General features: G+C 60.6%; 41 protein-coding genes and 1 pseudogene. 27 read left to right on the top strand and 15 right to left on the bottom strand.

Features of this window, described 5'->3' with window-relative positions; all coding sequences use genetic code 11:
- Positions 1 to 1,437, bottom strand: a 1,437-nt coding sequence (locus BMW76_RS35755; RefSeq protein ID WP_090873537.1) for an EAL domain-containing protein, incomplete at its 3' end; no start/stop codon positions are given.
- A gap of 388 nt (positions 1,438 to 1,825) precedes the next feature.
- Here BMW76_RS35755 and BMW76_RS35750 point away from each other — a divergent pair.
- Together BMW76_RS35750 and BMW76_RS35745 are read left to right on the top strand one after the other, a co-directional pair.
- Positions 1,826 to 3,421 carry a polyhydroxyalkanoate depolymerase gene (locus BMW76_RS35750; RefSeq protein ID WP_245763530.1) on the top strand — a complete coding sequence of 532 codons (1,596 nt, stop codon included), beginning with the start codon at positions 1,826 to 1,828 and terminating at the stop codon, positions 3,419 to 3,421.
- Between the two features lie 560 nt (positions 3,422 to 3,981).
- Positions 3,982 to 4,134: pseudogene (locus BMW76_RS35745) on the top strand (response regulator transcription factor); the annotation flags it as partial.
- A 444-nt stretch (positions 4,135 to 4,578) separates the two neighbouring features.
- On the opposite strand, the gene BMW76_RS35740 reads toward BMW76_RS35745, so the two are convergent.
- From BMW76_RS35740 to BMW76_RS35730, 3 genes are all read right to left on the bottom strand, one after another.
- Positions 4,579 to 7,410 carry an ATP-binding protein gene (locus BMW76_RS35740; RefSeq protein WP_090873528.1) on the bottom strand — a complete coding sequence of 944 codons (2,832 nt, stop codon included), beginning with the start codon at positions 7,408 to 7,410 and terminating at the stop codon, positions 4,579 to 4,581.
- On the bottom strand, positions 7,407 to 8,540 hold the full coding sequence (locus BMW76_RS35735; RefSeq protein ID WP_090873527.1) for a substrate-binding domain-containing protein: 1,134 nt from the start codon (positions 8,538 to 8,540) through the stop codon (positions 7,407 to 7,409). Before BMW76_RS35735 ends, BMW76_RS35740 begins: the two co-directional genes overlap by 4 nt.
- Positions 8,541 to 8,986: 446 nt before the next feature.
- Positions 8,987 to 9,847 carry an IclR family transcriptional regulator gene (locus BMW76_RS35730; protein WP_090873526.1) on the bottom strand — a complete coding sequence of 287 codons (861 nt, stop codon included), beginning with the start codon at positions 9,845 to 9,847 and terminating at the stop codon, positions 8,987 to 8,989.
- 292 nt (positions 9,848 to 10,139) lie between these two features.
- Between BMW76_RS35730 and BMW76_RS35725 the strand changes: the two genes are divergently transcribed.
- The 8 genes from BMW76_RS35725 to BMW76_RS42995 all read left to right on the top strand — a co-directional run bounded on the left by BMW76_RS35725 (position 10,140) and on the right by BMW76_RS42995 (position 17,451).
- On the top strand, positions 10,140 to 11,249 hold the full coding sequence (locus tag BMW76_RS35725) for an ABC transporter ATP-binding protein (RefSeq protein ID WP_090873525.1): 1,110 nt from the start codon (positions 10,140 to 10,142) through the stop codon (positions 11,247 to 11,249).
- Positions 11,242 to 12,147: an ABC transporter permease gene (locus tag BMW76_RS35720; RefSeq protein WP_090873524.1), complete on the top strand. Its 906-nt coding sequence runs from the start codon at positions 11,242 to 11,244 to the stop codon at positions 12,145 to 12,147. The genes BMW76_RS35725 and BMW76_RS35720 overlap by 8 nt, the downstream gene beginning before the upstream one ends.
- A gap of 35 nt (positions 12,148 to 12,182) precedes the next feature.
- Positions 12,183 to 12,977, top strand: a complete 795-nt coding sequence (locus BMW76_RS35715; protein ID WP_090873523.1) for an ABC transporter permease — start codon at positions 12,183 to 12,185, stop codon at positions 12,975 to 12,977.
- Positions 12,977 to 13,318, top strand: coding sequence for a (2Fe-2S)-binding protein (locus BMW76_RS35710; RefSeq protein WP_177200592.1), 342 nt, complete (start codon positions 12,977 to 12,979; stop codon positions 13,316 to 13,318). Before BMW76_RS35715 ends, BMW76_RS35710 begins: the two co-directional genes overlap by 1 nt.
- Positions 13,315 to 14,760 (top strand): FAD/NAD(P)-dependent oxidoreductase, encoded by a 1,446-nt coding sequence (locus BMW76_RS35705; protein WP_090873521.1) that lies wholly within the window; start codon positions 13,315 to 13,317, stop codon positions 14,758 to 14,760. Before BMW76_RS35710 ends, BMW76_RS35705 begins: the two co-directional genes overlap by 4 nt.
- A complete protein-coding gene (locus BMW76_RS35700) occupies positions 14,753 to 15,880 on the top strand; it encodes an NAD(P)/FAD-dependent oxidoreductase (RefSeq protein WP_090873520.1) in 1,128 nt (375 codons plus the stop codon). The genes BMW76_RS35705 and BMW76_RS35700 overlap by 8 nt, the downstream gene beginning before the upstream one ends.
- A 20-nt stretch (positions 15,881 to 15,900) precedes the next feature.
- On the top strand, positions 15,901 to 16,947 hold the full coding sequence (locus tag BMW76_RS35695; protein ID WP_090873519.1) for an ABC transporter substrate-binding protein: 1,047 nt from the start codon (positions 15,901 to 15,903) through the stop codon (positions 16,945 to 16,947).
- A 372-nt stretch (positions 16,948 to 17,319) separates the two neighbouring features.
- A complete protein-coding gene (locus BMW76_RS42995; protein WP_456090561.1) occupies positions 17,320 to 17,451 on the top strand; it encodes a DUF7713 domain-containing protein in 132 nt (43 codons plus the stop codon).
- 412 nt (positions 17,452 to 17,863) lie between these two features.
- On the opposite strand, the gene BMW76_RS35685 is transcribed toward BMW76_RS42995, so the two are convergent.
- Together BMW76_RS35685 and BMW76_RS35680 are read right to left on the bottom strand one after the other, a co-directional pair.
- Positions 17,864 to 19,075 (bottom strand): glycosyltransferase, encoded by a 1,212-nt coding sequence (locus BMW76_RS35685; RefSeq protein WP_090873517.1) that lies wholly within the window; start codon positions 19,073 to 19,075, stop codon positions 17,864 to 17,866.
- Positions 19,076 to 19,184: 109 nt separating this feature from the next.
- Positions 19,185 to 20,495 carry a glycosyltransferase family 4 protein gene (locus BMW76_RS35680; RefSeq protein ID WP_245763529.1) on the bottom strand — a complete coding sequence of 437 codons (1,311 nt, stop codon included), beginning with the start codon at positions 20,493 to 20,495 and terminating at the stop codon, positions 19,185 to 19,187.
- Between the two features lie 372 nt (positions 20,496 to 20,867).
- Between BMW76_RS35680 and BMW76_RS35675 the strand changes: the two genes are divergently transcribed.
- Positions 20,868 to 21,764 (top strand): ATP-grasp fold amidoligase family protein, encoded by an 897-nt coding sequence (locus BMW76_RS35675; protein ID WP_090873515.1) that lies wholly within the window; start codon positions 20,868 to 20,870, stop codon positions 21,762 to 21,764.
- Positions 21,765 to 21,777: 13 nt separating this feature from the next.
- Here BMW76_RS35675 and BMW76_RS41480 read toward each other — a convergent pair whose 3' ends face one another.
- The 3 genes from BMW76_RS41480 to BMW76_RS35660 all read right to left on the bottom strand — a co-directional run bounded on the left by BMW76_RS41480 (position 21,778) and on the right by BMW76_RS35660 (position 24,104).
- A complete protein-coding gene (locus tag BMW76_RS41480) occupies positions 21,778 to 21,975 on the bottom strand; it encodes a hypothetical protein (protein ID WP_177200591.1) in 198 nt (65 codons plus the stop codon).
- A 382-nt stretch (positions 21,976 to 22,357) separates the two neighbouring features.
- Entirely contained in the window at positions 22,358 to 22,870 is a 513-nt protein-coding gene (locus BMW76_RS35665; protein WP_456090569.1) for an ISL3 family transposase, read from the bottom strand.
- Positions 22,857 to 24,104, bottom strand: coding sequence for an MFS transporter (locus tag BMW76_RS35660; RefSeq protein ID WP_090873536.1), 1,248 nt, complete (start codon positions 24,102 to 24,104; stop codon positions 22,857 to 22,859). Before BMW76_RS35660 ends, BMW76_RS35665 begins: the two co-directional genes overlap by 14 nt.
- A gap of 224 nt (positions 24,105 to 24,328) precedes the next feature.
- Here BMW76_RS35660 and BMW76_RS35655 point away from each other — a divergent pair, with 224 nt between their 5' ends.
- The 3 genes from BMW76_RS35655 to BMW76_RS35645 all read left to right on the top strand — a co-directional run bounded on the left by BMW76_RS35655 (position 24,329) and on the right by BMW76_RS35645 (position 27,356).
- A complete protein-coding gene (locus tag BMW76_RS35655) occupies positions 24,329 to 25,051 on the top strand; it encodes a GntR family transcriptional regulator (protein ID WP_090873513.1) in 723 nt (240 codons plus the stop codon).
- Positions 25,052 to 25,114: 63 nt separating this feature from the next.
- On the top strand, positions 25,115 to 26,410 hold the full coding sequence (locus tag BMW76_RS35650; RefSeq protein WP_090873512.1) for an MFS transporter: 1,296 nt from the start codon (positions 25,115 to 25,117) through the stop codon (positions 26,408 to 26,410).
- Positions 26,411 to 26,459: 49 nt separating this feature from the next.
- Positions 26,460 to 27,356: an amidohydrolase family protein gene (locus BMW76_RS35645; protein WP_090873535.1), complete on the top strand. Its 897-nt coding sequence runs from the start codon at positions 26,460 to 26,462 to the stop codon at positions 27,354 to 27,356.
- Positions 27,357 to 27,730: 374 nt separating this feature from the next.
- Here the strand turns inward: BMW76_RS35645 and BMW76_RS35640 are convergent, their stop codons facing one another.
- The 6 genes from BMW76_RS35640 to BMW76_RS35620 form a co-directional block, all read right to left on the bottom strand.
- Complete coding sequence (locus BMW76_RS35640) at positions 27,731 to 28,906, bottom strand: porin (protein ID WP_177200593.1); 1,176 nt, start codon at positions 28,904 to 28,906, stop codon at positions 27,731 to 27,733.
- A 221-nt stretch (positions 28,907 to 29,127) separates the two neighbouring features.
- Positions 29,128 to 30,252 carry a cupin domain-containing protein gene (locus BMW76_RS35635; RefSeq protein ID WP_177200590.1) on the bottom strand — a complete coding sequence of 375 codons (1,125 nt, stop codon included), beginning with the start codon at positions 30,250 to 30,252 and terminating at the stop codon, positions 29,128 to 29,130.
- The gene (locus BMW76_RS41475) at positions 30,218 to 30,391 is read right to left on the bottom strand and encodes a hypothetical protein (RefSeq protein WP_177200589.1); all 174 of its coding nucleotides are present in this window, start codon (positions 30,389 to 30,391) and stop codon (positions 30,218 to 30,220) included. The genes BMW76_RS35635 and BMW76_RS41475 overlap by 35 nt, the downstream gene beginning before the upstream one ends.
- Positions 30,376 to 31,509, bottom strand: coding sequence for an aminotransferase class V-fold PLP-dependent enzyme (locus BMW76_RS35630; protein ID WP_090873510.1), 1,134 nt, complete (start codon positions 31,507 to 31,509; stop codon positions 30,376 to 30,378). The genes BMW76_RS41475 and BMW76_RS35630 overlap by 16 nt, the downstream gene beginning before the upstream one ends.
- A gap of 3 nt (positions 31,510 to 31,512) precedes the next feature.
- The gene (locus tag BMW76_RS35625) at positions 31,513 to 32,805 is read right to left on the bottom strand and encodes an MFS transporter (protein ID WP_090873509.1); all 1,293 of its coding nucleotides are present in this window, start codon (positions 32,803 to 32,805) and stop codon (positions 31,513 to 31,515) included.
- Between the two features lie 61 nt (positions 32,806 to 32,866).
- Positions 32,867 to 34,255: a M20 family metallopeptidase gene (locus BMW76_RS35620; protein ID WP_090873508.1), complete on the bottom strand. Its 1,389-nt coding sequence runs from the start codon at positions 34,253 to 34,255 to the stop codon at positions 32,867 to 32,869.
- A gap of 120 nt (positions 34,256 to 34,375) precedes the next feature.
- Here BMW76_RS35620 and BMW76_RS35615 point away from each other — a divergent pair, with 120 nt between their 5' ends.
- The 13 genes from BMW76_RS35615 (at position 34,376) to BMW76_RS35550 (ending at position 48,901) form a co-directional block, all read left to right on the top strand.
- Positions 34,376 to 35,320, top strand: a complete 945-nt coding sequence (locus BMW76_RS35615; RefSeq protein ID WP_090873533.1) for a LysR family transcriptional regulator — start codon at positions 34,376 to 34,378, stop codon at positions 35,318 to 35,320.
- Positions 35,321 to 35,955: 635 nt separating this feature from the next.
- A complete protein-coding gene (locus BMW76_RS35610) occupies positions 35,956 to 36,624 on the top strand; it encodes a substrate-binding periplasmic protein (protein ID WP_245763528.1) in 669 nt (222 codons plus the stop codon).
- A gap of 425 nt (positions 36,625 to 37,049) precedes the next feature.
- Entirely contained in the window at positions 37,050 to 37,883 is an 834-nt protein-coding gene (locus BMW76_RS35605) for an amino acid ABC transporter ATP-binding protein (protein WP_090873506.1), read from the top strand.
- A gap of 8 nt (positions 37,884 to 37,891) precedes the next feature.
- Complete coding sequence (locus BMW76_RS35600) at positions 37,892 to 38,560, top strand: amino acid ABC transporter permease (RefSeq protein WP_090873505.1); 669 nt, start codon at positions 37,892 to 37,894, stop codon at positions 38,558 to 38,560.
- A gap of 10 nt (positions 38,561 to 38,570) precedes the next feature.
- Positions 38,571 to 39,236, top strand: coding sequence for an amino acid ABC transporter permease (locus BMW76_RS35595; protein WP_090873504.1), 666 nt, complete (start codon positions 38,571 to 38,573; stop codon positions 39,234 to 39,236).
- 32 nt (positions 39,237 to 39,268) lie between these two features.
- On the top strand, positions 39,269 to 40,147 hold the full coding sequence (gene dapA, locus BMW76_RS35590) for a 4-hydroxy-tetrahydrodipicolinate synthase (protein WP_090873503.1): 879 nt from the start codon (positions 39,269 to 39,271) through the stop codon (positions 40,145 to 40,147).
- A 55-nt stretch (positions 40,148 to 40,202) separates the two neighbouring features.
- A complete protein-coding gene (locus tag BMW76_RS35585) occupies positions 40,203 to 41,219 on the top strand; it encodes a 4-hydroxyproline epimerase (protein WP_090873502.1) in 1,017 nt (338 codons plus the stop codon).
- Positions 41,216 to 42,505, top strand: a complete 1,290-nt coding sequence (locus tag BMW76_RS35580) for an NAD(P)/FAD-dependent oxidoreductase (RefSeq protein WP_090873501.1) — start codon at positions 41,216 to 41,218, stop codon at positions 42,503 to 42,505. The genes BMW76_RS35585 and BMW76_RS35580 overlap by 4 nt, the downstream gene beginning before the upstream one ends.
- Positions 42,506 to 42,609: 104 nt before the next feature.
- The gene (locus BMW76_RS35575; protein WP_090873500.1) at positions 42,610 to 43,683 is read left to right on the top strand and encodes a proline racemase family protein; all 1,074 of its coding nucleotides are present in this window, start codon (positions 42,610 to 42,612) and stop codon (positions 43,681 to 43,683) included.
- Positions 43,684 to 43,685: 2 nt separating this feature from the next.
- Positions 43,686 to 45,167 (top strand): aldehyde dehydrogenase family protein, encoded by a 1,482-nt coding sequence (locus tag BMW76_RS35570; RefSeq protein ID WP_090873532.1) that lies wholly within the window; start codon positions 43,686 to 43,688, stop codon positions 45,165 to 45,167.
- An 11-nt stretch (positions 45,168 to 45,178) separates the two neighbouring features.
- Positions 45,179 to 46,210 carry a proline racemase family protein gene (locus BMW76_RS35565; protein ID WP_090873531.1) on the top strand — a complete coding sequence of 344 codons (1,032 nt, stop codon included), beginning with the start codon at positions 45,179 to 45,181 and terminating at the stop codon, positions 46,208 to 46,210.
- A 72-nt stretch (positions 46,211 to 46,282) separates the two neighbouring features.
- Positions 46,283 to 46,984 (top strand): GntR family transcriptional regulator, encoded by a 702-nt coding sequence (locus BMW76_RS35560; protein ID WP_177200588.1) that lies wholly within the window; start codon positions 46,283 to 46,285, stop codon positions 46,982 to 46,984.
- A 906-nt stretch (positions 46,985 to 47,890) separates the two neighbouring features.
- Entirely contained in the window at positions 47,891 to 48,901 is a 1,011-nt protein-coding gene (locus BMW76_RS35550; protein WP_090873499.1) for a chemotaxis protein CheB, read from the top strand.
- The last annotated feature ends 1,634 nt before the right edge of the window (positions 48,902 to 50,535 follow it).

Raw genomic sequence — 50,535 nt, 5'->3', positions numbered from 1 at the left:
CTCCCTGAGTGCATCACGTTGTTCGGCCTCCTCGACGCCTTCTGCGACCACCGTGAGATGAAGCTTGCCTGCGAGGTAGGCAATCCCCTCGACCAGTTGGCGGCCCTGACTGGCCGCGCCGAGCGTGAACTGCCGGTCGATCTTGATGTAGTCGAACGGAAACCGTTGCAGGAGGGCGAGATTGCTGTTGTCGGTGCCGAAATCGTCTACCGCGTATTTCACGCCGTGCGTCTTGAGGCTCATCAGATTCCCGTAGCTGGCAGCGAGACCTTCAAGCAATCCGCGCTCCGTGATCTCGAGTACGACCTGAAAGCGGGTCTGTTTCTGTTTCAGCGTTGCGCTGATGTCATGTGGAAAACAGTGCATCCCGATATGCTTTGGGGCGAGATTCACGTTCACGCGAAAGCCATCCGGAAATGCACAGGACTCAAGTTCAGCCAGCGCCGTGGCGAGTACGAAGTCGGTCAGGGGAGCAATGACAGAAGTTGTCTCTATCTCACTGATGAATGTGCCCGGCATGATTACGCCCAGACGCGGATGCCGCCAGCGCAGGAGCGCCTCGGCACCCACCCACTGACCCGTCTGCAGATCGACGATCGCCTGATACTCGACATGGAACTCGCCCCGGCGCAGACCGGCGCGAACCTGTCTTTCCAGGCGCTGGCGCGGCGTGAATCCGGCGTTATATCCCCCGATCAGAACCGCACACACAATGAGGCCAACAAACAGCGCGAAGATCTCGGTCAGGATCAGGTCGGACCGTTGCTTCACAGTGTCCGGTTCGACGCGGACCTGAATGTCATTCAGGCTTGAAGTGCGCACATCCGCCTTCACGAAGCGGTTATCGCTGGTCATGGTACCGCCGGATCCGTCCGAGACTGATGCCCCTGTTGCTCCCGAGGCCCGGGCACGGGCCAGAACATCCGCGATATACGCACCTTCGACGATGTACAGGACGCCGCGACTTGTGTCGATCGGGGCATAGATCGCCATGACGGGCACGCCAGGCATCATCGGCGTGCCGGCGAGGAACGCGATCTGTTGCGCACCGTCGCCACGGGGGAGGTAGGCCGTGAGGGGAATGGACAGGGTTCCAAGTAGCGTCGCACAGTACACGTGCCCGTCCTGCACCATCATGGCGGACCGGCGATACGGAACGAACACATCCCGCAGGGTAAGCTCCGCCCCGATCTCGGAACAGGGTTTGCCCGCAAGGTTGGCAAGTCGTCGCTCATCCACGCGGCTGGCTGTGACGATGCGCCTGATGGAGTCGTTGATGTCCTGCGCGATGGCTGTTTGCCTCGCCTGCGTGCGTGCCGATTCGAACTGATAGCCGGCGACCAGCGTCAGCATGATCACCGCGATGAGGATCGCCACTTCCACCAGGTTGCGCCGGCGCGACGCAACATTTTCCCGCCACACGACAGTCACAGGCATGGGCTTGCCCCTCTTCGAGGTCGCTGAACCGGTTTGCAGCCGTAGGCTGCAGTCGATCGCCATCGCAAACGCTGTCTTACGTGCAACGCACAAAAATTACAGCATTTCGATGCGGACGAGAAGCATGGTTCACGAAAAACCTGTCGCGCATAAAACCGCGTTCATGCCACATTGACGAACTGATGTGAATGAGCGTTTCTGTGGGCCTGGCGGTCCGTTGGGTAGAAGATCATGCCGGTATTGCCCAGGTCCAGCCACGTCGGTCACCTAACCCGACGCACTTCCATAAGCGGAACGTCGCAACCCGTATCGCTGCCCTCCGGACAGGGTTCTGTTGCAATAAGGCGGTCGGCTATGATGTGCGGATCGCTATCGCGCCCGAATGCACTTGCAAGGCGGCGTCTGCGTGGTCAGCAGCGCTTACAGTAGCAGGCGCGTGATACAACCCAGCAAGTCACCGCAAAGGCGGCCTGTCTTGCGTATTGGCAGCCATCAGGAAATCCTTAACAAAAGTTCAGCCCATTCGTACGTCGGTTTCCGGCGATGCCGAGCAAGCCGCCGCCTCATATCACGTAAGCTGCCGGTCGTGAACGGTAGAACACAACAGGCCTCGCAACCACGATTCCCGGGCGCCTCACGCGCATGCCCGGTGCCCAATCTCTCGAGCCTCGCGTCAACGGGCGCCTGCCGGCCGCAACTCCCGCTTAATCGACGAGGCACTGATATGTTATACGCGTGGCGCGAATGGCAAAGCATGATGTGGGCACCTGCGCTTCCCTGGTTGCAGGCGACGGCAGAACTGCTGGCAAAAGTCGACCACATAACTCATGCTGCTCCGTGCCGGCAAGTTGCAGCGGGTTGTGATCTGCTGGTTCGGCTGTTCAGGCATTACGACAAACCGCAGTTCGGTCTCACATATACGGACATGGCGGGTCAGCGGGTCGCGGTGCGAGAAAGCGTCGTGCTGGAGAAGGCATTCTGCCGTCTTGTCCGTTTCGAGCGGGCGACCGATTGCAGACATCCTGTCGTACTCCTCGTCGCGCCGCTGTCCGGCCATCATGCGACCCTGTTGCGCGATACGGTACGCGCCATGTTGCCGGACTTCGACGTCTACATCACCGACTGGCTCGATGCACGTCACGTGCCCGTCGCGCGCGGCACTTTCCATTTGCACGACTATGTCGCCTACGTACAGGAGTTCATCGATTACCTCGGCCCGGAAGTTCACGTCGTGGCCGTTTGCCAGTCGACGGTTCCAGTCCTCGGCGCGATCGCATTGTCCGCAGCTGGACATGGATGCACTCCCGCGAGTGTCACGTTGATGGGCGGCCCCGTCGATGCACGCCGGAGCCCCACCGTCGTGAACCGGCTCGCCGTGAGCAAGCCGCTCGACTGGTTTGCGCGCACGCTGATCAACACTGTCCCGCGCCTGCACGCTGGCGCGGGACGCGAAGTGTATCCCGGCTTTCGCCAGCACATGGCCTTCATGTCGATGAATCCCGATCGTCATCTGAAGGCGCATGCCGACTACTATCGCGCGGTGTCGACGGGCAATACGGAGGCCGCACGCAAACACCGGACCTTTTACGACGAATATAACGCGGTCCTGGACATGGCGGCCGAGTACTATCTCGAGACAGTACGTGTCGTCTTTCAGGACTTCGCGCTCGCGCGCGGAACGTGGACGGTCAACGGCGAGCGGGTGTGTCCAGAAGCGATCCGCGACACCGTGCTGATTACCGTTGAAGGCGAAAACGACGATATCTGCGGGCAAGGTCAGACGCACGCCGCTCATGACCTTTGCACTGCGATTGATCCGTCAAACCGGTACTGCCTGACAGTCGCGGAATGCGGCCACTACGGGATCTTCTCCGGAAGCCGTTGGAGAACGCATATCTACCCGCGGATCCGTGACATCATCCGGCGATTCGACAACGCGCATCCTGAGGCAACAGCTAGCGAGACGGTGGCGTTGAATCTTTAGATCGCCTTTTTCCAAATGCGATTTGGCAGGTCCGTGCCGCAATCTCGTCCCCATAAATCACTCAGCAATGCCTGTAACGGTTTGATGGCATATGGATTTGCTGCGCGACGGAAGACACGGGGGCATGGTCCGGCGGTCTTCTGATAAAAAAGATGATCATCCTGGCGTCGTCCTGCGCGCGAGACGCACGTGACGTGCGCGGGTGTGCCGAAAGGTGCTCTTTCCGCCAGTTGGCGATGGTACTACCATCGCCGACCGCATTGACGGGCTACGGATTCTCAATTGCAAGCCCGATTACCTCTCGATCCTGTTCCCATAACCGGCTCGGACATCATCGCCTCAGGCGCTTCGAGGATCGTTCCTTTGGCGCTTTTTCGCGTCCGCAATCGTCATCGAGCTTCGTCCGCGAAAGCGAGAAGGTGGCGATGCAACAATCGTCGCAGTAATGCAGCAGTACGGCCAGTGTGCCGGACGCCAGGGGTGACGCGCTCAACTGCGTGCGCAAAAGTACGAGACAGGCCTCATCGGCGGGGGGCGTTGATAATTCGAAAGCGTTCTGGGCGGGCAGGAGCATCAACGAAATCGCCGACGCGTGCGCGCTCAGCGCGAAAACGATCAGTACACACAAGATGCGACTGATGCAGAAGCTCGGGCTTTCCAACAATGCCGAGGTGATCCGGTACGCGGTCCGGCATAGATTGATCGTCGAGTAGAAGGATGCTCGCCTCCACTGGATGTGAATAATTCGGTTCTGTCAGATAGGCCAATTTTTTGCAACGCGGCCGGTTGTGCAAACGGTTGTTCATTTGATTGCACGCCAGGCCGGGGCAACCACTGCTTCAAAGGCTGCTCCAGCCAAAAGGCGGCGATGAATGAACCAGCGAGCCAGAGTCCGCCAGCAGGAAGGTAGTCGCGAGAAAAAGCAGGGATGCGGTGACGAGTTAGCCAATTGCGAAGAACCTGGCCGTAACGAAAACCGCAGCGAAACGCGACTATCCCCGAGAAAGTTGGCGTCGAATTTGGCAACGGCGTCGGCTAGATGGGCGACGACGCTGTCGTACTTCAGCGATGCTCGCGTCAATCAGCAATGAACTTGTGTCTATCGCAAATATTGAAGGCAACGGCGGACGAAGCGGGTTCGGGTCCCGCGGCCCAAATCATTCGATTTGCCTCTTTTGAAGATACTGCTCGACGAAGCCGAGGACTGCCTTGGACCGGTAAGCCTTCGCCAGCCGGCAGAGATGGTCTGCGAAAGGACGATAGCGCTCATCAAGCTCGGTCACGTGTGCGGCGTGTTGCACGATGGCACGCATGTCGCCGAGGCGCGCCAGGTGGTGCAGCGTTTCGATCTCCTGCGGCGGCGGTGCGATCAGGGTCCCGGTAGAAGGATTGGCAACAGATACAGCCGCTTGACCCGGTCCACTGACTTGTGCCTCTGTAGCTTCGTCGCTCCACTCCACATTCAGTAGGGCGGCGACCTGTGACAATAGCCCGTTGAGATCAATCGGTTTGGCGAGAAACGCATTCGCCCCGGCCGCCAGACTTTGCGCCGCATCGGTCCTCGAGGCACCCGCGGAGACTGCGACGATGGGCAGCTCCCGGAACTCCGGCATCTGGCGCAGCCGATGCGTGGCTTCAAGCCCGTCCATCCCCGGCATGACGACATCCATCAGGACGAGCGCAGGATGCACGGCTTTGGCTTTCTCCAGAGCTTCCAATCCATTACCGGCCTCCGCGATGTCGAATCCGAGGGGAGCAAGCATATCGACCAACACGGCACGGTTCTCCGCAACGTCATCCACGACCAGGACAGTCTTGCGCGGTCCCTTGTAACCGCTTGCGAGCCGTTCGGGCGTAGCGACGGCCGCTGGAGGCGCCACCACCAGGACGTTCAGTTCAAACGAGAAGGTGCTGCCAGTGCCGCAGCGGCTCTCGACATGAATATCGCCTCCCATCAGGCGCACGAGTTGCCGGCTGATGGCGAGGCCGAGCCCGGTGCCGCCAAACCGTTGGCGGGCCTCGCTCACTTGCTCGAAAGGCCTGAAAATTGCCTCCAGGCGCGTTTCATCTATGCCGATGCCGGTGTCCCGCACCTCGAAACGTAGTCGCGCGGGTGGCGTGAAGCCCAGGCTCAGACGCACGCTTCCCTGCTCGGTAAATCTGATTGCATTAGACAGCAGGTTGAGCAGCACCTGGCGCAGCCGTATTTCGTCCATCCGCACACCGGCGGGCAGATTTGGCGCCATCTCGCTAGCGAAGGCCAGGCCCTTTTCCGTTGCCTTCACCCGAATCGTCTCGGCGATGAAGTAGATGAACCGTTCGAGCGGAACGTCGGAGAGGTTGAGCTCCATTTTTCCGGCCTCGATTTTGGCCATATCCAGGATGTCGTCGATGAGCGAAAGCAGGTGTTCGCCGCTGCGCTGAATCACTGTGAGCCCGTCGATCTGGCGTTGATCCAGGGTCTTTTCGTGTTTGAGGATTTGCGCGTAACCGAGAATCCCGTTCAGCGGCGTGCGCAGTTCGTGGCTCATGTGCGCGAGGAAGTCACTCTTTGCCTGGTTGGCCGCATCGGCATGTTCCTTGGCAACGGCCAGTTCCGCCGTTCGCTCGCGGATCATATCTTCGAGGTGCTCGCGATAGCGCCGCAATTCCTCTTCGGCATGCCGCTGCTCCGTGATGTCACGCGAGATGCCGAGCAGGAACTGCGGCTCGCCGCGCACATCGAGGATCGGGATTTTCATCGTGTGCACGAGGCGCAGCCCATGGCGCGTATGGACCGGCTCCTCCGGCACGTCGATCATCTGTCGCGACTCCAGCACGGCACGATCCTTCAGCGCAAAGAATTCGGCCTCCTCTGCGGGAAACAGGTCGTGAACGGATCGACCGAGGAGTTCCTCGCGCCGGTAGCCGAGCAGTTGTTCTGCCGCCTTGTTGAAGCGCACGAAGCGCAGGGTCGATGCCTCCTTGACGAAGACCGTGTCCGGGATGTTTTCGACGATGCTGTTGAGAAAGTTCTCGCTCTCCCGGACGGCCTCTTCGGCATGCTGGCGTTCGGCGATTTCGGCCGCCTGGCCCGCAAGCGCCGTAGTGAGTTCGGCCGTGCGCTGTGCGACGCGCGCCTCGAGTCCGGCGTTGAGCTCCCTCAGCGCATTCTCGGCCTGGCGGCGCTGACGCCGGTCTTCGAGAAACTGCTCGACCGCGCGCGCCATGTCGGCAATTTCGTCGCCGCCGCGCACGGGGACCCCGGCTTGCGTAGTCCCGGCCTCGCCGTGCCGCAGAAAATGGCTGACCCGGCGCAGCCGCGCCACGACATGGCGACCCAGGAATTCGCGGGCAATCAACCAGGCGAGCAGCAGGCTCACTACGACTTCGCCGCCAACCCATTTGCGGATGCGGTCTGTGCGATCGGCGAGATTCTGGACTGCTTCGCGGTAATCGCGCGTCAAATAGTCCGACTGCTGGTGCGCGGCGGCAGCGAGGCCGTCGGCCGCGCGGCGCAGATCCTCGTCGAGGCTGGCCAACGACACGCCTGGCCGTTGCGCGGACGCCGGCGCAGTTCCGGCGCCGAGCGCGGTCTCGCGCACCTGCGCCTCAATATTGACGATGTTGCGAAAGCGCTGGCTCGATCGATATAGCGCCAGCGCGTCGACACCCTGGTCGTCACTTTCCGTCGCAGAGGCCAGGCGGTCCACGAGGCCGTCAAAGGATGCCAGTTGTTCAAGCACCACCCGATGCGTCTCGCGCACGGCCTGGACCGTATCGTCATGAGACAACTGGAACGCGAGGCGTTCGATCGTCAGCGTGTGCTGCGCCAGATCCTGCGCATCCGCGAGGCGCGCGAGCCGCTCTTCGGCCAACTGGCGGATCGAGTGGGCCGAACTGGTCAACGAGTAAATGGTTGTGCCACCGACCATGGCCACCAGTGCGGCGAGGCACGAAACAACGAGTGCAAACTGCGCGGTGAGCGATTGTGGGAGCGGGAGTTTCACGGGCGTTGCCAGATGCGACGATAGATGTCGCGATAGCCGTTGTCAGGGTCGTAGAGCAGACGATCGCCACTGTCCACGGCGATGTTGTCCGCCGTCACGAGATGCACCGGGCTCACGTAACCCGTGACGCCGTCGCCGGCGAAGAGCCTGTTCATTTCGTCGACCAGCTGCCAGCCGTGCAGATTCAGCGGTTCGGCCACGGTGCCCGTCTGGAACGTGCCTGTACGGATGCGCAGGAAGGCGGGCTCGCTGCCGTCGCCGGCCGACAGCATGATCATTGCAGCGTTTGGGATTCCCGCCTGAGTCAGCACCGGGGCGGCGTAGTCGAAGTAGATGTCGTTGATCGCCAGCGCACAGGTCCAGCGCGGGCCGTAGTGTGCGAGCAGGGCGCGAGTCGTGCGCGGCATCAGTTCCTGGCTGTGCGAAATTGCCACGTCGCGCACTTCGAGCAAGGTGCAGCCGCTGCACGCGCGCACGATGGCAGCCATTGCGTCGGACTTCTCCTGTGCAATACGAAAACTGGTATCGGTGAAGATGACGACGCCCGCATGCCCGCCGGACTGCGCGATGGCGGCCAGCGCGGTCACGCGCGCGACCTCGAGCGGATCCGTCGACACGTTCATCGCGACGGGCGTGCCCGGCACCGGTCCGGCGCGGCTCGCGACATGCCAGCCGACCATCGGAATGCTTTGCTCGGCAAACGGCCGCAGCCCCGGCAGCAGGGTGCGTACGTCGCCGCCAGCAATGATGAGACCGTCGGGACGGCTTGCGAGCGCATTCGCGAGCATCTTCTGCCGCAGGTCGGCCGCGCCGGCAGAGTCGAAGATCTTCACGCTCCAACCTATGACCCTGGCCGCCTCCAGTACGCCATCGACCACACCGAGGATGCCGCCGTTGCGCAAATCCTCGGCGACGACGGCGATGTGTTTCCCGGATTGCGCGCGTGGCCCATTACGCGGCCCGTTCCAGGGCGCAGCGGGTCGCGCAGCAGCGTCGACCACTCGCTTTGCCCGGGCCAGGAAGTCCTTCGCCGCAACCGGCGCTCCGGATGCGGGGACAGGCAACAAGCCCTGCGCCGTGGCGACCGACAGCGTCCACGTGCACGCCAATGCGAGAAGGAAGCCCCTCATGCTGTTCCCCATGGACTCCATCGAGTTCGACGGGTGGCCATTGAAGGGACGCACCCAGCGCCGCTCGCGGAGAACTTTGGAACAGGATATTACATCCCGATGACCGTGCGTCATCGGTCGTGCGCCGACGCAGAGCACTGAGGCACGGCCGGGAAGGGAGCCGGGTCCTGAATTGGGCTTCGTCCGACAATTCGTGCTCGATCAATGATGCGGGTCTCATATGTTATTTGCAGGTCGGCGTCAGGGTAGCGCCGGGCAAATGCATTCGACGGCGTGCCACGCAGATACAGCAGACGCTTGCCGTCCGGCCACCTCTGCACGAGCCGCGTGACATGCATGCGGCTGAAGCCAATAAGCAGCGCAGATAGCTTCGCTCAACAGGCGGTGCTGGGAAGGGGAGGCGGGGTACACGCGGGTGCATCAGCTTGACATAACACCCGGCACCGTCAGGCAATCGGCTCCGTCGTCATCGCGCGCGTGAGTCCATGCATCGGCCGCCGCATCGCGACGTCGAACGGATTCACCTGTGGGCCGATGAGGTCCGCTTGTCGCCTGAGCAGTTCGACGACCATCGGCAAACGGTCCTCGCCCAGGCGCGCCGACAACGTGCCGACGCTGAGCGCCGCCACCGCGCAACCTGTGCGATCGATGATTGGCACAGCGACCCCTGCCATACCTTCGAGCACGCCGCTATTGCGCCCGGCGTAGCCTAGCTGCCGCACGCGTTCGATCTCCGTGCGCAAATAGACCTCGTCGAGCACGCCATAGCTTCGGAGCCTTGGGACGTTGAAGCGGATGATCTCCTCGCGCTCCGCTTCAGGGAGAAACGCGAGTATCGCGAGACTGCCCTGACCGACGCCCAATGCGATGCGCCCGCCGATATCACCTGTAAACGAGCGGATCGGAAACGGTCCTTCGCACATGTCGAGACACACAGCATCGAAGCTGCTTTTGACGAGCAGAAAGATCGTATCGCCGAGGCTTGCGCACAACCGCAGCAGCGCTGGCCGGCAGAGCGCGCGCATGCCGCTCGGATTGCCCGCCTGCGCAGCGAGCGCAAAGAAGTCGACGCTGAGCCGATAGAGCTTCGTGTTCTGATCCTGTTCGACGACGCCTTCCGCGATCAGCGCATGCAGAATGCGATGCACGGTCGCCTGCGTGAGCCCGACGGCCTTCGCGATGCGCGTCACGCGGCCGCCTTCGGGTTGACTCTCGCCGAGCGCGCGGATAACGGCAAACGCGCGTTGCAGCATGCCTGCACCGGGCAAGTCGGGCTGCGCGGCGTCCCGGTCGTTCGAAGCTTTCATCGGCGATCTCGATTGGTATTCCATTGAACGGAATATTAGCCGATACGCCGCGTGAAAAACAATCGGGCCTCCATGCTTGTACGCTCAGCCCGCGATGAGTAATTTCACTGACGACACATAGCGAAATAGTAATCGCTGGAGACGCATCAGTTATTTCGATAGATGGAATAAGAGCTGGATTTATCTCGTTCCACGGAATTCAGCGTTGACGCACCGAAAATTGGCTGGCTAGAGTCGGTACCACAGACACCCGTCGATTCAGCCGGTGCGCTCGCACCGAAAGGGCAAGACCATGTCGTTTCTGACGTTGACTGATGTTTCGAAGTCGTTCGGCGACCTGCATGCCGTCGCGGGCATCAACCTGTCGGTGGAAAAGGGCGAGTTCGTCTCGCTGCTCGGTCCGTCGGGCTGCGGCAAGACGACGACGCTACAGATGATCGCGGGCTTCATCGAAACGACGCGCGGCCGCATCACGCTCGACGGCCGCGACATCACGCACACGAAGCCAAACAGGCGCGGCCTGGGCATCGTCTTTCAAAGCTACGCGCTCTTTCCGCACATGAGCGTCGCGCAGAACGTGAGCTTCGGACTGGAAATGCGCGGCGTCGATAAAGCGGAGCGCAATCACCGCGTGCGCGAAGCGCTTGCGCTCGTGCGGCTCGATTCGCTCGCGCATCGCTTTCCGCGTGAGTTGTCAGGCGGACAAAGGCAACGTGTCGCGATTGCGCGCGCGATCGTGATTGCGCCGCCCGTACTGCTGCTCGACGAACCGATGTCGAATCTCGACGCGAAGCTCCGGGAAGACATGCAGTTCGAGCTGCGCGCGATCCAGCGCAAGATCGGCACGACGACGATCATGGTCACGCACGATCAATCCGAAGCGCTGTCGATCAGCGATCGCGTGGTCGTGATGGAAGCGGGGCGCATCACGCAGATCGATACGCCGTATCGTGCGTACGAGCGGCCCGAAAACCGTTTCGTCTCACAGTTCATCGGCAAGGCGAACATGCTTGCGGGCACCGTCGTCGCGCGCGACGGCGACGCGATCCGCATCGACCTCGGTCAGGATCTCGCGCAGACAGGCAGCATCGCGCAACTGTCTTCGCGAGGACAAGGGCAAGGACATGCGCATGGGATCGATGTCGGCGATGCCGTCACGCTGTGCATCCGCCCCGAAAAGCTGCGCCTGTGCGCGCCTGGCGAAGGGCGTCTATCAGGCAACGTGACGAGCCGCTTCTTTCTCGGCAGCCAGTGGCTTTACCGGCTCGACAGCCGCGTCGGCGAAATGCTCGTGTGCTGCCAGAACGAGGGCAACGAGCCCTTTTCGGAAGGCGCGCAAGTGGGTATCGACTGGCATGCCGATTCGCTGCGCCTGATCGCGGAGGAGCGTGCTCATGGATAGCACGCTGCCCGCAACGCAAGGCACGAGCGCCCATGCGCCGCGCGCGCCGTGGCACGCATTCGTGCCGCTCTGGCTGATGAGCGCGCCCGCGCTGCTGCTGTTCTCCACGCTCGTGCTCGTGCCGCTCGCGATGACATTCGCGCTGACCTTCTATCGCTTCGATCCCGCAATTGGCCCGATTGCCGCATTCGACTTTCACAACTACGTCGAAGTGCTCGGCTCGTCGTACTTCCATACGATCTTCCTGCGCACCTTCGGCATCGCGCTGCTGACGACGGTGCTGTGCGTCGCCATCGGCACGCCCGAAGCGTATGTGCTGTCGCGCATGAGCGACCCGTGGCGCTCGATCTTCCTGCTGGTCATTCTGGCTCCGCTGCTGGTGTCGGTCGTCGTGCGCGCGTTCGGCTGGAGCATGCTGCTGAACATGAACGGCCTCGTGAACCAGGCGTTTGCGCTGTTGGGGCTCGGACCTTACAAGCTCGAATACACGACGTTCGCGATCGTCATCGCGCTGGTGCACGTGATGTTGCCGTTCATGGTGATCCCCGTGTGGACCGCGCTGCAACGGCTCGATCCGCAGACGGAGAACGCGGCGCTTTCGCTGATGGCATCGCCCGCGACGACGCTGCGCCGCATCGTGCTGCCGCAACTGATGCCCGGCATCCTGTCGGGCAGCCTGATGGTGTTCGGGCTTTCGGCGAGCGCATTCGCGATCCCGGGCCTGCTCGGCGGACGCCGCCTGAAAGTCGCGGCCACGGCCGTCTATGACCAGTTCCTGAGTTCCATGAACTGGCCGCTCGGCGCGACGATTGCGGTGCTGCTGCTGATCGCGAATCTCGTCGTAATGCTCACCTACTACCGCGTGCTTGAACGGCGCTACGCCCGCAGCATGGGCTGAGGCGAACACGCAAGCAAACCTACCGGCGAACCATCATGCGCAAGAACGGCCCTGTCGCACTCGCGTTCCACACACTCGTGATTCTCTTCGTGCTCGCGCCGCTGGCGATTGTCGTGCTCGTCGCATTCACGCCCGACCAAACGCTGACGCTGCCGACGCACGGTTTCTCGCTGCGCTGGTTTCGCGCGATTCTCGATTATCCCGACTTTGTCACGGCATTCTTCACCAGCCTGAAGCTGGCTTTCGCGTCGGCGACGCTGTCGCTCGTGATCGCGCTGCCCGCTGGGCTTGCGATTGGCCGCGCGCGTTTTCCGGGGCGCAACTTTCTCAATGCACTGCTGCTGTCGCCGCTCGTGATTCCGGGGCTCGTCCTCGGCATCGCGATGCTGCGATTTTTTGCATTGATCGGCGCAACAGGTTCCTTCGTGTGGCTGATTCTCGCGCACATGGTCGTGATCACGCCGTTCGCGATGCGCCTCGTGCTGGCGTCGGTGAGCGGGCTCGATCGCAGCATCGAGCACGCTGCTTCATCGCTCGGCGCCGATGCGTGGACCACGTTTCGCCGCATCACGCTGCCGATGATCATCCCCGGCATCACGGGCGGCTGGCTGCTCGCGTTCATTAACAGCTTCGACGAACTCACGATGTCGGTCTTTATCACGTCGCCGCAGACGATCACGTTACCGGTGCGGATGTACATGTATGCAACCGAATCGATCGACCCGATGATGGCGTCCGTTTCCGCGCTCGTCATCTTCATCACGGCGGGCGCGATGCTGCTGCTCGACCGCGTCTACGGTCTCAACCGGATCCTGATCGGCCAGCACTGATGGCTTCTTCCGCTCTCGCTCACATGTCCGGTCCCAACAGCCAGTTGCTACGCGTCACCGAAACGGGACGCGCGCCGTTGTCGTTCTTCCTCGATGGCGTCGAAGTCGGCGCGCTGACGGGCGATACCGTGCTGACGGCCATTCTCACGCAGCAGCGTCACGTGCATCACAGCGAATTCAGCGGCGAGCCGCGCGCGGGCTTTTGCCTGATCGGCGCGTGCCAGGATTGCTGGGTGCGCTGCGAGGATGGCGCTCGGATACGCGCGTGCTCGACGCTCGTAGAGCAGGGCATGCGCGTCGTGACAAATGCCGTGTCATCCATCAAAGGGGGCGCACGATGAACGGCGAGCAACGTGTCGTGATCGTCGGTGCGGGGCCCGCTGGCATTCGCGCGGCGCAGACGCTGGTTGCAGCGGGCATCTGCCCCATCGTGATCGACGAGAACGCGCTCTGGGGCGGACAGATCTACCGGCAGCCGCCCGCCGGTGCAGGATTTCAACGGACGAAGGCGGCGCTTTACGGCTTCGAATCGAAGAAAGCCGATGCCGTGCATCGGACGATGCGCGATCTGCTGCCTCACATCGACTATCGTCCCGAAACGCTGGTATGGGGCTGCGAAGCGCATTGCCTCGATACGGTGTGCAATGGACGCGAGGCGCGCGTGCCGTTCACGCATCTGATCATCGCGAGCGGTGCAACGGATCGCGTGCTGCCCGTTCCCGGCTGGACATTACCGGGCGTCTATACGCTGGGCGGCGCGCAGGTCGCGCTGAAGACGCAAGGATGTGCGATCGGGCGGCGCGTCGTGCTGGCGGGCACAGGTCCGTTACTGTATCTCGTTGCGTATCAGTACGCGAAGGCGGGCGCGCAGGTCGAAGCCGTGCTCGACACGAGCGCACTGTTGCGCCAGGCCGCTGCCGCGCCGAAGCTCATCAGCCAACCATCGACGTTCGCGAAAGGCGTCTATTACGTCGCGTGGCTGAAGGCGCATGGCGTGCGGGTCGAGCGCGATGTGACGCTGGTCGGCATCGACGGCGCGACGGCCGTGACGGCGATTAGTTTCAAGGCATCGTCTCAGGACGACAGTGCGGCGGCACACATCGATACGATCACATGCGATGCAGTGGGCCTGGGCTTTGGCTTGCGGCCGGAAACGCAGCTGGCCGATGTTGCCGGCTGCCGTTTCCATTTCGATCGATTGAACCGCTGCTGGCTGCCCGAACGTGACGACGACGGGCGCAGTTCGGTGCCGGGCGTCTACCTCGCCGGCGACGGCGCGGGCATTGCAGGGGCGGACGCTGCGGAACTCGCGGGACGCCGCGCGGCGCTCGCGTTGCTCGACGATCTCGGCATCGCGCATCCGCGGCATCCAGACGGTATCGATGCAACGACGCTTGAACGGCGCCTGAAGCACATCGCCGTGTTTCGCGCGGGCATCGAAGCGGCCTTCGCACCCCCGCAGCGACCGGCGAAGCAATGGCCCGACGACATGACGGTATGCCGTTGCGAAGAAATCGATGCGGGCACGTTGCGCCGCTGTATTCGCGACGGAGAGGCAAGCGAGATCAACCGGCTGAAGGCATTGACGCGCATCGGCATGGGACGCTGTCAGGGCCGGATGTGCGGCGAAGCGGCCATCGCGCTGTTGAGCGAAGAAACGGGACGTCCGCTGGAAAGCGTTGGACGTCTGCGCGCCCAGGCGCCCATCAAGCCCATTCCCATTTCGCCGATGCTGTTCGACGACGGCGTTGCCGCCATTCCCGAGGAGGCGCGCGATGAGTGATGCCATCCACTATCAGGTCGTCATCGCGGGCGGCGGGCTGGTCGGATCGTCCGCCGCGCTCGCACTCACGCGGCGCGGCGTGCGTGTCGGCCTGTTCGAGCGGCACTATTGCGGCGCCCAGGCGAGCGGCGTCAACTACGGCGGCGTACGTTGCCAGGGCAGACCCGCCGAGCAACTGCCGCTCGCGATGCGCGCGCGGCGCATCTGGGACAGACTGCCCGACCTGATCGGCATCGACGGAGAACTCGTCGCGTCGGGACATCTGCGGCTGGCGCGGCGCGAAAGCGATCTCGCCGTGCTCGAAACGTGGGCCGCGATGGCGCGCGAGCATGGACTCGCGACCGAACTGTTGGGCGGCACGGCGTTTCGCAAGCGCTATCCGTGGCTCGGCGACGCAGCGATCGGCGGGTCCCTGTGCATGAGCGACGGTCACGCGAATCCGCGCCTCGTGTCGCCGGCATTCGCGCGCGCGGCGCAACGGGCGGGCGCTGTCGTGCGCGAGCAGACCGCGCTGACCCACATCACGCACGATGGCACGCGCTTTCAGATTCGCGCGGGCGACGAGCACATCACCGCCGACTGGCTGATCAACTGCGCAGGCGCATGGGCGAATACGGTGGCGGGCTTTTTCGGCGAATCCGTACCGATGAAGCCGATCTACCCGAACATGTGGGTGACGGAGCCGTTGCCGCACTTCATCATGCATAACCTCGGCGTGGTCGGCGGCGGTGTCTATGCGCGCCAGGTCGAGCGCGGCAACTGCGTGATCGGCGGCGGACGCGGACGTGGCGACGGCGAATATGCGCAACCATCGACGCAAACGACGCGCGCCGTGATGCGCGACGCCTGCGCGCTGCTGCCCGCGTTGCGCGATGCATTGCTGATCCGCACGTGGAGCGGCGTCGAAGGCGAAACGCCCGACAGCAATCCCGTGATTGGCGCGAGCCAGAAAGTGCCGCGTGTGCTGCACGCATTCGGTTTTTCGGGCGGCGGCTTTCTGCTTGCGCCCGGTGTCGGCGAGGTGTTGGCCGACCTCGTCATCGACGGCGAGACGTCGACGCCACTCGATGCGTTTGCGATCGGCCGCTTCGATCGAAGCGCGATCCCCGCTGTTCTTTAGTCATGTCAAGGAGACCCACGATGAAGCTGTCAAGCACGGTCGCGGCACTGACCACCGCGTTCGCAATTGGCGCTGCCGCGCCCGCCTGGTCGCAAACCAAAACGATTTACATCGGCATGAATGGCGGACCGATGGAAAAGGCCTATACAAGTCAGGTGCTGCCCGACTTCGAGAAGGCGAATAACGTGAAGGTGGTGGTGGTGCCGGGCACGTCGTCGGATGTGCTGGCGAAGCTGCTCGCGAATCGCAACAGTCCGCAGATTCACGTCGCGTTTCTCGATGATGGCGTGATGGCGCGTGCCGTCAGCATGGGCGTGTGCCAGAAGCTTGACGATGCACCCGTGCTGAAAGAGCTGTATCCGTTCGCGCGGATGAAAGACGACATCGGCGCGGGCGTGCAGCTCGGCATGACGGGCATCGGCTACAACACGAAGCTCTTCGCGGAGAAGAGCTGGGCGCCGCCCACGTCATGGCTGGACTTCGCCAATCCGAAGTACAAGGGGAAGGTGGTGTTTCAGTCGGCGTCGAGCAGCACGTTCGGCCTGCACGGCTTTCTCGCGATCAATCGTTTGATGGGCGGCAGTGACCAGAACGTCGAACCGGGCTTCAGCAAATGGTCGAGCACCGTGGGTCCAAATGTGGTCGAATATATTCCGAATTCGGCGAAGCTCTCTGAGATGGTGCAGACGGGTGAAGCCGGCCTCTTTCCGCTGACGCCGACGGCCGTCGGCGATCTGCAGGACAAGGGCATTCCCGTTGCCTATGCGAATCCGAAGGAAGGCGCGGTGTTGCTGCTCGTCGATCTTTGCGTGGTGAAGAACAACGCCGATCCGCAGCTCGCGCAAAAGCTCGCGCAGTTCCTGTTGTCCGCGCCGGCTCAATCGAAAGCGGCGGAAGCGGGCAAGCAGATTCCGACCAACGAGCATGCGACGATGCCGCCCGCGATGCAAAAGAGCCTCGGCAATCTAACCGATCTGGTGAAGAAGGTGACGGTCGTCGACTGGGATTCGATCAATGCGCATCGCGCGCAATGGGATCAGCGCTGGAACCGGCAGATCGAGCAGTGATGCGGCGATGCGTGCGCAACCGGTCGTCCCGTGCGGCCGGCAACCGTTGATGACCGTACATCTCGTCCGAAAAGTTGGCGGTTTCAACCCGCAGGTCGAAGCTGCGGACGGCAGGCCAGCGATCGGCATGTTGCGCAGGTGTTATGCCGGGTCCCGACCGACTTCAAGCAGGGCAATCGGACATGTACTCCTTATAACAGGGCTATTCATTCGAGGTACCCGGGTAATGACTACAGCCTCATCCACCCGTTCTGTGCATAACTTACACGGAAGCATCATTTGACAGAGGTCGCATACAGCGACGCAACTGATGCTGGCTACCGTGACTTCCCAGCATTCCTGTGAAGAGGGCCGCTCGTTTCTTCGATCACGTTGTGTGATTTGTGCGACGGCAGGCGCGTCGACTGGACCGATTTTGTGGCGATGTTAATGGCCTTCGAAGGGGCAGTTCCTGATCGAACTGATGGATCCGAGCGAAGAGGCATGAGGCGTACATGTCGCTAGCCGGATTAAACGCCAACATCGCCTCATTGCGAACGATCAGCATCGGGCGCATCCATGGCCGTGTGCGATTCGGTCATAAAGAAACCTCGGCGGTCACCGCGTCCCACGGCGCGGTCAGACGGCTTCGAAATCCTCGCCTGCCTGCGCACGGTTGAATGCCGGCGCGAATCGACGACCCATATCCCGCGCGCCACCAACATGCACGTTCATTTTGCTCATGATTCACCTCGCTCACGCGTTCGCCGCCGCTCTCCCGTAATCGCCAGATGCGCATTTCGAGAATGGCTCCATCCGGGTAGATGATTCGGTCCTCGAACAGGAGTGTGTGGGTAACTGCAGGGACTGACACGCCTGACGAGTTGCGCTCATGCTTCGAACGATCATCTCCGGCGCTCGCGGGCAACGATCACGCTCACCATCTCGCAGCATAGAGCCCCCGCTTTGGCGGGGTCTCCTTGTACAGGGCAAGTGCGTCGAGCAAAGATTGCGTGGACTGAGCGATATGAAATCGGGAAGTGAAGCACTGTCTGGCGCGCGTGCGCATGTCGGCCCACTCAGGTCGCGAAGCGCCCAGCCAGCGGTGCAATAAGCGCACTGCCCCTGCCAGGTCGTCCTTATCCACGAAGCCCGCGCGAGACTGTTCGATCTCACGCCAGATGTTGACCTTGTCTGTAATCAGCGTCGGCAGCCCCGCAGATAACGCTTCCGCCACGGAAACCCCAAAGTTCTCCTGATGCGAGTTAAGCACAAAGGCGTCGGATACAAGGAATGCGCCCCACTTGAGCTCGTTGTCGAGCATTCCCGTCCACGTCACCCTTTCTGTCAACTGCAACTCGGAGCACAGTGCCTTCACCACCCTCGCGTACTCGCCTTCATCGGGGCCGGCGATGATCAGTTGCACATCGTTAATCCTGTCTTGCGGAGTGTCTTTCACACATTGAGCCAGCGCTTTCAGAGTAAGGTCGATTCCCTTTTTTTCGTGGATTCGCCCAAGAAAGAGCAGATTTTTTTTACCTCGCAGATGCGGAAAACTCGACAGGAAAAGTTCGCGCTGCGTGTCTGGATTGCCAACGGCACCCGCAGTGCCGTAATTGACGACGTGTTCGTTGCAGCGGTACGGGCGGAACGATTGGCGAGCCAATAGACGCTCTTCCTCGCACGTAAAGAACACGGCATTTGCATCGCGAAGTACCCGATAGTCCGCCCATGGCCAATAGAGCATCTTTTTGAAGTGCTTTAACGGGTAGCGTTGCTTGAAGTACGGATCCAGCATCCCGTGCGTGAATACGTAATAAGGTACCCCCGAATCGCGTAGCGCACGCCAAACACCAAACGATGTGTAGTTCCAGATGCCGTTGACAATAACAAGGTCGTATTTCGGCGCGTTGGCATGCAGCCATGGGACCAGCCTGGGGGAATACCTGTACTTGCCGAACCCCGGGCCGACGGGGTGGCAGATAATCTCGCACTGATCGAGTGAGCGCTCGTCCGGTCCGTCGAGCGTGAGGATCTCGATTGAATTTCCTCTGCGCCGATGCTCGCGAGCCGCCTGAACGATTCCCTCAATCGGCCCGCCATATGCAGGATTGACCGTGATGATGGCGTGAAGAATTCGCAAACCCATGAAATTGAATCCTTTAAATCGCGGTCGGCCCTGCCAATGCGTCTTCTAACAGCATTGCGGGGATGGGGAGCAATTCCCATTCAGCAATTTCCATTCCCTTTCGACCCTTTCAGCTTGCGTGCGCGTCACTGCGTTTTAGGCACACGTTTGCGAGAGCGAGCGCGTTTTCGGCGAAGAGTTCAGGTGTCCAGCCATGGATTGTTGTTTCTGCGTCGCGGGCGAGCTTTTCGCGAAGCGCATGGTCTTCGGCGAGCTGCCTCATTTTCTTCGCGAGCTGCTCGACGTCGCCGGGTCGAACGATGAAACCGTTGATTCCGTCGTACACGACTTCGTTCGCGCATCCGCAAGTCTGCGACACGATCGCTGGCCGCCCCGCAGCCATCGCCTCGTTGACGCACAGCCCCCACTGGTCGAATGCGCTGGCGAGCACAATGAAGTCGGCGAGGGCATAAAAGGCCGGCATGTCGCTGTTCAGAACCGCCCTGAAAATCAGGACTTGCTCGTTTAGCCCGAGCGCGGCAACCTTTTCGCGTATCGTCTGCTCGAGCGGACCCTGCCCGACCAGGACGAGGGACAACCCTCTTTGCGCAAGCCCTGAGCGGGCGAACGCTTCCAAAACGAGCGGTACATTCTTGCGCTTCACAAAGCGGCTCACGCAAAGCACGTATCGCGTCGGCAAGGCGAAGCGGCATCGTTCGCTGTCGGCGTGCGCGCGTGCGTGCCTTGCGGCGTCGCGGAAGTACGCAACGTCGATGACATCAAAGCCGACACGTGACCGCTGCAAGGGAATGCCGAGCGACTCAGCGTATCGACGATGCTTCTCACCGGCCACAAGTGCACCATCGAAGCGTGAGACGAGGATTCTTTTTAAGGCTTCCTTGAGTCGGTGCCGTTTGCCGTCGTCAGCCTTCGAGTCCGACATATAGATCAGCTTGAATCGATGCGTCAGCGTCCTCAGCAGACACAAGTAAATGGAATAGCTGGTGTTGTAGCCGAGCGTGATGACAACGTCGGGGCGCGTGGCACGGACGATCACGCCGAGCCGGGCCGCCACCGTCAGCCAATGCTTGCGGCCTGCAACGGTACCTTTGAAGACTGTAATCATCTCGGACGGCACATCTTGCAGGAACGCCCCGCGATCGCTTTGCGGATAGTCATAGAAGCTGGTGTATTCGAACAGCTCTACGAGGGATACCTGACATCCGTGTCTCAACGCGAGCTGCACGAGCGCGCGATAGCGTGGTATGTGATAGTCGCTCAGGTTGCCGATAACGAATTGAATGCGCATAGAAGCGGTCTCACCAAGCGCGATACGTCGAATTTCGCTGCTGCTGCGTGAAGGCGCGGGAAGTCTGTCCGCACGAACGAATTGACTCAATGCGGTCGGCCTACCGCCCAGAGGCAAAAAAACCGTCTCCAACTGCAATCATTGGACTGGCCTCGTCAGCCACGCCTCGCCTCAAAGGCGTCGGCATAGTTCCTGGCTACCAGAAAGAGCGACGGACGCCGCCCCTTTTTTACATTTTGACCAGTGCCTCCTTACGCCAGAATCTGGGTCATTTGCGCCATCGATAACCCGCATGAACGTTGGGTCAATAACCGATTTCATGCGAAACGGGTGCTTTCCAACATAGCCACTAATCCCACCAGGCGCGGTGAGCTGCAAATGGCGGCTGGCGTGATTTATGCACAGGTTCCTGCGCCGACTGACGTGGAGGCGAAGTGCTGATTGCGGACATCCAGGCTTTCAGTTGCCGAGCAGGCAGTTAGCGCATGTGGAGGACACAAAACCATGAACAATCTCTTCTTCAGGAGCGCGCGTCGCGTGATCAAAGGTGCAGCGTCGCTTATGCCCGACGATTTGTATTTGGCTCTTTCCCATCGTCGAAGAATCGGGCGGTTCCCGAACATGAAGCATCCGACGGCTTTCAACGAAATGATTCTGATGCGATGCCTGCACCCGGATCCGCGCTGGAGCAGTCTGACCGACAAGCTGAGGGTTCGCGAATACGTGAGGGAACGCATCGGGGAGAAGCACCTTATTCCGTTGCTTGCGGCCCCCGACGTTTTTACGGAAGAGGTTTTCGACTCACTTCCCTCATCGTTCGTCATGAAAGCGAATCACGGTTCCAACTTCGTCGAAGTCGTCTGGGACAAGTCGAAAAGATCGTTCGGAGAATTGCGTCGCCTTGCCGACAGATGGTTGAGCATTGACTATTACCGGGTCGCGCGTGAGCAGCACTATAAGGGCATTCAGCCACGGATCTTCTTTGAGACCCTGCTTCTCGACCGCTCGGGCACCGTTCCGGCTGATTACAAAATGCACATGTTCGGCCACGGTCCAGACGGTCCGATAATTTATACGGGTATCATTTCCGATCGTTTTGGCAAACCTTGCGCCGATGTCTATGACCCCCGGTGGAACAGGCTTGAGCTGGCGTGGGGCGACTACGCGCGCAGCGAGCGCGCCGTGGCGCGACCGTCGAATTGGGACGAACTGAGCAATGTTGCCATGCTGCTGGCCGATGGGCTCGGCTACGTGCGCGTGGATCTCTACGCGCATGACGGGCAGATATTTTTCGGAGAGCTGACGTTTACGCCCGGCGGCGGGACGATGCCCTATACTCCCGATCACTGCGATTATGAGTGGGGAAGTATCCTGAAAAACGCCAACTACTCCGTCGCTTAAGTGGAGCGGTCCTTCATGTCAATCTGAGTGGATCTTCCAGGTCAGCAGGTATCTCAAGCATTGGCACGCTCTGCACTACTACGATCGCAACCTGTTGTTGTTTGTCGTCGGTTGCCTGGAAGGCAGATATCGCTGCGATCGCGATGGCACACTCCGCGTTCATGGCGCTAACGGTCGCGCATACCATGTTGCTCGAACTCGTGAAGCTCATGCATGAGCTCCTGGATCCGGTGAAGTTGATAGTCGGAGAGATGTAGTGACTGGAAAAGCGTGTGAAGCCGGTTGCGCCAGTACGCCGTCGTGGTGGCGTCGGCAGTGCGTCGGAAAACGAACGCGCGCAAAACCCGATCGAGATGCACGATGTCCTGCTCAATAAGCGCATCTGTTTGCACCGCTGAACCGACTCCGCGTGAATGGCAACAATCCTGGAATGAGCGGGGCGAACGATACACCGCTCGCAGAACCGCGGCAATCACCTGTACGTTGTCATTTCCCCTCGATCCGTCGCTGGGCATGCGGAAAGCTACGCATACGACGTTCAGAAGCCTTCGCTGCTGCGGGCAGGTTAGCGCTTCCGTCGGATTTTTTTTGGTTCATCGCGGATTACCGGGGAACGCGGCGCGGATCTTGAGGAAGACGTACTCTTCGTCGCGGTACCCGTAAGCACGACGTTTGATGACCTTGATGGTGTTGTTGATCCCTTCAGCGATGCTGGTATTGAGTGGATGGCGACAGCGCGCCAGGATTCCATGCCAGTAGCCTTGCCGGCGCTGGGCAAACAGCTGCAGGGCCGCTATCCCGCTTTGCCGGGCCTGCTCGATCCATTGTTCCCAGGCCTTTTGCGCCCATGCCGGTTTGCGATAGAACCCAAGCCGCTTCAGGTCGTCGCGCAGCAGGTAGACGCATAACAACGGCTGGTTGGCGGCCAGCAGTTCCTTCAGATGCACCGACTGTTCGGGCCCGAGGTTGTGGCGGTTGCGCAGCAGCAGCCAGCGGCTGGACTTCAGAACCTTGCGCGCGGGCCGGTCGTGTCGCAGCTGGTTGGCCTGATCGGAAGGCGTCGGGTGCGCTCGCCTTTTCGCCATCTTTGGCTCACTGTCTCGCAGTTACTCGCACGCGCGCGCCCGATCCACTGCGCGCCGACGCGATCGACATGCCCAGTCCAAGCAGCGTCAGGCAGACGACGGGCACCAGCATAGGGGCGCTCGCGTTGCCCGCGGCCTTGCCGACGTAGGGCATCAGGTTCTGCGCGAAGAAGCCGCCGAGGTTGCCGATCGAATTGATCGCCGCGATACTCGCCGCAGCACGGGCACCCGCAAAGTAACGCGGAGGCAGCGACCAGAAGCACGGATACAGCAGCGGAATGCATGCGCCGCCCAACACAAGCGCGGCGAACCGCAGCGGCAGGCCCGGCAGCACGAGACTTAGCGCGAAGCCGATCACGCCGATGCCTGCCACCATCGCCATTGCCTTGAGGACCACGCCCTCGCGTTTCAGTTTCGCGGGCAGCCACAGCAGAAGCAGCGCGGCGAGCATCCACGGAATCATGTTGAGCAGGCCGTTGAGCGACGAATGCGAAACGCCGCCGCTTTTGAGCAGTGTCGGCAGCCAGTACGTCACGCCATAGAGCGACGTGGACATCAGCATATAGCCGCACGCAAACATCAGCACGCGCCTGTCGACCAGCGCCCGCCACGGATGCTCAGCGACGGCTTGCGTCGGCGCCTCGCGACGCAGCGCCGTGACTATCACATCTTTCTCCTCGTCGGACAGGAACGGAGCGCGTTCGACTGACTCAGGCAGGAAACGCAACGCCACCAGTGCAACGACGATCGCGGGCGCGCCCGTCGCCACGAATACCCACTGCCACCCAGCGAGGCCAAGGTTGCCGTCGAGCGACAGCAGCAAGCCTCCGGCGAGCGAGCCGAGCATGTTGGCGAGCGCACTGCCGAGTGTAAAGAAGCCGAGCATGCGGGTGCGATGACTTTGCGGAAACCACAGCGTCAGATAAAAGATCACGCCCGGATAGAAGCCGGCTTCCGCGACACCCAGCGCGAACCGGAACACATAGAAGAGCTCCATCGAACGTGTGAATGCCATCGCTATCGTAATGGCACCCCACGTCACCATGATGCGCGCGAGCCACAGGCGCGCACCGAAGCGATGCAGCGCGAGCGTGCTGGGCACTTCGAACAGCAGATAGCCGATGAAGAAAAGCGACGCGCCCAGGCCATACGACGCTTCCGACATTCCCAGTGCGTGCACCATCTGCAGCTTGGCGAATCCGACATTCTGCCTGTCGATGAAGGCGATAAGGAACATCACGACCAACAGCGGCATGAGCCGCCAGGCGATTTTCTTCACGACTGCCTGCTCAGCGGTCTGGATTTGGCTCACAACACATCTCCGTTATCAAAATTCATATATATGTTTAGTTGTGTGCGGTCTGGCAACAATCGGTAGAAACCCGTCGTTATAGGAAATACAGGGTTTCGAGGGTTATCCCCGATCCGACTGGAACGCGATTCGTGAAATCATATATATGAATCCGATGGAGGAATACGATGCACGCCGATGACCGGTTGCCGCGCTACCAGCGTTTGCGCGATGAAATGGTTGCCCTGATCGCGGCACGCCACTGGAAGCCCGGCGAAGCGATTCCCACCGAGCAGGCACTCGCGAAGAGCTATGACGTGGCCGTCGGCACGGTCCGAAAGGCCGTCGATCTGCTCGTCGCGGAAGGCCTGCTCGAGCGTTTCCAGGGCAGAGGGACATTCGTGCGTCGGGCGAGCTTCGACAGTTCGCTGTTTCGCTTCTTCCGCTTCCAGACGCGGCAGGGCGAACGGCGCATTCCGGAGAGCCGCATCTTGCGCCGCGAGGTTGTCGATGCGCCCTCCGCGGTCGCCGCAACATTGCAGATATCGAGTAGCGCGCGCGTGATCCAGATGTCGCGCCTGCGTCTGATCGACGATGTGCCGATGCTGGCCGAAGAAATCTGGCTGCCCTACGTCCGTTTTGCCGCGTTTGCGCAGATGGATCTCAACGAAGTCGGTGATCTGCTGTATCCCGTGTATGAGGCACAGTGCAATCAGGTCGTGGCCTCCGCCACGGAAACCCTGACCGTCGAAGCGATCGACCCGCTGCATGCACGGCTGTTGCGCATCGAACCGGGTACGCCTGCCGTCGTGATCGAGCGACTCGCGTATGGCTACGACAGGCAGCCGCTGGAATGGCGCCGCTCGCGCGGGCCCGCCAGTGAATTCATCTACCAGGCCGAGATCCGATAACAATCGGCGGCCATCAGGAACACGTCGTTTCCCATGCAGGAGCGACGACGCATGGAGACGGCAATGTTCAAGTGGTTCAGCGAGATTTCAGGCAACGAACGCCGGACGTTTTGGGCGTGTTTCGGCGGATGGGCGCTTGATTCGCTCGACGTGCAGATGTTCAGCCTCGTGATTCCGGCGATCGTCGCGGAATGGTCGATCAGTCGCACTCAAGCGGGGCTCGTCAGTGGCGTCACGCTGGTCGCGTCCGCGCTGGGCGGCTGGATCGCGGGCATGCTGTCGGACCGGCTGGGTCGCGTAAAGACGCTTCAATGGACGGTCGCGTTCTTTTCCGTGTTCACATTCCTGTGCGCGTTCGCGCAGAACTATCCGCAGTTCCTCGTGCTCAAGACGCTGCAGGGGTTCGGCTTCGGAGGGGAATGGGCGGCCGGCGCAGTGCTGATGGCGGAGACGATCCGCAACGAGCATCGCGGCAAGGCAATGGGCAGCGTACAGAGCGCATGGGCCGTCGGCTGGGGCGCAGCGGTGCTGCTCTATGCGGTGATGTTTTCGCTGCTGCCCGGGGAAACCGCGTGGCGCGCGATGTTCGGGATCGGCATCATTCCCGCGCTGCTGATCCTTTACGTTCGACGCGGCGTGCAGGAACCCGCCGTGCCTGCCCGCACGGCGCGCGATCCGCGAGTGCGCCAGGACGAACCGGCGCCCGGTGCGATCGTCGGCATTTTTTCTCCACAAGTGTTGCGTATGACGCTGATCGGCGCGTTGCTCGGCGTCGGCGCGCATGGCGGCTACTATGCGCTGATGACCTGGCTGCCCACGTTTCTGAAGAGCGAGCGCCACCTTTCGGTGCTGGGCACGGGAGGCTACCTCGCTGTCGTGATCGTCGCATTCTTTTGCGGGTGCATCGCGAGCGCGCAACTGCTGGACCGCATCGGACGCCGCAAGACCATTCTCACGTTTGCGATCTGCTGCGTGATAACCGTGATCGCCTATCTGTTTCTTCCGCTCGGCAATACCGCGATGCTGTTCTTCGGCTTTCCGCTGGGCTTTTTTGCAGCGGGCATTCCCGCGAGCATGGGCGCGTTGTTCAACGAACTGTATCCGCGTGGGATGCGCGGCACGGGTGTCGGGTTCTGCTACAACTTCGGCCGTGTTGCATCGGCGGGTTTTCCGGTGCTCGTCGGACAGATGTCCGCAAATATGTCACTCGGAACGGCGATCGGGATCGATGCAGGACTCGCCTACGCGATCGTCGTGCTGTCCGTGCTGATGCTGCCGGAGACGCGCGGCCGAGCACTAGGCGATGCCGCTTTGGATACGCAACATCCGGGCGCGCTCTCTCACGCGCAAAGGCATTGACGCGCGCATTCGCGCGTAGCCGCGCAAGACCGGTGATGAAGGAATGTTCATGATGGAGAAGTCGGGGACAGACGCGAGCCATCGGCAGGATGCGCGTCGTCCCGCCCGCATTGGATCTGTCGATACGCATGCGCATGTATTCGAGCGCGGCCTGCCGCTCACCCAGCGGCGGCGCTATGCGCCCGACTACGACGCGCCGCTCGACGCCTATCTGGCACAACTGGACGCGCACGGCATAACACACGGCGTGCTTGTACAGCCCAGCTTTCTTGGCGCGGATTGCAGCTATCTGCTCGATGCGTTGCGCCGCGCGCCCGAAAGACTACGTGGCGTCGCGGTGATCGGGCGCGACTGCGCAAAAGACACACTGACGGAGATGGCGGACGCGGGCGTCGCTGGAATCCGCCTGAATCTGATCGGCCATGCCGACCTGCCACTCGATAACTGGGTGAGCGGACAAACGCTCGCATATGTCCGAGAACTGGGATGGCATGTCGAGGTGCATGCGGAAGCGGCGCGGCTGCAGCGTATCGTCGAGCCGCTTCTGGAAGCCGGCGTGAACGTGGTCGTCGATCATTTCGGCAGGCCCGATCCTGATCTCGGTGTCCGTGACCCGGGCTTTCGCCGTCTTCTCGAACTGGCTCATACGCAGCGCGTGTGGGTGAAGATATCAGCGGCGTACCGGAACTGGCGCGACCTTCGCACGGGTGACGATGACATGCATGAAGCGGTTCGTCTTTTGAAGGAGGCGTTCGGTCCTGGTCGCCTGATGTGGGGCAGCGACTGGCCGCATACACAGTACGAAGCCCGTGAGCATTTTGCCCACGCGCTCAAGCTGTTTCGCGCGCTGCTTGCGGATGATGAAGAGCGCAGTGCAGTCCTCGCGGACACGCCTGCAAGGCTTTATATGTTCAACGGTTTGAGACCTTGTTCCTGCGGCACGTGATCGCGCGGAAGCTTTAGAATGACTCGCCGACATGGGCAAACGATACTATCCAGAACTGGAGTGAGCTTTTCGGGCAGGGCGCGGCGGACTTTGTTGTGCGCGAAACCTTCCAAAGAGACGCTCGCGTGGCCCAACTTACATTGGAACTGGCCAGAGCGGAAATCTGGTTGTTCTCGCGCAAAGAGCATCCGTGCGTGCCAGGGTCTATGACCACGTCGAGTCGTCAGGACGCTCGCGCTTGCACGCTCCCCGATGTTGGCTTGCGCATTCTAAACCGCGTCGGCCCCGGATTTACGCCGCTATCGCGGCCAAACGGTTTACCCGGACGCTTCGCTTCCAACGCTTCGCAGATCACGTCGCGGCGGTTTGCGGGCTCAGAACTTGTGTCGAATCCCTAACTGAACGAACGTCTGCCGGTTCGTCGATGATGCCGTCAGCGCATTGAGCGTCGCTCGCGCCGCGTGGCCCGTTGAATCTGTACCACTCGCAAATTGCGTGCTGCTGATGACGTACACGTCCGTGCGCTTCGAAAGGTAATAGTCGAGTGACAACGAAATGGTGTTGTACTCAGAGTTGCCGATCGTCCCCGCTCCCGAGCCATGCGTGTAGCTATAGACGAGTTCGCTCGCCAGAGCCGGCGTCCAGAAATAGGTTAGATTGAATTCGCCCGTATTGAACTTCGCGGTGCCCGTCAGTTTGAGGGGATCGGAGCCGGACGATGTATCGCCGAGATCCTTGAATTGCACGTTGCTATAGACAAGACCAAATGTAGCGGGACCGAAGGTATAGTTGCCAGCGACGGCGACGGCCTGATAAGTGTGAGCTGAAGCGTATCCGCTGTAGACCGGGCTTGCCGTCATATTGTTGACGTTCGTACCTGTGATGTTCGTGGGCGTTGCCGTAAAGAACGATTGGTTCGGGTTTCTCACTTCCATGAGGGCCGCGCCCGCTGAGAAGTTGCCATATTCGTAGCCTGCACCGACCGACCAGATCTGATTGCGCGTGAAATCGCCTGCCTGTCCGCCAAAGCCATACACGCCGCCAACGGTGAGCCCGCCAAAGCTGGGGCTCATATACTTCACCGAGTTGTTTACGCGCTTGCTGTTGTTGAGGTTGTCGAGATCGCCCGGATGCGCAGTGGTACCGCCGCCATAGTTCGCCGAATTCATGCGGGATTCGACGAACGTCACGAGCGAATCGTACTGACGTCCCAGTGTCAACGTGCCATACGTCTTGCTCGACAGCCCCATGTACGCCTGGCGTCCGAACAACAAACCGCCCTGCAGCGCAGTGCCTTTACCGAGATCGAAGCCGTTTTCGAGCTGAAAGATCGCCGACAGACCGCCGCCCAGGTCCTCGACACCCTTGAAGCCCCAGCGTGAGCCCTGCATGATGCCACTCGCGCCGCCGAACACGCGTCCGCCTCCGGCGTTGCTCTGGTAGTTCACGCCGTAGTCGATGAGTCCGTACAGCGTGACGGAACTGGTATTCGCTTGCGCAACGCCGCAGGCAGCGAGAAGCGCGAAAGCCGATATTGTCTTTTTCTTCATTTGCATGACGAAGTAATGGATTTGTGGAGAACCTATCGCGGATGGAGTGCGTGTATCGTCGGCTCCGCGTGCCACATTACCCACACGAAAAAATTCTTGTATTCGCAATCTATCAAGCTGGGTTTGCGAGAATCGCAAGGCTTCTTTCCAGCGTGGGAATGAAAAAAGCGCGACGCCGAAACCGGCCATCGCGCTTCCATAAAACGATCACGAGCGGTTGTTCATGAGAGTGAGAAATCGGCCGGCAAGGTCACTTCGAGCAGTTCCAGATCCGCGCTGCAATGCTTGAACGCGTAAGGAAGCATGCCCGGGATCGCGATGCTGTCGTCCGCGCAGAGACGCCATTGCTCGTCACCTTGCACGACGTCGAAACTGCCCGCGAGCACGAAGAAGAAACAGAACTCCGTATCGTGCATGCGCAAGGCTTCTTGTCCCTCGCCTTGCGGTCGTATCACGCGCACGCCCGCGAGTCCCTTCGTTGCCGCGCCGATGCCTGTGTCCGTCACGACGAAGCCCGGCGATTTCCACGCTTTCCACACCGCCTGCTTTGCGACATGCCGGACGAAGCGCTGACCGTTGAATTCATGGTCCGGATCATAGACAGGCGAGGGCAGCGCCATGTTGTGATCGGCCATCGTGATGTGTTCGGCGGGGCTGCCGAGTTCGATCACCTCGGCACCCGCCGAACTTTCCAGCACGCGATGACGGATCTCGGGCGGCTGAAGCACACAATCACCCGCTTCGAGGACGAATGGATCGCCTTGCCCTTCGTAGACGAGACGCACCCAGCCCTTTCGGCAGAAGATGGTCTGAAAGCGGATCTTGTGGAAATGCACGTAATCGGGCACGGGTCCGCCATCGAGAATGCGAATGTGCGACGCGATGAACGCACCGCCATGTCGTTCGGGCAGCAGATCGCGATAACGCATGCCCGCGCGTCCGACGCTCCAGTGTGCATCGTCGTTTGCGCGGGCGAGCACGAGTTGCTGGCGCGTCGGCGGCAGCACCATCGGCGGATTGGCGTGAACGAGCCGAACGGTGACGCCATTCGGCGCGATCAGCTCGCGCGTTTCGCCGGGCATTTGCGAAGGATCGTCGCAGAGGACGTCTAGCGTATTGATGCCGTCGCGTATATCGAGGCCGAGTCGTAGTTTGAAACCGTCGCGAGAAAGGATCGCGGTGCGCGGACCGTCTGCGGGGAAGATCGCATCGAGCCGGAAGCCCAGGCGCGTGATGAAGAACTGCATCGTGGCGGGAAGGTCGGTGCAAGGCATGGATACGAGAATGCCTCGCACGCCTTCGATCGCTGCATCAGCCGGTGAGGAAGTAATGGAAGAAGTGTTCATGGGAATTCGCATCGGTGAGGAAAGGGAAGCGGTGGCGCATCATGTTCGTGCGCACCGGCGGCCCTGTCAGCACGCAGGCGATGCCCATGCGCCGCGGCGCGCGAGAGAAGACGCCGCCCGCAATCATCGCGGCAGACATTGCGCGAGCCTGTCGAGTCCCGCGCGGGTCGTGCAGATACCCGGCGAGAAGCGCAGCGTGCGGCTGCGCGAATCGACGAAGAGGCCCGCGTCCTTCAGTTGCACGACAATCTTCGCAGCATCGAGATGAGCAGGGACTTCGGCCATGATGCTCGCGCCGCGTTCGTCGTCGGTGCGCGGGGAGAGCAGGCGATAACCCTTGTCGTCGACGAGTGCGATCAGTTCGTGGCACAGCGCAAGATTGTGTGCGCGCACGCTGCCTTCAGGCTGCGCGCGCATCCATGACATGCCCGGCTGCGAGGCGACGAAAGGCAGCACCGAAGGTGTGCCCGTATCGAAGCGGCGCGCGTCGGATGCATAGCTGAAGGCATCGATGTTCCAGTTGAACGGATTTTCCTGACTGAACCAGCCGCGCACGGCAGGCGTCGCGCCCGCTTTGAGCGCATGCGGCGCGATATAGCCCAGGCCTGTGCCCGGCGCGCCGCACAGCCATTTGAGCGTCGACCCGCAGACGAAGTCGAAGGGCGTGTCGTTCAGATCGAACGGCAGGATGCCGATGCCCTGCGTGACATCGAGCGCCGCGAGGCTGCCGCGTCGGCGTGCCTGCTCGCACATCGCGGCAAGATTCACGCGCTTCGATGTCAGCGACGATACCCACGTCACGAGCACTAGCGCGACATCGTCGGTCCATGCCTCGATGAAGTCTTCGTCGCGCACATAGCTTTCCCCCTGGCGTACGGGCACGGTACGCAGCGTGAAGCCGCGTCGCTGTGCGAGGCCCGTCAGCAGGAAGTGCAGGCTCGGGAAGCAATCCGCCGCGACGAGCACGATGCGATTGCGCAGCACGTCGTCAGCGAGGCCGTCGAGATAGCGGGCAAAGGCATCGGTCACGTTTTGCGCGCCAAACACGTTCGCGTCTTGCGCACCGATCAGCGCGGCCCAGTCGGAAAGCAGCTGCGCGCGTGCGGCAAGCGCGGCGTCCCAGCGCGTGTCGTCTGGCGCGCACCACGTTGCGGCAAAATTCGCGAGCGCTTCCGTCATTGCTTCGCGATGGCCCGGATACACGCCGACCGAGTGATACATCAGCCAGCCGCTGAAATCGTTGGTGAGATGGTTCATGGCTCAGATGTGCTTGACGAGCTTGTAGTGATAGAGCGCGACGCATGCAAGGCTCAACACCGCGCACGCCATCAGGTAGAACGCGGGCGACAGCGGATTGTGCGTCGCGCCGATCATCGCGGTCACGAGCCACGGCGTGAATCCGCCGAACACCATGACGCCGATGTTGTAGCTGAATCCGAGACCCGTGCTGCGCACGCTGGTCGGGAAGAGCGACGAGAGCACGGCAGCGAGCGGACCGAAGTAGATGGCCTTCAACGCGCCGGCCAACACCATGATCGCCATCAGCACGGAGAACGATGGGCTCGACAGCAGCCACGCGAAGCACGGATAGATCGTAGCGATGGTGATCACGGCCGAGATCACCATCATGCGGCTGCGTCCGTAGCGATCTGCGAGATGGCCCATGAGCGGCGTGAAGATCATCAGGATTGCGCCCGTCACAACCGTCGCGGCGAAGCCCGTCGATGCCGGCAAGTGCAATTGCTTCACAGCGTAGGTCGGCATGTAGAGGATCATCAGATAGCTCGCGGCCGTCGATACGGCCATGATGCCGGCAGCGAGCAGGATGCGGCCCTTGCTCTGCGCGAGCAGTTCGCGCACAGGGGCGTTGCGCTTCGCGCTGTGAGCGGCGTCGGGCAACGTATCGTCGATATGCTTGCGGATATAAAGCCCTACAGGCGCGACCAGCAAGCCGAAGATGAAAGGCGCACGCCATCCCCACGATTCGATCTGTTCCGGCGACAACTGCGTGCTGAGCGCGAGCCCCGCGCACGACGCGAGCACGGTGCTCATGCCCTGGCTGGAGAACTGCCAGCTCGCGAGGAATGCCTTGCGCTTGCTCTTCTGCTCAATCATGAGCGCCGTGCCGCTGCCAAACTCGCCGCCTGTCGAGAAAGAGATGAGAATGCGCGCGGTCATCAGGCCGACAGGCGCGGCAAGGCCAATCTGTGCATACGTCGGAATGACCGCGCAGATGAGCGTGCCGATTGTCGTCAATGCAAGCGACAGGAGCAGCGCCGCCTTGCGTCCGCGACGGTCCGCATAACGTCCGAGCAACAGCGCACCGAGCGGGCGGAACACATAGGAGAGACCGAAGGTGCCGAACGTCATCAGCAGGGAGACGGTCTCGTCGTGCGCCGGGAAAAACAGCTTCGACAGCGTGACGGCGAAGAAGCCGTAGGCCGCGAAGTCGAACCATTCGAGTGCGTTGCCGATACTCGTCGCGACGATCAGACGCCGCATGGGCCCCGCGTCGGGGCGGTGTACGCCATCGTCGATGACAGTCGAATCCATGGTGTGTGTTCCGTGCAAGAGGTCGGGAGGAGAGCTAAAACGGCGCCACTGTTGTACGGCTTCAACTGCTGTGCGGCGCATCGGGCTCGCCCAGATCCCAGAAGACGCCCGTCATCAACTCCAGTGCTTCGCGCATGACGGGCGCGAGCACGTGCTCGTCGGGCGCATGCTGACGACAGCCGGGATACGAGTGTGGAATCCAGATGGTCGGCAGAGCGAGCGTGTCCGCGAAGCATTCGTTCGGAATCGTGCCGCCGAGATTGGGCAGCAGCGTCACGGGCTTGCCCGTCGTCGATTCGATCGAGCGTTCCGTGAACGCGACCCAGGGGTTGTTCGGATCGAGCCTCGTTGCGGCGCCCGATGCTTCGATCGTCACTTCGATACCGTCGAAGCCCTCGCGGGCGAGATGCGCTTCGATCAGTTCTTTCGCGCGATGCCAGTCGGTGCCGACGACGAAGCGCAACTGGCAGACCGCTTCCGCCGCGCGTGGAATCGCGCTCACAGGATTGGCGACGTTGCCCGACTGCATCGCGAGGACTTCGAGCGTGTTCCAGGCGAATACACGTTCGGCGGGCGTCAGCCCCGGTTCGCCCCAATTCGGCGACAAAGGCGGATCGCCTTCGTCCTTGCCGATCTCGAGATGCGCGACGCGTTCACGCACTTGCGGCGGAATGGCGGGCGGCAGGAGGCCGTTGATACGGATGCGACCGTGACCGTCGACGAGGCTCGCAAGCGCATTCGCGAGCACGGTCGCCGGATTGGCGAGCACGCCGCCCCAGTTGCCCGAATGACGCGCGCCGAACGCATTGACCAGTGACAGACGGAAATGCAGCGCGCCGCGCGAACCGAGGAATACCGTGGGCGAGGGCGCGCGTTGTCGCGGGCCGTCAGAGGCGATCAGCAAGTCGGCGCGCAGGCGTTCGCGCAGCGTCGAACACATGACGTCGAGCCCCGGCGAGCCGACCTCCTCGCCCATCTCGAAGATGATCTTCACATTGAAGCCTAGCTCGCCGCGTTCCGCGAAGACCGTCGCGAGCGCCGCGAGATTGATCGAATGCTGGGCTTTGTTATCCGCGATACCGCGGCCGTACCAGCGCTCGCCTTCGACTTTCACTTGCCACGGCGAGCGTGCGTTCGTCCAGTTGGACGCGTCGCCACCGATCACATCTCCATGGCCGTATAGCAGCACGGTCGGCAGACTCGGCGACTCGATGCGCTCGCCGACCAGAAACGGCGGCATGCCCGGGATGGGGTTTTCCAGTATCTCGCAGACGAAGCCGAGCGAGACAAGCTGGCTTTCGATCTCCTCTGAAAGATATCGGCGCAGCAGTGGCGCGGCATCGGCTTGCTGGCTTTCGGTTGCGAGCGCGACACGGCGGCTCAGTGTGTCGAAGAAAGCGCCGCTGTCGAAATGCGAGCGGACTCGGGCGATTGCGTTTTGTCGGGACATATCGGTTGCGTTTGTTCGATCGATTGTGTCCAGCGTACCGGGCTTGAAGGGTTTTGGTATTCGCAATCAAACAAGGTACATTTGCATAAAGATCAAACGTCGCTCGTCTCCTGGTTCAAGATGCGCAAACTGCTCGAGCCCTCTCTCTACTATTTTTCGGTCGTCGCACAGGCCGGCTCGCTGTCGTCTGCAACGGAAAAACTCGGCCTCACCGTCTCGGCGTTAAGCCGCCATATCGCAAAGCTGGAAGGCGATATCGGCGTGCCGCTCTTCGAGCGTCACGCGCGCGGGATGGTGCTGTCGCACGCGGGCCGGTTGCTGCTGCGTCACGCGCAACGCACGTTATCCGACGCGCAGGCGGTCTTTGATGAGATCCAGGGGGAGGAGCGTAGGCGCGCGCGGACTATCACGATTGCGTGCACCGAAGGATTTGCGTTCGACTTTCTGCCCGTATCGCTCAGTACCTTTTGCGGCGAGCATCCGGATATCGCCATTGAACTGGAGGTGGTGTCGTCCGAACGGGCGAGCCAACTATTGCTGTCGGGGCAAGCGTCGATCTCACTTGCATTCAGCTTCAAGCCCGAGCCGGGTGTCGTCGTGCAGTTCACGCAGAAAGCGCCAGTCATGGCGTTGATGCATGTCGATCATCCGCTCGCGACCAGGCCACAGGTGTCGCTCAGGGATATCACTGCGTATCCCGTCGTGCTGCAGGACAAGGGCACGACCAACCGGCAGTTGTTTGATATCGCGTGCAATGTCGAGGGCATCGAGATCGTGCCCATGATGACCAGCCGCTATGTCGCTGCACTCTATCGTTTCGCTCAGGCGGTTCCCCAGGCGATCATGCCGTCGGGGTACGTGTCGGTCGCTAAGCGACTGGGCATCGACGGCCTCACTGCGATCCCTTTTGACAATCCTTTGTTGACGCAGCGCCGGCTTCAAGTGATGACACTAGCCGGGCGACAGCTGGACGAACTTGCGCAGAGCTGTCTGAACTGGATCGTTGCGGATCTGGAGGAAACATCCCAAGGTTCGTTGGTCGATGATCACTCGCAAGAAGGCTGAATCCGCTATGCCTGCATGCGTTTCATAGCCAGATAGCACATGCCGCTATCGCATTCCGTGCTACGTGTTCTGCGCACAGGCTAGCAAACGGGCACAGTCAACATAGGGTCGCCGCCGGCCGTCGCGTGGGTTTCGCAACGGCCGTCATCGATAAGCGTTGATTCGAAAACGCACATCGGCATCCGTTCCATTACCCGTAGATTCGTATCACCCAATGCGGGCACATCACCTTGCGGTTACGCGGCCAGGCTTCGGCGGCGATTAACGCGGCCGCTTATCACTTGATACGAGCGTCGGTCTTGACTCCATACGTTGACGATTCAGTCCTTGCCCGAGGGGGTAGGGCAATCGCCTGGTTGACAGTCCAAATATTGGCTTCCTACTATGCATACAACGCTGCACACAACTAGATGCACAGTTATGTGTGGTGTAGATGTGTGTCTGCGGAATTATTCTTATTTGCGAGGTCACTTATGGTTCGGCTGTCTCGTTTCACTCATCAAGCTCTTGTGTGTCTGGTCGCAGCCAGCTGCGTTATCGCGAGCGCGCCATCCCGCGCCGACGACACCGGCTGGGAAAGCGTGAAGAAAGCGGGTGTTTTGCGATGTGGAGCGGCAGTGGCGCCCCCGTATGTCATGCGCGACCCCAAGACCGGGGAATACAGCGGCTTCTTTTCGGAGCTGTGCCGAAACTTCGGGCAGAACGTACTGAAGGTAAAGGTCGAGTTCGTCGATACGACGTGGGACAACATCGTCGCCGGTCTACAGTCGGACAAATGGGATCTGTCGATGGCGCTGAACGATACGCCTGAGCGCGAGAAAGCAATCTCTTTTTCAGCGCCCGCGACGGATTACAACGTATCTTTCGTCTACAACAAGAACAACCCAAAGATTCCCAAGGGGGCCCACACGATTGCGGAAATCGACAAGCCGGGCGTGAATGTCGCGGTCATGTCGGGGACCGCGCAGGACAAGGCGATCTCGGCCGTCTTCAAGCAAGCTCAAATCATGCGACTGCCGGGCAACGACGAAACGCGTCTTGCGCTGATGTCGAAACGCGCGGACCTTCTGGCCGACGCGAATATCACCAATATGCTTTTGACTGAAGCGCATCCGGACTGGGCCGCCGCCATTCAACCGACGCCGCCGCTGGCACAACAGGAAGTCGCGTTTGGCGTCCGCAAGGACACTCCGCCCGCCGATATTGCCGTTCTCAACAGGTATTTGAGCCAGCAAGTCAGTTCGGGTGCCGTCAATCGGCTCATCAAGGTCTCCGTCCAGTCGATGCTGGCGTCGAACAAGTAGTTTCGCTGCGCATTGCCGCGAGCCCGCAATGGGCTTGCAGAGAGCATGCCGACCATGGTGCTTGCCCGGTTCGGCGATTTGCCACAAGTTCGGAGCCTCGATGCTTGCACGGCAGAGAGCTATCCAGCTCCCTGCCGTCTTTCATTTCAGCCATCACGGAATGGGTTCGCCTCTTTTCCAACTGGCGACTCAAGCGCTCAGTGATTTCCCTGGATTCAGCCAACGGTCGTTGACAGTCCCAAACTCGTCCTCCTAGTATTGCATACATCGCTGCACACAACAAAGGGCACAATAATGTGTGCCGCATAGGAGGTAAGGCTGAAGCCGATGCAGATGGCTTCTGCGCATCGTGTCAGCACATCAGGAAAACGTCGGATTCGATTCACAATCACGCGCCCATCGGCGCGTTCCGCTGGAGAGACTTCATGTTGTCACCTCAAACCATGGTTTCCCAAAACCACATTCCGTCGGCCGTTGCGGACCTCTCGCCGTCCACGACCGGCGAATTTGTGCAATTCAAGGACGTATTCAAGTCCTATGGCGAAAACCTGGTGGTCATGGACCGCATGAACCTGGATATGCGCGCCGACGACCGGCTCGTCATCATCGGCCCGAGCGGCAGCGGCAAGAGTTCTCTGCTGCGCGTGATGATGGGGCTTGAAGGCATTCAGGGCGGCGAGATTGGTTTTCAGGGCAAGCCGTACATCTACGGCGCAGATGCCGGGCGCTCAAAGCGTATCGACACCAAACTGCAAAAGCAGATCGGGATGGTGTTTCAGCACTACACGCTGTTTCCGCATCTCTCGGTCTTGAGCAACCTCATCCTCGCTCCCGTGAAAGTCAGTGGTCTTTCCAGGGCGCAGGCAACAGAACGCGCCCGCATGTATCTGGCGCGGCTCGGTCTCGAAAGCAAACTCCACGCATATCCCAGTCAGCTCTCCGGCGGGCAGAAACAACGCGTTGCAATTGCTCGCGCTCTGATGCTCGAACCCAAGCTGATGTTGTTCGACGAAGTGACCTCGGCGCTCGACCCTGAGATGGTCGTCGAAGTACAGAACGTAATGATTCAACTCGCCGAGCAGAAGATGGCGATGATTATCGTGACGCACGACATGCACTTTGCGCGCGACATCGCTACTCGCGTCGTATTTTGTGCGGGCGGAAAAATCGTCGAACAGGGTGCCCCGGCCGACATGTTCAAGTGCCCGAAAGAAGCCCGCACTCGCGAATTCCTCGAAAAAGTTCTGCATCTCGATTGAGGTCTGCCATGTATCACTTCGACTTCGATTTCCTTCAAGGCAGCGTCGGTACTCTGCTCGCCGGTCTCAAAGTGACTATCGAGCTTGCGATTGCATCGAACATCATGGGCCTCGTGCTCGGATTTCTTCTGTGTCTTCTGGCGATGAGCCGTTGGGTCATTCTCCGTTGGCCGTCGCAACTGTTCATTGAGTTCTTCCGCTGCACGCCCGCGTTGCTTCAAATCGTCTGGTTCTTCTATTGCATTCCGATGATGGTCGATGTGTTTATCGACCCCATCATGATGGGCGTGCTGGCACTCGGACTTAACCTGACGGCATTCAACGCCGAAGCCTATCGGGCTGGTGTACAGGCAGTGCCCAAGGAGCACCTTGACGCGTCAGTCGCGCTTGGGCTGAAGCCGTGGCAACGCACGGTCTACGTGGTACTGCCGCAAGCGCTTCGTAGTGCGATGCCGGTCCTCATGACCAATGGCATCGGGAGTCTCCAGCAAAGCGCGCTCGTCGCTATCGTCGCGGTCGCGGACCTCATGTATGTCGGCAAGAGCCTTGCGACGGAAGCGTATCGGCCGCTCGAGACCTACACGGTAGTCGCACTCATCTACTTCGCGCTGTCTCTGCCGATCGCAAGACTCGTCCACGTCATCGAGCGTCGTCAGGACCTCGCTGTGCAGCGTTGAGGGGAACACCATGCATCTCGACTTTTCCACCGTCCTGCCGTACTGGCTGGTCTTGCTGAAGGGACTGGGGCTGACCGTCGCGTTCACGAGCAGCTGCGCGGTTATTGGCAGCCTCGCAGGGTTTGTTCTCAGCCTGCTGCGTATGTCTCCCTCGCGCTGGATGAAGGCGGCGACAACTCTTTACGTGGAGTTTTTCCGTGGAACGCCTTTGCTTATCCAGCTGTTCTGGGTGTACTTCTGCTTCCCCGTGGTCTTCAGGGTTCCGATTCCGCCGTACGTTTCTGTGGTGATTTCGCTGACGCTGTACATGGCGGCCATTACCAGCGAGACCTTTCGCGGTGCGTTGAAGTCCATTTCGGCAGAGCAGCACGACGCATGTATCGCGCTGAGCCTTTCGCCTCAGGTAAAGATTCTGTACGTGATTTTCCCGCAGGCATTGCTGCGAGCCATTCCGCCGCTGCTGTCGAACATCGTCAGTCTGTTCAAGGAAAGCGCGCTCATTTCGTCTGTCGGTGTTGCTGACCTGATGTTTGTCGGGCAGAACATTTCGAACAGTACCGCGCGCCCCGTCGAGTTTCTGACGACCGTTGCAATGATTTATTTCCTTGTCGCTTTCCCGCTGACGCGTCTGGTCGGCGTGGTTGAAACGCGATTGCTCAGGCGTTTTGCCTACTAACCCACCCAGTCCATCGTTAAGTGGAGAAACACATGCAGATGAAAGGAATCCTGCCCGCGCTCGTTACGCCGTTCAACCAGTCCGGTGCCGTCGACCACGACACGCTTGCCAACATCCTCGAGTTCCAGCTCGAGGCAGGGGTCAGTGGGTTCGTGCCCCTGGGCTCGACGGGCGAATACTATGCGCTGACGCACGACGAGCGACGCGCCATCCTGAAGACGGTTCTCGAAGTCGTGGGTGACCGTGGCACGCTCATCGGCGGCGCGAACGGTTCGTGCACCCGCGAAGTCATCGAACAGGTTCAACTCGTTCGCGACGCGGGTTACAGGAACGTGCTCATCGCTCCGCCGTATTACGCCTTGCCGTCGCAACAGGAACTCATCGGCCACTATGAAGCCATTCTGAAGGCAGTGCCGGACGTCGACATCGTCCTTTATAACTATCCGGTCAGGACCAATGTGGAAGTTGGCTTCAGCGTGCTCGACGCCTTTAAGGACAACGCGCGCGTCGTCGGTATCAAGGAAAGCAGTGGCAATCTGCTGCGCGCCATTGAAATCGGCGAGAAATACAAGGACAACTATCAGCTGTCGTGCGGCTCCGACGACCAGGCACTCGACTTCTTCCTCTGGGGCGCAAGCAGCTGGATTTGCGGCCCTGCAAACTGCTTCGTGAAGCAGGTGGTGGACTTCTACAACAAGTTCACGGCAGGCGACATTCGCGGCGCTCAGGATGTGATGCGTTCGCTCTTCCCGGTCATGGCGACGATGGAAGCAGGCAAGTTCGTGCAGAAGGTCAAGTACGGCTGCGAGCTCGCCGGCTTCAAGGTCGGCGCAGCCCGCATGCCGTTGCAACCGCTGACCGACGAAGAAAAGGCCGAATTCCGGGCCGTGTTCGAAGCCGCGCAGGCTTGATGAACAGGCCGGCGGAGCAGTCCGCCGGCATTCCTTTCTTTCGAGACATTCTGGAATGAGCAGACACAGTTTCGCGAGCATCGAAGGGCATACGGAAGGCATGCCAGTTCGTATGGTGGTTGACGGGGCGCCGCCTCTTGCGGGTGCGACCATGGAAGCGCGCCGCAAGGCGTTCATCGAAAGTCACGACTGGATTCGGCGGGCGTTGATGCTCGAACCGCGCGGCCATTCCCATATGTCCGGCACACTGTTTTATCCGCCGCTTTCCGAAGACGCGGACATGAGCCTGCTATTCATTGAAACCTCAGGCTGCCTGCCAATGTGCGGGCATGCTTCGATTGGTTCCATCTCGTTTGCACTCGAAGCCGGGCTCATTCAGCCGAAATTGCCCGGCACGGTCGTCGTTGACGTGCCTGCGGGGAAACTGGCCGCCACGTATGAAATGGAAGGCGGTCGGGTCAGGACGGTCCGCTTTACCAACGTGCCGAGCTTCCTTCTTTATCGGGACGTTGAAATCGACCATCCGCATTTCGGCAGACTCAACATTGATATTGCTTACGGCGGCAATTTCTACCCGATTGTCGAAGTGCAACTGAACTTTCCCGGATGCGAGTACTTCTCTCCAGATGAACTTTTGAAGTGGGGACGCCAACTGCAGGCCGCGGTGAATGAAGCCATCGAGGTAGTCCATCCGGACAACCCGAGCATTCGAATGGTCAAACACACCATGTGGACGGGTGCACCTCTATCGGATGACGCTGACGCACGCGCGGTAGTTATCGCCGGCGACAGCCTCATCGACCGCTCGCCCTGTGGCACTGGCACATCCGCGCGCGTTGCACAGCGACATGCGCGTGGACTTCTGCGGGAGGGACAGTCATTCCGACATCAGAGCCTGATTGGCAGCTGTTTCACAGGTCGGGTCGAATCAACAACAAAGCTGAAGAACGGCCTCGACGCAGTTTTGCCAAGCGTCGAAGGTCGCGCATGGCTGACGGGTCGGGCTGAACACTACGTCGACGACGCGCAGCCATACGCTCATGGCTTCAGTCTGCAGGAGTATGTCAATTGAACGCCGTTCCTCGCGAAGCGTCTTCGCTTGATGGGCTCCCGTCCGCACAGGAAGTGGCCGTAGTGATAGGCGGTGGAATCGTAGGCGTATGCTGCGCGCTCTATCTTCAGCGGGCCGGATACGCCGTCACACTCATCGACCCGGAGGCGCCGGGCAACAGCACTGCGAAATGGAGTTGTGGCCAGATGGCCGTGAGCGAAATCATTCCGCTCTCCAAGCCAGGCATTCTCATGAAAGTGCCAGGCTGGCTGATGGACCAGAAGGGGCCGCTCGCGCTTCGTCCCAGTGCGCTGCCCGGAATCATCCCATGGTTCCTCCGGTTTCTCATGTGCGCGAGACACTCGAAAATCGTGGACATTGCCCGGTCCATGGCGACGCTCACGCATGACGTCTATTCGGACTTCGCTCCGCTGCTTGACGCCTGCGATGACAAGACGCTCATGGGCGAGCGTCCCATTCTGGAAGTATTCGACGACCCTCGTGCACTGGACCATGAGCAGCCGCATCTGGAACTGCGGCAATCGCTTGGTTTCAAGTCGCAACGACTCAACGCGAAGGAAATCAGTGACCTTGAGCCGGCATTCGCCGGCAAGTTCGCTCACGGGCTGATTTTCCCTGACTGGCGCGCAGTGAGCGATACGATGGGTTTCATCGCAGCACTCACGGAAAGTTTCATCGCCCAGGGCGGCCGCCGCATCCAGACTGAAGCCGCGAAAATCGACGAATCGAATCGTCGCGCGACCGGGGTTACGCTCGCGAATGGCGAACGTGTTGCAGCTAACCACGTTGTCGTTGCGGCAGGTACTGGCACACGCCGGTTCTTCGGCTCGCTTGGCATCGATGTGCCGCTCGCAGGAATTGCAGGCTACCAGGCCGTCGTGTCGGACCTGGGTGTGGAAATCCGCCACTCGACTATCTATGCAGACGGGGGCTTTTGCTTCACCCCGATGACCCGGGGTCTGCAGATTGGCGGGACCATCGAGTTCGCTGCCAATGGTGCAGAACCAAATTTCAAACGTGCGGACATCATCCTGGAGAAAGCGAAACGCATGCTGCCGGAAATGCGGACGTCGCGGGTCGAGTACGGCGTGGGGTATCGCCCGTTCCTTCCCGACACTAAACCTATCATCGACCGCTCTCGCAGGCTGGGCAATGTTTGTATGGCGTTCGGTCATGGGCAGCTTGGCCTCACACTCGGCGCCACAACGGGAAGGCTGATTGCCGACCTGGTTGCCGGCCGTCCCACCAGGCAAGACCTTGCGCCATTCAGTGCGTATCGGTTCTAAGAAGCGGTTCCAAGAAACGGTTCTAAGAAGCGGTTCTAAGAAGCGGTTCCAGGAAACGGTTCTAGGAAACGGACTCATCTGAAGCATTTGTCGCGGAGAAACCAATGCGTTGGAACAGGACTTTCACGATGGTGAGTTGCCATGCGGAGGGTGAAGTCGGCAATGTGGTGACGGGCGGACTGATTGACGTGCCCGGCGCAACGATGTTCGACAAAATGATGTATCTCGAAGAACACGGCGACGAGCTGCGAAAAATCTGTCTCTTCGAACCTCGCGGCGCTGTCAATCACAACGTCAACTTCATTTTGCCGGCGACGGACCCTCGCGCGCAGATGGGGTACGTGATTGGTGAGTCAACCGAATACGTGGCGATGTCCGGCTCGAACACGATGTGCGTCGCGACAGTACTGCTCGAAACAGGCATCCTGAAGATGGAAGAGCCCGTAACCGAACTGGTGCTGGAGGCGCCCGCCGGCCTCATTCACGCGCGTTGCGAATGTTCGAATGGCAAAGTGACGCGAGTTGAATTCACAAACCAGCCGGCCTTCGTTGCTCACCTTGATGCCAATGTCGAGGTCACTGGTGTCGGCACCATCAAAATAGACGTCGCCTACGGCGGCATGACTTACGCACTTGTCGATGCGCAATCTCTTGGCTTTGAGATTACACCGGACGAGGCGCGAGACCTTTGTGAACTTGGACAGAAAATCAAGGCCGCTGCAGTCGACCAGCTTCCCTTCTCACATCCACAGAACCCACTCATCAAAGGTGTGACGAACACGCAGTTCATGGGGCCGTTGAAACGGGAAAATGGATGGCTCTTCTCGCGCAATACCGTGATTGTTTCGCCCGGACGCTGTGACCGTTCTCCATGTGGTACGGGAACCTCGTCGCGTCTCGCAGTGCTGCATGCGCGCGGCCTCATCGATGTGGGCGAGACGTTCATTCACGAATCAATTACCGGTTCGAGATTCGAAAGCCGGGTTGCGTCGACGACGACGGTCGGCGATTACGCAGCCGTCGTGCCCGTCGTAGCTGGCCAGGCATGGATAACCGCCATTTCCCAGATTGGCGTCGACCCGACGGACAGATTCCAGACCGGCTTCACCGTCGCGGACACCTGGCTCGAAACCGTTGACGACAAACTCATCAAATCGCGAAAGCAGGGATGCATCTGACCATGAAATCGTATGACAAGCTCTTCATCAATGGCCGCTGGGTCGCGCCCGTGCAAAACGGAACCTTCGAAACCATCGATCCGAGCACGGAAAAGGTGCTTGCGAAAGTCGCCGCTGCAACTTCGGAAGACGTCGATGCAGCAGTCAAGGCTGCCCGCGAAGCCTTCGACAATGGTCCGTGGCCGCGTATGAGCGGCGCCGAGCGTGGCGCTATTCTCCGCAGAATCGGGGAAGGTATTCGTGACCGTATTCAGGAACTCGCAGAAATCGAGGTGCGCGACAACGGGAAGCCGCTCCCGGAGGCTCTCTGGGACCTAGGCGATGCAGCGGGCTGCTTCGAGTTCTATGCCGGGCTTGCCGAAACGCTGGACTCTCTTGCGGAGAAGCTTGTCGCGCTGCCCGATGACCGCTTCAGCTCTGTTGCGCGCAAGGAGCCCGTCGGGGTCGCTGGCGCCATCATTCCGTGGAATTTCCCAATGCTGATGGCCGCATGGAAAGTCGCGCCAGCGCTCGCAGCGGGTTGTACGATGGTCCTGAAGCCGTCAGAGCTGACACCGTTGACAGCGCTCGAGCTCGGTGACATCGCAACTGCCGCCGATCTGCCACCCGGTGTGCTCAATATCATTACCGGCCTGGGTAAGGATGCGGGCGCGCCGCTAAGCGCGCATCCCGGAATCGACAAGCTGGCGTTCACGGGTAGCGTGCCGACGGGTAGCCGCATCATGCAGGCGGCCGCCCGCGACATCAAAAACATCAGCCTTGAGCTGGGTGGGAAGTCGCCATTTATCGTCTTCGACGATAGCGATATCGATGCCGCGGTCGAGTGGATTATGTTTGGCATCTTCTGGAATCAAGGGGAGGTTTGCTCGGCTACGTCGCGAGTGCTCGTGCAGCGTGGCATTTACGAGCGCCTGCTCCAACGGCTCGAAGAGGAAACGCGCAAAATCACTATCGGAAACGGCCTCGAGGATGGCGTGCTGCTCGGTCCTATTGTCAGCCAGGGACAGTACGAAAGGGTGCTTGAGGCGGTACAGCGTGGCAGGGATGAAGGCGCGCGACTGGTAACGGGCGGGGGGCGTCCGGCGCATCTCGACAAGGGTTACTTTATGGAGCCAGTCGTATTTGCGGATGTGCGGGAAGACAGCTGGGTATGGAACGAAGAGATTTTCGGCCCGGTGGTCTGCATCCGGCCTTTTGATGAAGAGGCCGAAGCGGTACGGTCCGCGAACGACTCCAGGTTTGGCCTGGCTGCCGCAGTGATGTCTCGTGATGACGCGCGTTGCGAGCGTGTAGCTCGCGCGTTGCGCGCGGGCATCGTCTGGATTAACTGCAGCCAGCCGACGTTTACGGAAGCGCCGTGGGGCGGCTACAAGCAGAGCGGCATTGGTCGCGAACTCGGCGAGTGGGGCTTGAACAACTATCTCGAGACCAAGCAAATCACGCGTTTCAACAGTGACAAGCCTTGGGGCTGGTACATCAAGTAAGCGGGACTATCATGCGCTGGAAAAAGACGCTTCAGCTGGTCGACGTTCATTGCGAAGGCGAAATCGGTAAGGTCATCACGGGAGGGGTTGTCGGTATTCCCGGTGAGACGATGCTCGACAAAATGAACTACATCAACGAAGTCGACGACAGTCTTCGAAGGCTCGTCGTGCTGGAGCCTCGTGGATGCCTTCAGATGTCGGTTAATCTGCTGCTGCCGCCGACACGGCCTGAAGCGCACGCCGGATTCATTGTGCTGCAGGCAGACAAGGCACATCCGATGTCAGGTAGTAACGCGATCTGCGTCGTGACCGCGTTGCTGGAACTGGGTATGGTCGAGATGCAGGAGCCAGAAACGACTGTTGTGCTCGATACGCCGGCAGGATTGGTCACTGCGCGCGCGACCTGCAAGGACGGGCGTTGTATGGGTGTTTCGCTCGACATGGTGCCCGCATTTGTCGAACAGCTGGACTTCAGCTTCGAGACGTCACAGTTCGGGAAAATCATGGCGGACATCGCTTTCGGTGGGGTCTATTACGCGCTCATTGATGTCGAACAGGTGGGGCTGAGAATTGCCCCTGAAAATGCGCGCGAGCTTGCGGAGCTTGGGGTTTCGCTGAAGGATGTCATCAACCGGCAAATTCGGATACAGCATCCCCTCTACCCGCAGATTAACGAAGTCGCCTACGTGATGTTCCGCAACCGCGTCAGTGACGAGCTGTATCAAACGTGCACGACACTGCCTCCCGGACGGGTTGACAGGTCACCGTGCGGGACGGGAAGTTCAGCCAACCTCGCAACGCTGGCCGCCCGGGGACTGGCGGACGTTGGCAGTCGGCTCAAATCGCGCTCGACGATCGGAGGCGAATTCAACGTCGAATTGCTGGGGAAAACCGATGTGGGTGGCAGGCCAGCAGTTCTTCCGCGTATTCAGGGGCGGGCGTGGCTCTACGGTATCCAGCAGATTGGGGTCGACCCCGACGACCCGCTGGCCGATGGCTTCATGCTCAGCGATACGTGGGGCTCGGGTTTCCCGAAGGCCTGAGGCGGAGTGCGCGCGATGATAAACTTGAATGCGCGCCCGTCTTTCCGGGCCCACGATTACGGTGGTGAAACGATGAGCAAAGGTACGGCGGAGACTGAGCCCCGTCGGCATGGCGGACGATACATCTACGAAGAACTGCGAAAGCAGATACTGACGCTCCAACTGAAACCAGGTGCGCCGCTGGACGAGGTTTCACTTGCGGAGCAGTTCGGGCTTTCGCGTTCGCCGGTGCGCGATGCGCTTGCGCGGCTGATTAGCGAAGGGCTGGTGACGATACTTCCGAACCGGACGACGCTTGTGACGCCGTTCGAGATTGAGGAATTTCCGAAATACATTTCGGCGCTGGATCTTATCCAGCGTGCCGTCACGCGCCTCGCGGCTCAGCATCGGACCGATGCCGACCTTGCCCGGATTCGCAAGGCGGATGACGTCTACATGCAGGCAGTTGAGAGTGGCGACTTTCAGGCGATGTCGGAGACCAACAAGGCGCTGCACATGACCATCGCACATGCGGCCAACAACCCGTATTTCGTGGGGTATTACGAGCGCCTGTTGGGCGAGGGCCAGCGTCTGCTGCATCTGCATTTTGACTTCACAGTCACGTCGCCTACGGCAGCAAAGCTCGGGCGTGACCATGACGAACTGATAGACGCAATAGCGAGAAAAGATGCCGATGCCGCCGAAAAAGCGGCGCACGAACACACGATGCTATTCCAGAAGCGGTTCCTGGATTACATGCGGCAGAACATGACGGAGTCGATGGCGATTCTGTAACGGACGCAGGCAGCTTTGGTCTTTCCAGGGCTGCCTTATTCTCGCGGTTCGCTATCTGGTTCGTCCCGACAATCCCTTCATACGCGCCCACAGTTCAGGAACGTAAGACGTCGCTGCGTTGACCCTGAACCATTCCGATGCAGGCTCACCGGGCCGGAAATAGGAGCCGGGTGCTAGCCCTATCCATTTTGCCAACGCTTCGTGGGCCACTTCGATACTGTCCTGAGGTCTGACAGGCGGCTTCGCCCAGAAGAACAGCCCGGCGTTTGGCGTAAGGAAGACTTCAAGTCCTGCATCGGCCATCGCCTCGGTAACGCGCACGTGAGCATTGAATAGACGTCACGTGTACGGAGTCGCGGTTGCGCAAGGCGAACGCTGCAATTGCGCAATTTCTCCAGGAGCGGGCCTGCCACTACGAATTGCATGTCGGCGGAACGCCGCGAGAACTGTGGTTGATCGCGATATGGCGCTCCTGCGAACCGACAGAGCGTTCAATCACTTTTGTGAAAGCTGTCGTCTAGTCTTGCTGCGGTCGTTCATGGTCGGATAGCGTTCGCACGTAAGCAGAAATTCGAACGCGCGTTGAGGAGCAGTTCCGCCTCATATCCTGAAACCGTACATACCGTTTTGCGGCTTACCAAGCGGGCGCGCGAAATCGTCGTCAATCGACATCTTGATTGTCACGAGCGGAACCCGGCCTTGCTCTTTTTTCATTCGAAACACCCTCCGTGAGAAAGCATCCGCAACTCTGGCGAGCAGACATCGATTGCAGCAGACGGGTCAAGGCATAGAGCTTGCGCTTTCCGATGGAGGTAAGCGTGGTCTTTCGCAGATCGCACGGCAGCGATTCCGTCTGGTCACGAATCAGAATGTTTTCGTCCCGTTGAATGACGAAAGGAGAAGACCGTGCAACCCCATTCCGACACCAGAGATATCGTCGCAGTCGGCGCCTCCGCAGGCGGGGTGCCGGCGCTGACTGCCCTGTTCAGCCGTTTGCCTGCTTCGCTGCCCGCAGCTGTGCTTGTAGTGCTTCACATTCCTGCACATTCTCCAAGCTTCCTTCATAGCATCATCTCGAGAGCCACGCGACTCCGTGTTGTCGCCGCCGAAAACGGGATGCGACTGGAGAAAGGGACCGTCTATGTCGCCATCCCTGACAGGCACCTGACGGTGGATGCGGATCGCGTCAAGCTGACCCGCGGTCCCAAAGAATGCCGCGCGCGGCCATCTATCGACGCCCTGTTCAGGTCAGCGGCTGTCCACTGTGGGCCTCGCGCCATTGGCGTGTTGCTTACGGGCGCATTGGATGACGGCACGGCGGGCCTATGGGCGATCAAGGATCAGGGTGGCATGGCATTGGTGCAGGATCCCTCCGAAGCCGAACACGCGTCGATGCCAGAGACTGCGATCGAGCACGTCGAAACAGATTTCGTTGGCAATCTCGCATCGCTGGCGCAACAGATCGCCGAACGCTGCGGGGAACCGGTTGCAACAGGCCGTCGCGGCGTTGCGCCGGAGCGCATGGCCGTGGAAAACCGTATAGCCGGTGGTGCGAGCGGCATGGAGTCGGGAATCATGGAGCTTGGGAACGTATCGCGATACACATGTCCTGAATGCCACGGCGTTCTGGTCGAGATTCACGAAGGTTCAATCGTCCGGTTCCGTTGCCACACAGGTCACGCTTTTTCCATGAAGACGCTGATGGCGGAACTCAATGTCGAGATCGACCGGACCTTGTGGGATACGGTCAGATCCATTGAGGAAAAAATCATGCTTTTGAGGCAGGCGGCCGAACTGGCCCGGAATTCGGGAAACCTTGCCAACGTAGACCGATACCTCCGGGTTACGGAAGCTGCCAACAAAAGCCTGAAGCCACTGCGTGAGCTCGTGGAGGACCCAGCCCTCTTTCATGACTGAGAAAGCGATAGTTAAAGGCTTGCGATAGCGCGCACGTTCACCGGCTGTCCCACCGCGTTGTGTGCTCGGTCAAGACCACGCGGTCACAAAAGACATTGATGTGGCAGCCCGGCGGTTAATCCCGACGGATGCTGCTCTTGATGCCCGTCAAGCCGCGCCCGATCATAACGAGCCCCGACCAGACAGACCTTCATTTCAGGCTTGAACGCCAACCGGTCAACGGGTCACGCTTGAAACGCCAAAGGGCTAAGACCAATAAATGGCCTTCAGCGAAAGCAGAAAATGAGCGCTCTGGTAGATGTCGTTGAGACTGCGTGTGTTCGATCGGCAGCGAAGGTATTGGCACGACGGCCGTAGAGTCGGGTCAACTGCCAGTTGGTCGTTATCCGATATTAGAAGCAGCTTATTCGCCCTGTTACCTGCAAGCCATCCCCGGCCTTGCCTTATTTCCGCGTCAATCACGATCACACAGTTCGATTGGTTCGGGCTACAGGCACAGCGAATGCTTCACCATCGTGTCGTCGCCAGACTGCGAAGTCATCGCGGAAGAGCACGCGGACGGCGACTCCGGCCATCCGTCCGGATCGGCCACGAAGATGGCGGGCATTTTCATAGCTCAAAGGCTTACGATAGAAAACCTGGTACACCGCTCCATTGCTGTGGCGGAACCAGGGGTCGAATACGCAGAACGGTCCCGCGGCTCATTTCGATGAGCACTCCGCAGGGGGACGGCACATGAACGTAGTGAATGGAAGGATCAGACGACACAATCCGAAGCCTGTTGTAACGTTCAGGCAGGTCAAGCTTGCGCATTCGGGTGCAGGTAGCCCGGATGCAGACATCGAGGCCGCACCACTTGCGCGGGGCAGGCGCCTTGCGCTTTGGGTTGCGTCGGCGAGCGCATTGGCTGTCGGGGTCATGGGTATCGTCGCCTATGGCGATCGCGTCGACTATGATCAGGCGCTCGGGATCGGCGGACCGACGTCGCCAGCGCCACACGCGTCCTGGTCCGGTCATGTCGCGCTACCATCGTCGCCTCCCGCTCGCGGAACCGCAGTTGCCAGTGCTGCGCCTGCCCCGCCTGTGTCTTCCGCTCCGTCCGATCTCCTCGCTGGACCTGCTCCGGATTCTGCTGTGCCGCCGTCGGTTACACGAGAGCCTGGTCAAGCAGGCGATGCCGCCGCACAGAATAGCCACCATTCGGCGCCGCACCCGAGAGCAATCGCGCGGCATGCGCCCAGGATCACCCGACCCACGTCACCAATGCAACAAGCGTTTTCATCCGGTCAAGTCGGGAGATCATCGACACCTCCTGCCCGGGGAACTGCAATTGGCAATGCTGAGCTCGCCCCGCCCGTGTCTTCCGCTTCGTCCGATCAGCGCAGTGCACCTTCTCCGGATGCTGCTTCGCTGCAGGTTGCGGAAGGGCAGCCTGCAGGCGGTCGCGGTGGAGGAGGTTCGGGCGTAGGAGGCTCGGGTGCAGGCGGTCCGGGCGCGGGCAGTGCGGGTGCAGGCGGTGCAGGTGCCGGCGGTCCGGGTGCAGGCGGTGCGGGCGCAGGCGGTCACGGCGCAGGCGGTGCAGGCGCGGGCGGTTCGGGCGCAGGTGGTGCGGGCGCAGGTGGTGCGGGCGCAGG

The sequence above is a fragment of the Paraburkholderia diazotrophica genome, assembly GCF_900108945.1.
Classification (GTDB): domain Bacteria; phylum Pseudomonadota; class Gammaproteobacteria; order Burkholderiales; family Burkholderiaceae; genus Paraburkholderia; species Paraburkholderia diazotrophica.
The sequence above is the reverse complement of the archived record's forward strand: the minus strand, read 5'-3'. Positions and strand labels throughout refer to the sequence as shown.

Excerpts from the sequence above, each read along its gene's own strand:
- BMW76_RS35735 (WP_090873527.1), bottom strand. The coding sequence starts at position 8,540 with ATGAGGGGCTTCCTTCTCGCATTGGCGTGCACGTGGACGCTGTCGGTC.
- BMW76_RS35730 (WP_090873526.1), bottom strand. The coding sequence starts at position 9,847 with ATGAAAGCTTCGAACGACCGGGACGCCGCGCAGCCCGACTTGCCCGGT.
- BMW76_RS35725 (WP_090873525.1), top strand. The coding sequence starts at position 10,140 with ATGTCGTTTCTGACGTTGACTGATGTTTCGAAGTCGTTCGGCGACCTG.
- BMW76_RS35720 (WP_090873524.1), top strand. The coding sequence starts at position 11,242 with ATGGATAGCACGCTGCCCGCAACGCAAGGCACGAGCGCCCATGCGCCG.
- BMW76_RS35715 (WP_090873523.1), top strand. The coding sequence starts at position 12,183 with ATGCGCAAGAACGGCCCTGTCGCACTCGCGTTCCACACACTCGTGATT.
- BMW76_RS35710 (WP_177200592.1), top strand. The coding sequence starts at position 12,977 with ATGGCTTCTTCCGCTCTCGCTCACATGTCCGGTCCCAACAGCCAGTTG.
- BMW76_RS35705 (WP_090873521.1), top strand. The coding sequence starts at position 13,315 with ATGAACGGCGAGCAACGTGTCGTGATCGTCGGTGCGGGGCCCGCTGGC.
- BMW76_RS35700 (WP_090873520.1), top strand. The coding sequence starts at position 14,753 with ATGAGTGATGCCATCCACTATCAGGTCGTCATCGCGGGCGGCGGGCTG.
- BMW76_RS35695 (WP_090873519.1), top strand. The coding sequence starts at position 15,901 with ATGAAGCTGTCAAGCACGGTCGCGGCACTGACCACCGCGTTCGCAATT.
- BMW76_RS35685 (WP_090873517.1), bottom strand. The coding sequence starts at position 19,075 with ATGGGTTTGCGAATTCTTCACGCCATCATCACGGTCAATCCTGCATAT.
- BMW76_RS35675 (WP_090873515.1), top strand. The coding sequence starts at position 20,868 with ATGAACAATCTCTTCTTCAGGAGCGCGCGTCGCGTGATCAAAGGTGCA.
- BMW76_RS41480 (WP_177200591.1), bottom strand. The coding sequence starts at position 21,975 with ATGAGCTTCACGAGTTCGAGCAACATGGTATGCGCGACCGTTAGCGCC.
- BMW76_RS35660 (WP_090873536.1), bottom strand. The coding sequence starts at position 24,104 with ATGCCGCTGTTGGTCGTGATGTTCCTTATCGCCTTCATCGACAGGCAG.
- BMW76_RS35655 (WP_090873513.1), top strand. The coding sequence starts at position 24,329 with ATGCACGCCGATGACCGGTTGCCGCGCTACCAGCGTTTGCGCGATGAA.
- BMW76_RS35650 (WP_090873512.1), top strand. The coding sequence starts at position 25,115 with ATGTTCAAGTGGTTCAGCGAGATTTCAGGCAACGAACGCCGGACGTTT.
- BMW76_RS35645 (WP_090873535.1), top strand. The coding sequence starts at position 26,460 with ATGATGGAGAAGTCGGGGACAGACGCGAGCCATCGGCAGGATGCGCGT.
- BMW76_RS35640 (WP_177200593.1), bottom strand. The coding sequence starts at position 28,906 with ATGAAGAAAAAGACAATATCGGCTTTCGCGCTTCTCGCTGCCTGCGGC.
- BMW76_RS35635 (WP_177200590.1), bottom strand. The coding sequence starts at position 30,252 with ATGAACACTTCTTCCATTACTTCCTCACCGGCTGATGCAGCGATCGAA.
- BMW76_RS41475 (WP_177200589.1), bottom strand. The coding sequence starts at position 30,391 with ATGTCTGCCGCGATGATTGCGGGCGGCGTCTTCTCTCGCGCGCCGCGG.
- BMW76_RS35630 (WP_090873510.1), bottom strand. The coding sequence starts at position 31,509 with ATGAACCATCTCACCAACGATTTCAGCGGCTGGCTGATGTATCACTCG.
- BMW76_RS35625 (WP_090873509.1), bottom strand. The coding sequence starts at position 32,805 with ATGGATTCGACTGTCATCGACGATGGCGTACACCGCCCCGACGCGGGG.
- BMW76_RS35620 (WP_090873508.1), bottom strand. The coding sequence starts at position 34,255 with ATGTCCCGACAAAACGCAATCGCCCGAGTCCGCTCGCATTTCGACAGC.
- BMW76_RS35615 (WP_090873533.1), top strand. The coding sequence starts at position 34,376 with ATGCGCAAACTGCTCGAGCCCTCTCTCTACTATTTTTCGGTCGTCGCA.
- BMW76_RS35610 (WP_245763528.1), top strand. The coding sequence starts at position 35,956 with ATGCGCGACCCCAAGACCGGGGAATACAGCGGCTTCTTTTCGGAGCTG.
- BMW76_RS35605 (WP_090873506.1), top strand. The coding sequence starts at position 37,050 with ATGTTGTCACCTCAAACCATGGTTTCCCAAAACCACATTCCGTCGGCC.
- BMW76_RS35600 (WP_090873505.1), top strand. The coding sequence starts at position 37,892 with ATGTATCACTTCGACTTCGATTTCCTTCAAGGCAGCGTCGGTACTCTG.
- BMW76_RS35595 (WP_090873504.1), top strand. The coding sequence starts at position 38,571 with ATGCATCTCGACTTTTCCACCGTCCTGCCGTACTGGCTGGTCTTGCTG.
- dapA (WP_090873503.1), top strand. The coding sequence starts at position 39,269 with ATGCAGATGAAAGGAATCCTGCCCGCGCTCGTTACGCCGTTCAACCAG.
- BMW76_RS35585 (WP_090873502.1), top strand. The coding sequence starts at position 40,203 with ATGAGCAGACACAGTTTCGCGAGCATCGAAGGGCATACGGAAGGCATG.
- BMW76_RS35575 (WP_090873500.1), top strand. The coding sequence starts at position 42,610 with ATGCGTTGGAACAGGACTTTCACGATGGTGAGTTGCCATGCGGAGGGT.
- BMW76_RS35570 (WP_090873532.1), top strand. The coding sequence starts at position 43,686 with ATGAAATCGTATGACAAGCTCTTCATCAATGGCCGCTGGGTCGCGCCC.
- BMW76_RS35565 (WP_090873531.1), top strand. The coding sequence starts at position 45,179 with ATGCGCTGGAAAAAGACGCTTCAGCTGGTCGACGTTCATTGCGAAGGC.
- BMW76_RS35560 (WP_177200588.1), top strand. The coding sequence starts at position 46,283 with ATGAGCAAAGGTACGGCGGAGACTGAGCCCCGTCGGCATGGCGGACGA.